This is a genomic window from Sphingomonas hengshuiensis, from assembly GCF_000935025.1.
Classification (GTDB): domain Bacteria; phylum Pseudomonadota; class Alphaproteobacteria; order Sphingomonadales; family Sphingomonadaceae; genus Sphingomonas; species Sphingomonas hengshuiensis.
The window spans coordinates 344238-401643 of sequence record NZ_CP010836.1; the positions used below are offsets into that span (position 1 = coordinate 344238).

Annotated in this window: 47 protein-coding genes, 1 tRNA gene and 4 pseudogenes (1 of these 52 running past the window's edge); 27 read left to right on the top strand and 25 right to left on the bottom strand. The window is 65.3% G+C overall.

The features are described from left to right. The 3 genes from TS85_RS01575 to TS85_RS01585 all read left to right on the top strand — a co-directional run. Positions 1-47 carry the 3' portion of an MIP/aquaporin family protein gene (locus TS85_RS01575; protein ID WP_077228398.1) on the top strand. 862 nt of this gene lie to the left of the window's left edge, so only the last 47 of its 909 coding nucleotides appear in the window; the start codon falls outside the window, past its left edge; the stop codon is at positions 45-47. A gap of 39 nt (positions 48-86) precedes the next feature. Beyond that, positions 87-1577, top strand: coding sequence for a glycerol kinase GlpK (gene glpK, locus TS85_RS01580; protein ID WP_044330035.1), 1491 nt, complete (start codon positions 87-89; stop codon positions 1575-1577). 97 nt (positions 1578-1674) lie between these two features. After that, positions 1675-2481 (top strand): DeoR/GlpR family DNA-binding transcription regulator, encoded by an 807-nt coding sequence (locus tag TS85_RS01585; RefSeq protein ID WP_044330036.1) that lies wholly within the window; start codon positions 1675-1677, stop codon positions 2479-2481. Between the two features lie 141 nt (positions 2482-2622). Here the strand turns inward: TS85_RS01585 and TS85_RS26310 are convergent, their stop codons facing one another. Further along, complete coding sequence (locus TS85_RS26310; RefSeq protein ID WP_052507679.1) at positions 2623-2808, bottom strand: hypothetical protein; 186 nt, start codon at positions 2806-2808, stop codon at positions 2623-2625. Positions 2809-3264: 456 nt separating this feature from the next. Here TS85_RS26310 and TS85_RS01595 point away from each other — a divergent pair. Beyond that, positions 3265-3894, top strand: a pseudogene (locus TS85_RS01595) (tyrosine-type recombinase/integrase). A gap of 162 nt (positions 3895-4056) precedes the next feature. On the opposite strand, the pseudogene TS85_RS26380 reads toward TS85_RS01595, so the two are convergent. The 3 genes and pseudogenes from TS85_RS26380 to TS85_RS01610 all read right to left on the bottom strand — a co-directional run. Beyond that, a pseudogene (locus tag TS85_RS26380) lies at positions 4057-4279 on the bottom strand (transposase); the annotation flags it as partial. A gap of 83 nt (positions 4280-4362) precedes the next feature. Beyond that, positions 4363-4971, bottom strand: a complete 609-nt coding sequence (locus TS85_RS01605) for a flavin reductase family protein (protein WP_044330037.1) — start codon at positions 4969-4971, stop codon at positions 4363-4365. Between the two features lie 5 nt (positions 4972-4976). Further along, a complete protein-coding gene (locus TS85_RS01610; RefSeq protein WP_077228399.1) occupies positions 4977-5912 on the bottom strand; it encodes a carbon-nitrogen hydrolase family protein in 936 nt (311 codons plus the stop codon). A 129-nt stretch (positions 5913-6041) separates the two neighbouring features. Between TS85_RS01610 and TS85_RS01615 the strand changes: the two genes are divergently transcribed. The 3 genes from TS85_RS01615 (at position 6042) to TS85_RS01625 (ending at position 9516) form a co-directional block, all read left to right on the top strand. After that, the gene (locus TS85_RS01615; protein ID WP_044330039.1) at positions 6042-7172 is read left to right on the top strand and encodes a cupin domain-containing protein; all 1131 of its coding nucleotides are present in this window, start codon (positions 6042-6044) and stop codon (positions 7170-7172) included. A 38-nt stretch (positions 7173-7210) separates the two neighbouring features. Next, complete coding sequence (locus tag TS85_RS01620) at positions 7211-8122, top strand: fumarylacetoacetate hydrolase family protein (RefSeq protein WP_044330040.1); 912 nt, start codon at positions 7211-7213, stop codon at positions 8120-8122. 95 nt (positions 8123-8217) lie between these two features. Beyond that, complete coding sequence (locus TS85_RS01625; RefSeq protein ID WP_052507680.1) at positions 8218-9516, top strand: carboxylesterase family protein; 1299 nt, start codon at positions 8218-8220, stop codon at positions 9514-9516. Positions 9517-9571: 55 nt separating this feature from the next. On the opposite strand, the gene TS85_RS01630 is transcribed toward TS85_RS01625, so the two are convergent. Genes TS85_RS01630 through TS85_RS01645 form a run of 4 tightly spaced genes read right to left on the bottom strand, consistent with a single transcriptional unit; the run spans position 9572 to position 17124 of the window. Further along, complete coding sequence (locus TS85_RS01630; RefSeq protein ID WP_044330041.1) at positions 9572-10888, bottom strand: MFS transporter; 1317 nt, start codon at positions 10886-10888, stop codon at positions 9572-9574. Continuing rightward, entirely contained in the window at positions 10885-12558 is a 1674-nt protein-coding gene (locus tag TS85_RS01635; RefSeq protein ID WP_044330042.1) for an amidohydrolase, read from the bottom strand. Before TS85_RS01635 ends, TS85_RS01630 begins: the two co-directional genes overlap by 4 nt. 24 nt (positions 12559-12582) lie before the next feature. Then, positions 12583-14280, bottom strand: coding sequence for an amidohydrolase (locus TS85_RS01640; RefSeq protein WP_044330043.1), 1698 nt, complete (start codon positions 14278-14280; stop codon positions 12583-12585). Positions 14281-14298: 18 nt separating this feature from the next. Further along, positions 14299-17124, bottom strand: coding sequence for a TonB-dependent receptor plug domain-containing protein (locus TS85_RS01645; protein WP_044330044.1), 2826 nt, complete (start codon positions 17122-17124; stop codon positions 14299-14301). Positions 17125-17370: 246 nt separating this feature from the next. On the opposite strand from TS85_RS01645, the gene TS85_RS01650 reads away from it, so the two are divergent. Beyond that, entirely contained in the window at positions 17371-18093 is a 723-nt protein-coding gene (locus TS85_RS01650) for a GntR family transcriptional regulator (RefSeq protein ID WP_044330045.1), read from the top strand. A gap of 13 nt (positions 18094-18106) precedes the next feature. Here the strand turns inward: TS85_RS01650 and TS85_RS01655 are convergent, their stop codons facing one another. After that, on the bottom strand, positions 18107-18520 hold the full coding sequence (locus TS85_RS01655; protein ID WP_044330046.1) for an acyl-CoA thioesterase: 414 nt from the start codon (positions 18518-18520) through the stop codon (positions 18107-18109). Positions 18521-18544: 24 nt separating this feature from the next. Next, a complete protein-coding gene (locus tag TS85_RS01660; protein ID WP_044330047.1) occupies positions 18545-20833 on the bottom strand; it encodes a bifunctional salicylyl-CoA 5-hydroxylase/oxidoreductase in 2289 nt (762 codons plus the stop codon). Between the two features lie 128 nt (positions 20834-20961). On the opposite strand from TS85_RS01660, the gene TS85_RS01665 reads away from it, so the two are divergent. Together TS85_RS01665 and TS85_RS01675 are read left to right on the top strand one after the other, a co-directional pair. Beyond that, on the top strand, positions 20962-22491 hold the full coding sequence (locus TS85_RS01665; protein ID WP_044330048.1) for a benzoate-CoA ligase family protein: 1530 nt from the start codon (positions 20962-20964) through the stop codon (positions 22489-22491). 220 nt (positions 22492-22711) lie between these two features. Further along, positions 22712-23808 (top strand): IS3 family transposase gene (locus TS85_RS01675; protein WP_155006270.1). Its coding sequence is split into 2 segments (ribosomal slippage): positions 22712-22964 and positions 22964-23808, totalling 1098 coding nucleotides; the frame shifts between segments, so codons are not numbered across the junction. 354 nt (positions 23809-24162) lie between these two features. On the opposite strand, the gene TS85_RS25150 is transcribed toward TS85_RS01675, so the two are convergent. After that, positions 24163-24327: a hypothetical protein gene (locus TS85_RS25150; protein WP_155006271.1), complete on the bottom strand. Its 165-nt coding sequence runs from the start codon at positions 24325-24327 to the stop codon at positions 24163-24165. A 115-nt stretch (positions 24328-24442) separates the two neighbouring features. Between TS85_RS25150 and TS85_RS01680 the strand changes: the two genes are divergently transcribed. Continuing rightward, on the top strand, positions 24443-25111 hold the full coding sequence (locus TS85_RS01680; protein WP_044330053.1) for a DsbA family oxidoreductase: 669 nt from the start codon (positions 24443-24445) through the stop codon (positions 25109-25111). 54 nt (positions 25112-25165) lie between these two features. After that, positions 25166-25582 carry a hypothetical protein gene (locus TS85_RS25920; protein ID WP_193790683.1) on the top strand — a complete coding sequence of 139 codons (417 nt, stop codon included), beginning with the start codon at positions 25166-25168 and terminating at the stop codon, positions 25580-25582. A gap of 155 nt (positions 25583-25737) precedes the next feature. Here the strand turns inward: TS85_RS25920 and TS85_RS01690 are convergent, their stop codons facing one another. From TS85_RS01690 to TS85_RS01700, 3 genes are all read right to left on the bottom strand, one after another. Continuing rightward, on the bottom strand, positions 25738-25953 hold the full coding sequence (locus TS85_RS01690; RefSeq protein ID WP_052507681.1) for an SOS response-associated peptidase family protein: 216 nt from the start codon (positions 25951-25953) through the stop codon (positions 25738-25740). 408 nt (positions 25954-26361) lie between these two features. Then, positions 26362-29292 (bottom strand): TonB-dependent receptor plug domain-containing protein, encoded by a 2931-nt coding sequence (locus tag TS85_RS01695; RefSeq protein WP_044330054.1) that lies wholly within the window; start codon positions 29290-29292, stop codon positions 26362-26364. A gap of 141 nt (positions 29293-29433) precedes the next feature. Continuing rightward, the gene (locus tag TS85_RS01700; protein WP_052507682.1) at positions 29434-31134 is read right to left on the bottom strand and encodes a carboxylesterase/lipase family protein; all 1701 of its coding nucleotides are present in this window, start codon (positions 31132-31134) and stop codon (positions 29434-29436) included. Between the two features lie 213 nt (positions 31135-31347). Between TS85_RS01700 and TS85_RS01705 the strand changes: the two genes are divergently transcribed. The 8 genes from TS85_RS01705 (at position 31348) to trbF (ending at position 39159) form a co-directional block, all read left to right on the top strand. Beyond that, positions 31348-31737 (top strand): hypothetical protein, encoded by a 390-nt coding sequence (locus tag TS85_RS01705; protein ID WP_155006272.1) that lies wholly within the window; start codon positions 31348-31350, stop codon positions 31735-31737. A 311-nt stretch (positions 31738-32048) separates the two neighbouring features. Beyond that, complete coding sequence (locus TS85_RS01710; protein WP_155006550.1) at positions 32049-32648, top strand: glutathione S-transferase; 600 nt, start codon at positions 32049-32051, stop codon at positions 32646-32648. 490 nt (positions 32649-33138) lie between these two features. Further along, the gene (locus TS85_RS01715; RefSeq protein ID WP_052507683.1) at positions 33139-33339 is read left to right on the top strand and encodes a hypothetical protein; all 201 of its coding nucleotides are present in this window, start codon (positions 33139-33141) and stop codon (positions 33337-33339) included. 139 nt (positions 33340-33478) lie between these two features. Next, positions 33479-35905, top strand: a complete 2427-nt coding sequence (gene trbE / locus TS85_RS01720) for a conjugal transfer protein TrbE (protein WP_044330062.1) — start codon at positions 33479-33481, stop codon at positions 35903-35905. Between the two features lie 5 nt (positions 35906-35910). Beyond that, positions 35911-36660, top strand: coding sequence for a P-type conjugative transfer protein TrbJ (trbJ, locus tag TS85_RS01725; protein ID WP_155006551.1), 750 nt, complete (start codon positions 35911-35913; stop codon positions 36658-36660). A 10-nt stretch (positions 36661-36670) separates the two neighbouring features. Continuing rightward, positions 36671-37018 carry a putative entry exclusion protein TrbK-alt gene (trbK-alt, locus tag TS85_RS01730; protein ID WP_044330067.1) on the top strand — a complete coding sequence of 116 codons (348 nt, stop codon included), beginning with the start codon at positions 36671-36673 and terminating at the stop codon, positions 37016-37018. A 1-nt stretch (position 37019) separates the two neighbouring features. Next, on the top strand, positions 37020-38471 hold the full coding sequence (gene trbL, locus TS85_RS01735) for a P-type conjugative transfer protein TrbL (RefSeq protein WP_044330069.1): 1452 nt from the start codon (positions 37020-37022) through the stop codon (positions 38469-38471). A 4-nt stretch (positions 38472-38475) separates the two neighbouring features. After that, positions 38476-39159: a conjugal transfer protein TrbF gene (gene trbF, locus TS85_RS01740; RefSeq protein WP_044330070.1), complete on the top strand. Its 684-nt coding sequence runs from the start codon at positions 38476-38478 to the stop codon at positions 39157-39159. A 247-nt stretch (positions 39160-39406) separates the two neighbouring features. Here the strand turns inward: trbF and TS85_RS01745 are convergent, their stop codons facing one another. The 5 genes from TS85_RS01745 to dapB all read right to left on the bottom strand — a co-directional run bounded on the left by TS85_RS01745 (position 39407) and on the right by dapB (position 42562). Continuing rightward, the gene (locus tag TS85_RS01745) at positions 39407-40156 is read right to left on the bottom strand and encodes a LuxR family transcriptional regulator (RefSeq protein ID WP_044330071.1); all 750 of its coding nucleotides are present in this window, start codon (positions 40154-40156) and stop codon (positions 39407-39409) included. Positions 40157-40609: 453 nt separating this feature from the next. Next, positions 40610-40686, bottom strand: a tRNA-Arg gene (locus TS85_RS01750). Positions 40687-40776: 90 nt separating this feature from the next. Beyond that, positions 40777-41154: a hypothetical protein gene (locus tag TS85_RS01755; RefSeq protein ID WP_044330072.1), complete on the bottom strand. Its 378-nt coding sequence runs from the start codon at positions 41152-41154 to the stop codon at positions 40777-40779. Positions 41155-41168: 14 nt separating this feature from the next. Further along, complete coding sequence (nth, locus tag TS85_RS01760) at positions 41169-41837, bottom strand: endonuclease III (protein WP_044330073.1); 669 nt, start codon at positions 41835-41837, stop codon at positions 41169-41171. Further along, a complete protein-coding gene (dapB, locus tag TS85_RS01765; protein WP_044330074.1) occupies positions 41834-42562 on the bottom strand; it encodes a 4-hydroxy-tetrahydrodipicolinate reductase in 729 nt (242 codons plus the stop codon). The genes nth and dapB overlap by 4 nt, the downstream gene beginning before the upstream one ends. Positions 42563-42661: 99 nt before the next feature. On the opposite strand from dapB, the pseudogene TS85_RS01770 reads away from it, so the two are divergent. Continuing rightward, positions 42662-43084, top strand: a pseudogene (locus TS85_RS01770) (Sir2 family NAD-dependent protein deacetylase); the annotation flags it as partial. Between the two features lie 247 nt (positions 43085-43331). On the opposite strand, the gene TS85_RS01775 reads toward TS85_RS01770, so the two are convergent. Beyond that, positions 43332-44357, bottom strand: a complete 1026-nt coding sequence (locus TS85_RS01775; protein WP_044329648.1) for an IS110 family RNA-guided transposase — start codon at positions 44355-44357, stop codon at positions 43332-43334. Positions 44358-44431: 74 nt separating this feature from the next. Here TS85_RS01775 and TS85_RS01780 point away from each other — a divergent pair. Next, positions 44432-44716, top strand: a pseudogene (locus tag TS85_RS01780) (Sir2 family NAD-dependent protein deacetylase); the annotation flags it as partial. Between the two features lie 218 nt (positions 44717-44934). On the opposite strand, the gene TS85_RS01785 reads toward TS85_RS01780, so the two are convergent. Next, positions 44935-45810, bottom strand: a complete 876-nt coding sequence (locus TS85_RS01785) for an LOG family protein (protein WP_044330075.1) — start codon at positions 45808-45810, stop codon at positions 44935-44937. A gap of 407 nt (positions 45811-46217) precedes the next feature. Then, on the bottom strand, positions 46218-46916 hold the full coding sequence (locus tag TS85_RS01790; RefSeq protein ID WP_044330076.1) for an extensin family protein: 699 nt from the start codon (positions 46914-46916) through the stop codon (positions 46218-46220). 109 nt (positions 46917-47025) lie between these two features. Between TS85_RS01790 and TS85_RS01795 the strand changes: the two genes are divergently transcribed. From TS85_RS01795 to TS85_RS01815, 5 genes are all read left to right on the top strand, one after another. Then, entirely contained in the window at positions 47026-47907 is an 882-nt protein-coding gene (locus TS85_RS01795; protein ID WP_227698629.1) for an alpha/beta hydrolase, read from the top strand. 106 nt (positions 47908-48013) lie between these two features. Continuing rightward, positions 48014-49174, top strand: coding sequence for a phosphoserine transaminase (locus TS85_RS01800; RefSeq protein WP_044330078.1), 1161 nt, complete (start codon positions 48014-48016; stop codon positions 49172-49174). Between the two features lie 103 nt (positions 49175-49277). Then, on the top strand, positions 49278-50855 hold the full coding sequence (gene serA, locus TS85_RS01805) for a phosphoglycerate dehydrogenase (RefSeq protein WP_044330079.1): 1578 nt from the start codon (positions 49278-49280) through the stop codon (positions 50853-50855). A 59-nt stretch (positions 50856-50914) separates the two neighbouring features. Next, positions 50915-51307, top strand: a complete 393-nt coding sequence (locus tag TS85_RS01810) for an endonuclease domain-containing protein (protein ID WP_044330080.1) — start codon at positions 50915-50917, stop codon at positions 51305-51307. Further along, positions 51304-52401 (top strand): ATP phosphoribosyltransferase regulatory subunit, encoded by a 1098-nt coding sequence (locus TS85_RS01815; protein ID WP_044330082.1) that lies wholly within the window; start codon positions 51304-51306, stop codon positions 52399-52401. The genes TS85_RS01810 and TS85_RS01815 overlap by 4 nt, the downstream gene beginning before the upstream one ends. Positions 52402-52464: 63 nt before the next feature. Here TS85_RS01815 and TS85_RS01820 read toward each other — a convergent pair whose 3' ends face one another. From TS85_RS01820 to TS85_RS01830, 3 genes are all read right to left on the bottom strand, one after another. Beyond that, positions 52465-53898: a mannitol dehydrogenase family protein gene (locus TS85_RS01820; protein WP_044330084.1), complete on the bottom strand. Its 1434-nt coding sequence runs from the start codon at positions 53896-53898 to the stop codon at positions 52465-52467. A gap of 65 nt (positions 53899-53963) precedes the next feature. After that, positions 53964-54959, bottom strand: a complete 996-nt coding sequence (locus TS85_RS01825; RefSeq protein WP_044330086.1) for an aspartyl protease family protein — start codon at positions 54957-54959, stop codon at positions 53964-53966. A 56-nt stretch (positions 54960-55015) separates the two neighbouring features. Continuing rightward, positions 55016-57403 (bottom strand): ligase-associated DNA damage response DEXH box helicase, encoded by a 2388-nt coding sequence (locus TS85_RS01830; protein WP_077228402.1) that lies wholly within the window; start codon positions 57401-57403, stop codon positions 55016-55018. Positions 57404-57406: the final 3 nt, after the last annotated feature.

The following is a 57406-nucleotide window of genomic DNA, read 5'->3' on the forward strand; positions in this document are numbered from 1 at the left end:
AGAAGGGCTTTGCCCCAACGGCGACGGCCGCGCAGCCGCTCGACTGATCGTACCACGAAAGACAAGATAGATTCGGGAGAGAGAACATGGCCCAGCCCCCTTATATTCTGGCAATCGACCAGGGAACGACATCGACTCGCTGCATCCTTTTCGATTCGAGCGCGACGCCGGTGACGACAGCGCAGCGCGAGTTTCCGCAGCATTATCCCAATGGGGGCTGGGTCGAGCACGATCCTGAGGATATCTGGCGCGATACGGTCGCGGTGATGCGCGAAGCGGTTGCCAACGCCCGTGTCGACGTAAAAGACGTGGCAGCGATCGGCATCACCAATCAGCGCGAGACCGTGGTCGTGTGGGAACGCGCGACAGGTCGTCCGGTGCACAACGCGATCGTGTGGCAGGATCGCCGCACCGCCGAGACGTGCGCGCGCCTGAAGGCCAGCGGCGCCGAGCAGATGGTAAACGAGAAGACGGGGCTTTTGCTGGATCCCTATTTCTCCGCGACCAAGCTGGCGTGGATTCTCGACAATGTGTCGGGCGCTCGCGCCGCCGCCGAACGGGGCGAACTGGCGTTCGGGACGATCGACAGCTTCCTGCTTTCGCGGCTGACGCGCGGCAAGGTTCACGCCACCGATCCGACCAATGCCGGCCGGACGTTGCTGTTCGACATCGTCCGACAGCAATGGGACGAGGAATTGTTGAAGCTGTTCGACATCCCGGCTTCGCTGTTGCCGCGCGTGGAGGACAATTCGCACGTCTTCGGGCATAGCGACCCGGACATTCTTGGCCGCGCAATCCCGATTGCGGGCATGGCGGGCGACCAGCAGGCCGCCTTGTTCGGCCAGGGCTGCTTCAACCCCGGCATGGCCAAGTCGACCTATGGCACGGGCTGTTTCCTGCTGATGAACATTGGCGACAAGCCGGTGCTCTCCAAGAATCGGATGCTGACCACCCCCGCATACCGCCTCAACGGGCAGACCACCTATGCGTTGGAAGGGTCGATCTTCGTCGCCGGCGCGGCGGTCAAATGGCTGCGCGACGGCCTCAAGATCATCACCCGGGCATCGCAGACGCACGATATGGCGACGCGCGTTCCGGACAGCCATGGCGTCTATATGGTGCCCGCCTTTGTCGGCCTTGGCGCACCCTATTGGAACCCGGACGCGCGCGGGCTGATCTGCGGGCTGACGCTCGGTTCGACCGACGCGCATCTCGCGCGGGCCGCGCTCGAATCGGTTGCGTACCAGACGAAGGATCTGATCGATGCGATGACGGCAGATGCAGGGCCGTCCGCAGCCGCGCTCAGGGTGGATGGCGGCATGGCAGCCAATGACTGGTTGTGCCAGTTCCTTGCCGACATCCTCGACGCGCCGGTCGAACGCCCCTCGATTGTCGAGACGACCGCGATGGGCGCGGCGTTTCTCGCTGGCCTGGCGACGGGCGTGTGGCCGGATATCGGCGCGATCGGGCGCATCTGGCACCGCGAACGGCGCTTCGATCCGGCAATGGAGGAAGGCGATCGCACGTCCATGGTGGACGGCTGGCGCGGCGCGGTTCGGCGCGCGCTGCTCGCGTAGCGCCCCCCGCCCGATGCGACCGAGCCAAGGCCCAACGGGCTGGTCCCGCAACCGCCAATGTGCGAAATCGGGCTCTATTGGCATCGAACGGACCGAGATGACGACCGCCCTTAGTACGCGCGACAAGAGAATATTGGAGCTCGCCCGTCAGAATGGTCGCGTTACGGTCGATGAACTGGTGGCGACGCTGTCGGTCACGGCGCAGACGATCCGCAAGGATCTGAATACGCTGTGCACGCAGGGCTTTATGGCGCGCGTCCACGGCGGCGCGATCCTTAGCTCGGGCGTGGAAAATCTCGGCTACGAGGCACGCAGGCGGTTGTGCGTGGAGGAGAAGCGCGCGATCGGCAGGGCGGCCGCGGCAATCATCCCCGATGGCGCTTCCTTGTTCATCAACATCGGCACGACCACCGAGGAGGTCGCGCGGTACCTTGCCGAACGATCCAACTTGCTGGTGATCACCAACAACCTCAACGTCGTCGATATCTTGTGTCGCAATCCATCGATCGAGATCATCGTGGTGGGCGGGCGGGTTCGCCATGCCGACCGGGCAGCGGTCGGTCCGTCGGCGGTGGCGTTCATCAAGCACTTCAAGGTCGATTATGCGGTGATCGGGACCTCCGCGATCGACGGGGACGGATCGCTGCTCGACTTCGACCTCGACGAAGTCCAAGTCTCAAGCGCGATCGTAGAAAATGCGCGCTCGGTCATTCTCGTTGCAGACCAGACAAAACGGAGCCGCAGCGCCCCGGTGCGCGTGGGACACATGGGCGATATCGACATCTTCGTCACCGACGTCATCGAGGGCTCGGATCTGGTTCCGGTGTGCGAGGCGCATGACGTTCGTGTCGTCGCTGCACTGGCCCGCGGACCCGAGCCTGGGCGCGGGAACGGCGAAGCTTAAGGAGCGACGCCCGAGGTTACCGGTCAATCCATGTATACTGTACCGGCCTCGCTTGCCGCGTTCGATCCTGAGCACCATGCGCGTAATGTCGATGTCGCGGACCTTAAGCGCCGAGACGACGCCGACGCGCAGCTCAGCGCCCTAGGGGACCGACAGCGCCGCCTGCTGCTTGAGGCAGGTGGCGGCATCCATCAGCCGCTTCACCTCGCCCAAGGTAAGCACCACCGGGATCTTGCGGGCGTGTGCGGTGCGCACCAGTTCAGGCTGGTCGAGCGAGTGGGTGAAGAAGAAGCGCAGCGCCGCCACGATGCTGTTGGTGGTCGGCACCGGGACGCCTGCTTCCCGTTGCTCGATCTGGCCACGGTTATGGACAGCGGCGCTCGGAAGCGATCCTGAAGGCCATCCTCGCAGCGCATCGTCCGTAGAGGGCTACCTGCTCCCACGGGAGTTGGTTGCCGATGCCTTCTACCAGACCCGTTCCGCTTTCCCAAAATCTGATCCCAATTTCCCTTTCAGGAAATGCCCTACGGAGATGGAGACATGGGAAAGACGGGTAGCTCCAACTGGCAAGTTTCGGATCAGCTCGCGATCGGCTGAGTGATGGAGCATGGGGCGGCCAGTCGACAGCTCCATGGCACGCGAGAGACCGCTTTCGTCAAAATCAGACATTCGCGCAGGCATGGGTGAACGACGTGTTCTGGTCGCCAGGCGTCTGAGGACCTTCCTCTCCTTTTCGCTGGCGAACGTTCTTCAGATGGCCAACCCGGCCATCGTAGAATGATCATGGAGATGCCTGAAACCGAACCCACCACCAAACGCCCCGTCTGGAATGCGGGAAGAACCGTTGGCGCGAAACGCGCGCTGAAACCGAAGCAAATTTGGGAGATCCGATTCTACCTCAACCAGCGCCGCCGCTTGCGAGATCGGGCACTATTTGACCTAGCGATCGACAGCAAACTTCGGGGCTGTGACCTGGTGCAGATGAAGATCGGCGACATCGTCAGCGGCGGGCAGATCCGAACGCGTGCGATCGTCATGCAGCAAAAAACAGGTCGACCCGTTCAGTTCGAACTGCTCCCCGACGCTCGGGCCAGCCTGCTGGCCTGGCTCGATCGCCGGGGCGGCACGGTCGACGACTAAGTCTTTCCCAGTCGGGTTGACCATAACGGGCATCTTAGCACCCGTCAGTACGCCCGCCTCGTGGATGAATGGGTGACAGGGGTCGGTCTGATGCGAAGCGACTATGGCACACACTCACTTCGGCGAACGAAGGCATCGATCATCTACAGGGCAACCGGCAATCTTCGTGCCGTCCAGATACTTCTCGGGCATAGCAAGATCGAGAATACGGTGCGCTATCTCGGGATTGACGTGGAAGATGCGCTTGCCCTCGCCGAGAATACCGAAATTTGACCAATCGGCTCCTCGCCTTCGGCGAGGGGCCAACTTCGCGACGCTTGGGACATATCTGCCGTTGTCGAACATGATCGCGATCGGCAGGTTTCGGATAGAGCAGCTGTTCGCGGGGGCGGCGGTCAACCTCGCTCGTCGTCTTCAGACCGTTACGGGCGGTACGGCCGGTTCTACCGCGGTCGGCTCCGACCCGAATACGTCAGCCGCCCCTTCCAGCAGCAGTGCCCGCTACTGGTTGATTAGGTTCGGATGCACGTCATACTGCTGCGCCAGTTCGGCCAGCGTCTTCTCGCCCTTCACGGCAGCCAACACCACCCCCGCCTGCGCGGGGCAGGCTATTCGCCTTGCACGCCGGGCTGTGGTTCCGGCGGGGTCGCTTGCTCATCTTGCCTCCTCCTCGCGGCCACCATGGCCGCTGGCAGATCCGCAATCCACTCATCCCCGCTGTTCAGAGTCCCCTAACTACCTCTAAAGCGGGCGGTCCATCTGGAAGAGGTCGGTGCCCCGCGCATACCAGCCGCGACCGTGCATCCGCCCGATCAAAGCCATGGCGGGCGTGTCGAAATGCAGCCGATCGGCATCGAGGACAAAAGCGTCGTCGATATGCGCGACCCGCACCTGACCGATCACCACCAACTGGCCGGGGCCGGTTTCCAGCGCATGGAGCGTGACGCATTCGAAACTGGCCGGGCATCCCGCGATTCGCGGCGGCGCGACCGACCGCGACGGCAGCGTGGCGATCCCCGCCCAGGCAAGCTCATCGACCTCGGGCGGGACGTCGGCACAGGTCTGGTTCATCGCCTCGGCCAGCGCCTCGGGCACCAGATTGATGACGAACTCGCCCGTTTCCAGAATGTTGGTCGCGGTATCCTTGTGCCCGTCGCCCTCGCGCCGCAACAGCCCCAGCGCGACTGTCGGGGGGGAGTCGCCCATCATGTTGAAGAAGCTGTAGGGCGCGGCGTTGCGGATGCCGGCGGCGGAGCATGAGGTGACCCAGGCGATCGGGCGCGGCGTGATGGCGCTGCTCATCACCTTGTACCGTGCCGCCTGGGGCAGGGCTTCCAGATCGAATTCCATGCCGGTCAATCGTTCGGGATGCGCGTCACCGGCGCGCGCGCGCGCTCGTCGACAGTGAGTGTAAAGACGTCGGGCCGTGCATAATGGCCCGCCACGTCGAAATCATATTTGCCGCGCACGACCGCGCCCGGATCGATTTCGGCATAGAGGATCGTCTCCGCCTCATAGCTAGGCCCGGCGAGCACGTCGCCAAGCGGCCCGACGATCATGCTGCCGCCGCGCATCAGCAACAGATCGGGATCGTCGCCCAGTTCGCACTGATAGTCGGCGGGATAGGCGCCGCGCCGGATATGCTGGCATGCGCTGAGCACGAAGCAGCGGCCCTCCAGCGCGATATGGCGCATCGTCGCGGGCCAGGCGTCGCGATCGTCGGCGGTGGGCGCGCAATACAGCGCGATCCCCTTGTCATACATCGCCATGCGCAGCATCGGCATGTAGTTTTCCCAGCAGATCACCGCGCCGATCCGGCCCAGGCTGGTTTCGAAGACCGGCATCGTCGAACCGTCGCCAAAGCCCCAGATCAGCCGCTCGGCGCCGGTGGGCATCAGCTTGCGGTGCTTGCCGACCAACCCGCGTTCGCCATCCAGGAACAACGCGGTGCAATACAGCGTGCCGCCGGCGCGCTCGATGCAGCCGATCACCACGAACAGCCCGGTCTGTGCCACGGCCGCCAGCAGCGGATCGAGCGCGGGACCGGCCAGGTCGAGCGCCGCGGCATGATAGTCCTCGAACGCCCGCCGGCCCTCGGGCGTGCGCATGCCCACCGGCGTTCCGAACGACGCGCCCTTAGGATAGCCGCCCAGCAGCGCTTCGGGGAATACCGCCAGCCGCGCGCCGCCCGCCGCCGCCTGTTCGACGAGCGCGCCCGCGCGGGCCACGCTCGCCTCTAGATCGAACGGCACCGATGCCGTCTGGATTACCGCTGCCGTATATCCTGCCACTGCAAATCCCGCCTCATAATGCTCGCTATCTACGCAGCGAATTTATATACGGCAAGACCTTTTCGAAAATCTCATTGACAGACACAGCTTCTCGCCCGTAGCGTCAAATGCCTGAGATAGGACGGAACGATGGCTGGCAACGCCGAGTATGACGCATATCGCGAAGACGTAGTGGGTCGCGCCAATGTGGCGAACACGGCGGAACTCGTCGATTATTACCGGGACCTGGAGGGGCAGGGCGCGGGCGCGTTGTGGACCGTCGCGAACAAGATCGAGCCGTGGCAGCCCTCCCCTCCCTCGATCCCTATGCTGTGGAAATATGCGGCATTGCGCCCGCATGTTCTGCGCGCGCTGGACCTGGTCACGCCCGAAAAGGCCGGGCGGCGAGTGGTGTATCTGGTTAATCCAGGCCGTCGCGAGGCCGAGGCCGCGGTGGGCTGGCTCTATACCGGGCTTCAGGTCATGGGCCCCGGCGAAGTCGCCTCCAGCCATCGCCATTCGGCATCGGCGCTGCGCTTCATCATGGAGGGCCAGGGCGCCTTCACCGTGGTGGACGGCGCGGAGATCACGCTCGGCGCCAATGATTTCGTGCTGACCCCCAACGGGACCTGGCACGAACATGGCGTACGCGAGGGCGGGACTCCCTGCATATGGCAGGACGGGCTCGACATCCCGCTGATGAACGCGCTCGACGCCAATTTCTACGAAGTCCATCCCGAGCTGCAACAGGCACGCACCGAGCCGGTCGACGCCTCCACCGCGATCTGGGCCGGACCGGGGCTGTTGCCTGCCGGGCAGCAATGGTCGCGCCGCTACTCGCCGATGCTGCGCTACGAATGGGCGCCGACCTATGAGGCGCTGTGCAACTATGCACGGGTCAGCGACGGATCGCCGTTCGACGGCATCCATTTCGACTATGTGAACCCGGTGACCGGCGGTCCGGTGATGTCGACGATCGGCGCGAGCATGCAGATGCTGCGCCCCGGCGAGCACACCCGCGCGCATCGCCAGGTCGGCAGCTTCATCTTCCACGTGGCGAAGGGCGCGGGGCGTGCCGTGATCGGCGGCAGGCGCTTCGATTTCGTCGAGCGCGACATCTTCTGCGTGCCGTCCTGGACCTTCCACGAATTCGTAAATGCCTCGGCGAGCGAGGATCTGTGCCTGTTCTCGTTCCACGACCTCCCGGTGATCCGGGCGCTCGGCCTGTATCGCGAGGAGGGCTATGGCGAAAATGGCGGACACCAGCCCATCCTCTCCTGATCCCACGGACTATTCTCTCAGAAAGGTTTTCTTTTTCAATGCGTTTGGTGACTTATCGCGCGACGATCGAGGCTGAGGCCCGACTGGGTGCAGTTGTGGGCGACCTGGTGGTGGACATGGAGCGCTATGGCCTGAGCCAGGGCGTGTCGCTGCCCGCACGCATGCTCGATTTCATCGCCATGGGGCCGCATGTCGTATTCGCCGTTACCGCGCTGTTCGAGCAAACCGGCGATCGCTGGCCCATCGGCACCACGCTGCCGCTGGTCAATGTCCGCCTGCTCGCGCCGATCCCGCGCCCGAACAAGAATATCTTCGGCATCGGGCTGAACTATATCGATCATGTCGCCGAATCGGCCAAGGCGCTCGACACCTCGCCCGATCTGCCGCGCCAGCCGGTGATCTTCTCCAAGCCGCCGACCACCGTCGTCGGCCCCGGCGACCCGATCGTCCACCATGCCGACATCACCGCGCAGCTCGACTGGGAAGTCGAACTGGGCGCGATCATCGGGCGCACCGCGCGCCGGGTGTCGCTGAGCGACGCGCTGTCCTATGTCTTTGGGTATACGCTGATGCTCGACATGAGCGCCCGCGATTGCCGCCGCGCGGGGCAGTGGATCTATTCTAAGGGCCAGGACAGCTATGCCCCGATGGGGCCGTGCATCGTCACTGCCGACGAACTGCCCGATCCCCAGACGCTGGACATCTGGCTGACCGTCAACGGCGTCGAGAAGCAGCGTTCGAACACCAGCCACATGCTGTTCAAGGTCAACGAGCTGATCTCCGACATCAGCCAGGGAATCACGCTGGAGCCCGGCGACATCATCGCCACCGGCACCCCCGAGGGAGTCGGCGCGGGCCGCTCGCCCCAGGAGTGGCTGGTCCCCGGCGACGTGATCGAATGCGGCCTCGAGCATATCGGCGAGCTCCGGCACGCCGTGATCGCAGGCTGATCGCGGGAAGCCCGCCGCCATCCGGGTAGCGGCATTGGAGGGCCAAAGGGCGCCGTGCCGCCGCACGATGCCTTTACCCACCAAGGAGACGCCTGATGGAAGATGGAAGTGAAATGACCCGGCGCGGCGCGATGGCCGCGCTGGCGGCGGCGGGGCTTATGGCCTCTGGGGGGGCGCGCGCGGCGCTGGCCCCCGGCGCCCAGGCCTATCGCGCGATCCGCTATGCGCGCGCCACACGCTTTGGCCCGGCGGAAATGATTCGGTTCGAGGAAAAGCTGATCCAGCCCGAACGGGGCGCGATTCCGCCGCAACTGCCATCGCGACTCGAAATATCGAACGGTCCCCAGGCGCCCAACCGCCAGGATGAAAATTGCCAGCTCCTGTCGGTGTTCACGCCATCGCGCCGGGGCAAGCGTCCGGTGATGGTGTTCCTGCACGGCGGCGCGTTCCTCACCGGGGGTGGCGAACTGCCCTGGTATGACGGCGATCGCATGGCCGCCGAACAGGATATCGTCGTCGTGCCGGTCAGCCACCGGCTGGGCGCGTTCGGCTTCTGGCTCGCCCCGGGATCGACGGGGATGTCACCGTCCTACACCGACATGCTCGTCGCGCTCCAATGGATCCGCGAGAACATCGCCCGGTTCGGCGGCGATCCCGACAACGTCACCATCGCCGGCCAGTCCGCAGGCGCCGGCGCGGCGCGCGGGCTGACCGACTGGGGCCATGGCCAGACGCTGTTCCGACGCATCATCCCCCAGAGCGGCCCCTCGTTCCGCGTATCGCGCGAGGAGATGGAAGACCATTCGCGCAAGTTCGACGCGCTGCTGGGCCAGGACCCGCATACCGCGCCCGTCGCCGCCGTGCTTCAGGCGCAGGCGCAACTGACCAAGCAGCGCGGCGGCGATCCCGGCTGGCGCCCGGTGCGGCCGGACACGATCGCGCCGTTCAACGTCGACATCCTGTCGGGCTGGGCGCGCGAGGAACCGGCGGCGGGCATGTGGCTGGCACAGGGCAAGAAGCCGGTTCCCGGCACGCCGGTTGCGCCGCTTCGGCCCAAGGCACTCGAAATGATGGGCAACGCCACGATCGCGCTGGGGATCGAAGCGGCCAAGGCGGGGCGGACGAGCTATCTCTATTCGTTCGACTGGAATGGGCCGGACACCGGGCTGGGCGATTGCCACTGCATCGACCTGCCCTTCCTGTTCGGCGATCGCGCGGCGTGGCAGAATGCGCCGATGCTGGCGGGGGTCGACTGGGCTGACCAGGAGCGGCTGGGCCGGTTGATGCGCGCGCAATGGGCCGCCTTCGCGCGGACGGGCAACCCCAATGTGGCGGGCGGCCCGACCTGGACGCCAGTCACCGCCGACAGCGCGCCGATCACCAGCCTGGCATGAACGCACGATGCCGCGTTCCCCGATCGATCGGGGAACGCGGCATCATCATGCGACCTCAGGAGCGCGCGCGACCGATCTGGCGCGAAAGCAGGATCGCGCAGCCGGTGCACAGGCAGGCGGGCACCGCCGCGCAAAGGAACAGATCGCCCCCGCCGACCCCTGCCGAAAGCGCCAGCCCGCCCAGGATCGGGCTGATCACCGCGCCGAACCGGCCCAGACCCAACGCCCAGCCGATCCCCGTCGCGCGGATCGCAGTGGGATAGGCGATGGCGCTGACCGCGGTGAGCACGAGCTGCGCGCCGATGATGCCGAAGCCGACGCCGGTGACGAGCAGCCGGACCACCCCCGGCCCGCTGCCGAACAGCCCGATCGCCACCAGGCATAGGGTGCCAAAACCGAACGCGGCGACCAGCACCCGGCCCGGCCCGATCCGGTCGAGCAGCCATCCGCCGATCAGCCCCCCGGCAATCCCGCCGAACTGGAAAAACGCCAGCGTCCGTATCGCGTCGCCGATCGGCCATCCGGCCCCGGTGAAGATCGTCGGCAGCCAGCTGTTGAGCAGGTACATCACCGCCATGCTGAAAAAGAAGATCGTCCACAGCAGGATCGTCGTGGCGCGACGGCCCTGGCGGAACAGCTCGGCGACGCTGCTGCGTCCCGCGACGCGGTTCTCCAGGGTGAAGGCGTCGCCGGGCGCGGGGACATAGCCGCGATCGATCCGCGCGAGCATCGCCGCCACTGTCGCGTCGCGGCCGCCCTTGTCGACCAGGAAGCGCGCCGATTCGGGCAGCCATGCCCATAGCAGCCCCAGGATCGCCAGCGGCACGATGCCGCCGAGCAGGAAAATGCCGTGCCAGTCGACCACTGCGATCAGCGGCGGTGCCAACAGGCTGCCCAGCACCCCGCCCAGCGGTACGGCGGCATACATCAGCGTCACCGCGGTGCCGGCCCGGCGCGCGGGCATATATTCGGTCGTCAGCGCAGTGACATTGGGCAGGCAGCCGCCGATCGCGAATCCGGTGGCAAAGCGCAGCAGCACGAGCTGCCACACCGATTGCGCCGCCGCCGTCGCGACCGACAACAGCCCCAGGACCAGAAAGGCCGACAACACCACGCGGCGACGCCCCAGCCGATCGCCCGCCAGGCCCAGCGCCATCGTGCCGAGCATGATGCCGGCGAACGACGCCGACAGCACCGGCCCGAAAGCCGCAGGTGCCATCCCCCATTGCTGCGCGATGCGCGGCGTGGCGATCGCCATCGTCTGGATGTCTAGCCCGTCCAGCAAGGCGACGAGCGCGCAGAGCAGGACAACCCGGATCTGGAACGACCCGATCGGCGCGGAATCGATCCGCCGCGTGATGTTGATCGTCATTTCACGCCGGGCGCTGCATATACCTGCCGGCCGCCGACATAGGTGGCCAGCGCCTTGGCATCGCGGATCGCGGTAACGGGCGCGCCGAGCAGATCGGTGTCGAACACCGCGAAATCCGCCAGCTTGCCCGGCTCGATCGATCCGCGCACCTTCTCGGCCCCGACGAGCTTGGCATAGTTGATCGTGAACATCCGAAGCACCTGGGGCCGCGGCATCGCCTCTTCCTTGCCGTATACGCCCGCGCTGATCGTGTCACGGCTGGCGAAATGATACAGCGCCCAGATCGGGCTCGGCGGGATCACCGGGGCATCGGTTCCCCCCGCGACCAGCAGCCCGGCATCCATATAGGTCTTGGCCGGGGTCGCCTTGTCGGCCCATTTGCGGCCCCAGAACTGCTCCATCGACGGCGCTGCCAGGTACAGATGGTCCTGAAGCGACATCGCCACGCCGAGGCGCTTGATCCGCTCGATCTGGCCCTCGTGATACAGGAATGCATGCTCCAGCGACCAGCGCTGGCCCTTGATCGGTGCCACCTTGTCCGCCGCCTCGAACGCCTCCAGCGCTTGTTCGACGCCTTCGTCGCCCGCGGCATGCACGCCGATGTGCCAGCCCATCTGCTGCAACGCGAGCACGTCCGCGACGGTCTTCTCCGTCGGCACCAGCGCGATGCCGCTATAGGTGCCGTTCTTGCCGAAGGGCTCGGCATAGGGATGGTCGAAATGGGCTCCTTCGAACCCGCCATCGACGGCCAGCTTCACGCCGTCGACCCGGACCCATTCATCGCCGTCACCCTGCTGGGGTCCGGTTTTCAGCGCCTCCAGCGTGGCGCCCGCAAAGCCTGGGCCCGGTCGCATCAGCGTGTAGCGCAGCGTCAGTTCGCCCCGATCGCGAAGTTGCTGCGCCATCGTGCGCAGTTCCAGCACCGGGCCCGCCATGAACGCGCCGGGAATGCGCACCGCGGTCGCGCCATAGCTGTTCATCACCTGCTGGGTGCGGATCACGTCGTCGATCTTCATCGCCGGAGGCCGCGGGATCTTCACGAAGCGCGTCGCGGCATCGACCAGCTCGCCGGTCAGCTGGCCATCGGGGGTCTTTTCGATCGAGCCCCCCGGCGGCGTCGCCGTCGTCGCGTCCACGCCGAATTTCGCGAGCGCCGCGCTGTTCAGGAACATGCTGTGCCCACCGCGCAGCACGACGATGGGAACCGTCGTCGATGCGGCATCCAGATCGGCGATGGTCGGCTTGCGGCGCTCAGTCAGCTGGGCCTCGTGCCAATCGGCGTTGGTGACAATCACCTGGCCCGGCACCGCGGCATCCGCCGCCTTGCGCAGCGCCGAAACGACCTCGGCCATGGAGCGCACATCCGCCAGCGGCACGCCGGGCCCACCGCCGGCGCCGTGGAAATGATCGTCGGTAAGCCCGGGCATGACGAACTTGCCCTTGAGGTCAACGACCTTGGTTTCCGGCCCGACGAGCTTGCGGATGCGCGCGTTCGATCCTGCCGCGACGATCCTGTCGCTATTGACGGCAAATGCCTGGACAACGTCGTCCTTTTCGTCGGCGGTATAAACCTTGCCGTTGATAAATACCGTGTCGACCGCCTGTGCAAATGCGGCGGTAGACAGACAGCAGGTTGCGGCAAGTGCAGCGAGGAAGGTCTTCCTGTTCATGGCAATACTCATCGTGAACCGTTTCTATTGCTCGAGGGTACCGAATACGGTGCGGCCGCCCATCACGGTCGCCAATATCTTGATGTCCTTGATATTCTCCGCCGGCACTGCGAGGATGTCGTCCGCCAGCACGACCAGGTCAGCATATTTTCCAGGCTCGATCGAGCCCTTCACCTTCTCTTCGAACGACGTATAGGCGCCGTTTATCGTCACGCTCTTGATCGCGTCGCGACGGCTGATGCCCTGGTCAGGGCCAAGCTTCCCGCCCCATTTCGTGTTGCGCGTGACGCTGCCATAGATCTGGTAGAGCGGGCATGCGTCATAGGCGATCGGGCCGTCCGATCCGTTTGCGAACAAAATGCCGTTCTCCAGCCATTCGCGATACGGCTCGCTCCGGTCGGCCAGCGGTCGTTCCCACGCCTTCAGGATAAGCTTCCCCAACTGGGCATTGTGCATATATTGCGAGTTGATCACCACGCCGAGCGCCTTGACCCGAGGATAATGGGTCGGCCCCAGCAGGAACGCATGGTCGATCATCCAGCGCCGGCCGGTGATCGGTTTCTCCGCATTCGCGAATTCAAAGGCATCGAGTGCCTCGTCGATCGCGGCATCGCCCACGGCATGGGGACGCAACCGCCAGCCATAGCGATTTGCCAGCGCGGCGAACGCCTTGAAATGCTCGGTCGGCACCATCTGGATGCCGTGATAGTCCGGCTTTCCCGGATAGCCGTCACGCAGGAACGCGCTCAGTTCGGCCCCGTCGAGCGCGACTTCGCCCAGTTCGTCGGCGCGGAACATGCCGTCGCCCCATGCCTGCCCCGCCGGACCGAAGGTCTTCAGCGCGGCCTCCACCTTGTCGAGCGGGAGCGCGTGATCGACGCTGTACGAAAAATCGACCCGCAGCGTCAGCTTACCGGCATCGTATAGCCGGCGGTACAATGCCGCATCCTCGACCGATCCCGAAGGGTCGCCGATGCTGGTCAGGCCGTTCGAATTGGCGAGGCGGATGACCTTCACCATGCCCTCGAACTGCTGCTCCGGCGTGGGCCGCGCAAATAGCGCCATCACGGGCCGGCTGGCCCGATCCATCAGCAGTCCGGTCGGCTCGCCCGACGCATCCTTGTAGATTTCGCCGCCTTGCGGATCGGGAGTCTGGGCGGTGATCCCGGCCATCTTCAGCGCAAGGCTGTTGACGATGGCATAATGCGGCCCGGCGATCGCGACCGGATTGTTGGGCGCGATCTCGTCCAGGTCATGCCGGTTTGGCAGCCGGCCGTCGGAAAGCTGATATTCCCACCACCCGCGCGAGCCCGAAATGGCCTCGCCCGGCCGGGCGGTCGCGATCCGCGCGGCAAGCGCCGCCTTTATGTCGGCGATCGAGCGGACGCGGGTAAGGTCCACCTGGACGCCGAACGTCTTGCCGGCCAGCATGTGCACATGCGAATCGTTGAAGCCGGGAAGGATCGTCTTCCCCTTCATGTCGATCTTGCGGGTCGCTTCTCCGGCGGTATCGAGCACCTCGGCGTCGCTCCCGACCTTGACGAACTTGCCGTCCTCGATCGCCACTGCCTGCGCCGTCGAGAAGCCGTCGTCGACGGTCAGGATATGGGCATTGTAGAGAATGACATCGGGCTCCGCGCCGATCGCCGGCAGGGAGGAAGTCCCTGCCAGCAGAGTCGACGCGAAGAGCACCGCACGGATTTTCAGTCTGACGTTACCCATCGCCACGTCCCTTTCGCGTCAGAGCTTGAACCGGAACCCGACCTTGAAGGCACGTCCGATCGTATCGTAATAGACCGGGTTCGTGCTGGTCTCATTCGCGCCACCGATCGTCCCCGACGGCAACATCGGCGGATCGGTGTCCATCAGGTTGTTGATCACGCCGAAGAACTCAACGCTGCGGTTGCCCAGCCGGATGGCCTGCGACAGCGTCAGGGTCATATAGGCATAGGCAGGCACATGGTTGTCGTTGATCGTGTTGGCCGCGCCGCTGCCCTCGGTCAGTTCGGTGGCATATTTGCCCGCACCCACGATCCGCGTGAGCAGCCCGAGCGAGAAGGTGTCGTTGCGATAAGTCAGGTCGACATTGCCCGCGAGATGCGGGACGCCGCCGGTACGATTGAAATTGCTGAGCTTGCCGGCATAGTCATGTGTACCCGAGGCATCGATGGTCACGAGCTTGTCGACATAGCTCCCGACGGCGCGGATGCCGAAATCACCCGGAATTGCCCCGACTCCGAACGTGTAGCGTGCCTCGGCGTCGACGCCGGAGGTCTTCAGCACGTTGAGGTTCAGCTGCTGGGCGATGGTGTAGGCGATCGATCCGTCGGTGTTATAGACGATCTGCTTGCACAGTTCGGTCACGCCGGCGTTGCACTGCGAGACCACGAGGGGCGCGGAGATGGTGCCGATCGCGTCCTTGACTTCGATATTATAGTAATCGACCGACAGCGAGAGACCGCGCACGAAGCTGGGCGTCAGGACCACGCCCGCGGTCCAGGTATTGGCCTTTTCGGGCTTCAGGTCGAGATTGCCCTGGCTGACGTTGCGGACCTGCACCGTGCTGTTCAGCACCTCGTCGAACACGTTCACATAGCTGCTGCCGCCCGCCTGGAACAATTCGCCAAGATTGGGCGCGCGGATGTCGCGGGAGCGTGTCGCGCGGATCATGACATCGTCGATCGGCTTGTAGGTCACGCCCGCCTTCCAGGTCGTGACCGCGCCGCTCGTCGAATAGTCGGTCTTGCGAACCGCGGCGTTGAGGTCGAGCGCGCGGCCCAGTGCGCTGTCCTTCAGGATCGGCACGCCGATTTCGGCAAAGCCTTCCCACACATGATACGCGCCCGAGATCGGAGCCTGGTTACCAATCTGGAACGCGCCGATCGCGCCGCTCGCCTGGACCTGCTGCGACAGCGCATCGGAGGTGCCCTCAGCGGATTCCTTGCGATATTCGCCGCCCGCGGCGATCGAGATTGGGCCCGCCCAGGTCGCAAACGGGCTGCCCGAAATGCTCGCGGAGGCAACCTGCTGCTTGGTCGTGAGGTCGAATCGGGCGGTGCCGAACGAATAATCGTCAACCTTCACCGAACCATCGCCGAAGATGTTCTGCGCCTTGCAGCCATTGGTCGGGTTGGTCAGCGTCGAACGGCACACGATGGTGTTGGTCGTCGGATCGACCACAGCGTCGATCGCCAGGAGGTAATTGGCGGTGATGCGGTTATTGGGGCCGCTCTCGATCGTATAGTCGTTCTGCCCATATTCGTAATAGGCATCCCATTTCCATCCGTCGCCGATCTCGCCCTTGAACCCGCTCACGATGCGGAAGGTGCGGTTGCTGGAATGGACGCTCACCATGCCGCTGTCGTTGTTGAGCCGGCCGACGGCGATCGTCGAAAGGCCGTTGGCCACCATTGCGGCCCGGACGCTGGCCGGAAGATAGGCGTTGTCGACGCGGATCGTCAGGCTGCCGACGTCGCGCGCCTGCTGCGAGAAGCCCGAGGAGCTCGACGAGGCACGATTCACTTCGGTGAAGAATTCGACCGAGGGCGCCACCTCATAGGACAACGTACCCATCAGGATCGTCGCCTCATATGGCGCGGCAAGCTGCGTAGCGTTGGACAGGTTGTTGCCGGTGTTGGACCCACCGATCATGCTGGAGTTCGTGGTGCCGTACTGCGTGCCGTACTTAAACTGGTAGGTGGTGCCGTCGGCGTTGAACGCGGTGCCGCGCAGCACGCCGCTGACGATCAGCCCGCCCGGCGCCATCAGCGAAGGGTGCACTCCCGATGCGATGATGTATTGCGGCTGACCGTTGGTGCCATAGAGCGGATTGCTGACCAGCCCGACCTCCTTGCGGCCCCAGTCGCGGGTATATTGCGTGCCCACGCCCTTCTGGTTCACATAGTCGGCACCGAAGCTAAGGTGCAGCCGGTCATCCAGAAGCGAAGTGCCCCCGGCGAGCGATGCGCGCAGCTCCTGCCCGTCGCCCTGTTGCGAGACGCCGGTCTGGACCGACCCGGTCAGCCCCTGCATCTTGTCCTTGAGGATGAAGTTGACCACGCCCGCAACGGCGTCCGAGCCCCAAGCGGCCGATGCACCGCCGGTGATCGTCTCTACCTGGCCCACGAGAAGCGACGGGATCAGCTTGAGATCGACGACACCGTCCGTCCCCGAGCCGACGAAGCGGCGACCGTTGACCAGCACCAGCGTCCGAGTCGCACCCAGGCCGCGCAAATCGGCGGTGATCAGCCCGCCGCCGCGCGAGTTCACGCCGCTGGTAGAAGGCGTGGAGGTCATGCGGAAGCTGGGGATGCTGACTAGCACATCGGCCATGCTGGAAGGCGCAAGCGCCTTGATCTCGCCTTCGGTCACTGTGGTTACCGGCGTGGGCGCGGAGAATCCGGCGTTCTGGAGCCGAGTCGCGGTGACGACGATGTCACCGCCCTGGTCCACTACCTCCTGGGCCGGATCGGCCTCGGGCGCGGTCTGCGCAAACGCGGCAGACCCGGTGGAGAACGATGCGAAGATGGCAGTCGTCGATAGAAGGAGCTTCAATCCCTGGCGCATTTTGCCCCCCTTAAAGGCTGGTTGTCGTCGGGTATGGTCGACCGTCGTTGCGGTCTGCAGATTCGGCCTGCTGGAAGCGAGATTACATGATGATGACGGTCGCACAATAGACTTTCGAAAATATGCCCTTCTTTCTTTAATGGGGTCCAGATCGCGCGAATTTGCACCGGCTTCGAAAGGCGCCTTGTGCCGGCGCGAGGGACGCACTAGGTTTGGGAGGAACACGGCCGGAAAGAGGAACATCCCATGGCGACCGACAAGACGGAGGACAATCTTTCGCTGTCACGGGTCGCCTATCAGCGGCTGCGGGGCGAAATTCTCGCCGGTACGTTCGCGCCGGACATGCCCCTGCGTCTGGAATTTCTTCGCGAGCGCTATGGGATTAGCTTTTCGCCGCTGCGCGAGGCCTTGAGCCAGCTTCAAGTCGAACGACTCGTCTCCGCGACGTCAAATCGCGGGTTCCGCGTCGCGCCGGTGTCGCTGGAGGAAATGTGGGACGCGATCAACGCGCGCATCCTGATCGAGGCGGAGGCGCTGCGCCTGTCGGTCGAATATGGCGACGACCTGTGGGAAGGCAATATCGTGAGCAGCTTCCACGCGCTCGACAAATCGCGACAGCGGCTGCTCGACGCGGAGGACGGCAGTCTGACCGATCTGGAACTGATCGAGAGCCGGCACCAGCATTTCCACCAGATGCTGCTGGCCGCCTGCCCCTCGGCGCTTCTGCTGCAGATGAGCGCGACGCTCTATGCGCAGACCGAACGCTATCGCCGCCCACTATTGTCGCGGGCGTCGCCCGAGACCGTTGGCTCGAAGGGACCGCATGACGATCATCGCGCGATGATGTCCGCGGCCCTGGCGCGCGACGTCGTCGCCGCGGTCGATCTGCTTCGTCGCCACCTGACCGCCACGGGGCGGTTCATCCAGGCGAACAGCGAGGCACGCGAAAAGGAAATGGTGGCCGCCTGACGCTTCTGTCGAGTCAGGCGGGCGCGCCCGCAGCCGCAAGCGCTTCGCGCAGGTCCGCGGGCCAGGGCTGCGATTTCCCGGTCCGCATGTCGATCGCGACCAGGACCAGGGACACCGCCAGCCGCTGCTCGCCGCCAGAGGCGAACACCACCCGCACCGCGCAGCTGCTGGTCCCGACCTTCTGGACGCTCAGCGCGGCGTCGAGGATGTCGCCCAGCCGGGAGGGCGCGGAGAACTCGGTTTCGAGCCGCACCGTCGGCACACCCAGATGCCGATCGAGATGCAGGCTGGCAAAATCGGCGCCAAGTTCCTCCGCGAACCAATCCTCGACCACGCTGTTCAGCATCTCGAAATAGCGCGGGTAGAAAACGATTCCGGCGGGGTCGCAATGCGCGAACCGAACCTTCATCGACGTGCGGTATTCCATGTCTTTCTCCAGCGACCCAGGGTCTCAGGCCTGTAGCGCCTCGGCGGGCCTGGACGCGAGCCGCATCAGTTGCGCCTGGCCCAGCGCATAGGCTGGCGGGACGAACGCCTCGTATCCCGCCGCCGCCGCCGCATGGAGCGTCCAGGCCGGATCGGCGAGGTGCGGACGTCCCAACGCCACCAGATCCGCCCGTCCGGCGGCCAGGATCGAATTGACCTGGTCCGCTTCGTAGATATTGCCGACGGTGATCGTCGCCACGCCCGCCTCGTTGCGAATCTGGTCGGACAAGGGCGTCTGATACATGCGGCCATAGACCGGGCGGCCCTCGGGGCTCGTCTCGCCCGAGGATACGTCGATGATGTCGGCGCCCGCCGCCGCCAGCGCCGCCGAAATGCCCACGGCGTCCGCCGGCTGGACGCCGCGCTCGCCCACCCAGTCCTGCGCCGATATGCGCACCGCGAGCGGCTTGTCCTCGGGCCAGGCGGCCCGCACCGCGCGCACGACCTCCAGCGGAAAGCGAAGCCGGCCCGCCGGCGATCCGCCATATTCATCCTCGCGGTGGTTCATCAACGGCGTGAGAAAGCTGGAAAGCAGGAAGCCGTGCCCGGCCTGCAACTCCAGCAGGTCGAACCCCGCGGCATCGGCGCGCTGTGCCGCGGCCACGAAGGCGGCGACGATCGCGTCCATGCCGCCGCGATCCAGCGCGGCGGGGACGGGGCAGCCAGCCCCCCATGGCTCGGCCGACGCGGACACGCGATCCCAGTCAGCGGCGGAGCCGCCGGAACCGGGCACGGGCATTCCGGCGCGCGCGCCGGCATGGCCGATCTGGATGCCGATCTTCGCCTTGCTGTGCTGATGCGCAAAGTCGGTGATCGCCCGCCACGCCGCCACCTGCTTGTCGGTATACAGGCCGGGGCATGCGGCGGTGGCGCGGCCTTCCGGAAGGACCGCCGTCATCTCCGTCATCACCAGCCCCGCGCCGCCCAGCGCGCGTGCGCCGTAATGCGTGAGGTGGAACGCGCCGGGATCGCCTTCGTCATTCGCCTGATAGGTGAGCACCGGCGACACGACAATGCGGTTCTCCAGCGTCATCCCGCGCAGGCGAAACGGCGTGAACATCGGCGGGACCGCCACGGGCTCCATTCCCGATTCGGCCGCGAACCAACGCTCGACCCGTTCCAGCCAGGCGTGGTCGCGAAGGCGGAGATTCTCATGGCTGACGCGCTGGCTTCGAGTCAGCAGCGAATAGGCGAACTGGATCGGCGCCATGTCCAGATAGCGATCGAGCGTCTCGAACCATTCGGTGGAGTTGCGCGCGCTGTTTTGGATCTTGAGCACTTCAAGGGCCCGGACATCCTGATACTCGACCAGCGCCGCCTTCAGCGCGGAGGGAGCGTCCAGCTCTGGGCGATCCAGCACATCAGCGAGTTTGATCGCGTCCTCCAGCGCCAGCTTGGTGCCCGACCCGATAGAGAAATGCGCGGTATGCGCGGCATCGCCCAGCAGCACGACGTTCCCGATCGACCAGCGGCCGCATACGATCCGGCTGAAGTTGATCCACGCCGCAGAGCCGCGCAAATGGGTGGCGTTGCTGATGAGCTTGTGCCCGTCCAGATGCGCTGCGAAGGTACGTTCACAAAAGGCGCGGCTCTGATCCCCGTTCATTTGGTCCAGCCCGAGTCCGTGCCAGGTCTCCTCCGAACATTCGACGATGAAGGTCGAATGCTCGGCGTCGAATCGATATGCATGGGCCCATAGCCAGCCCGCTTCGGTCTTCTCGAAAATGAACGAGAAGGAATCGAACAATTTGGTCGTGCCCAGCCACACGAACTTGTTCGCCCGCCGTTCGACGTCCGCCTCGAAGGCGGCGGCATTGGCCGAGCGGATGCGGCTGTTGATGCCATCGGCGGCGACGACAAGGTCGAATTCGGGATAGGCGGTAATGTCGTCGCTGAACTCGGTTTCGAACCGCAGCTCGACGCCGAGATCGCGCGCGCGATCCTGGAGGATGTTCAGCAGCCGCTTGCGCCCGATTCCGATGAAGCCATGGCCCGACGATCGAATCGTGTCGCCATTGATGGACACCTCGATATCGTCCCAGTGCGCGAAGCTGGCGCTGATCTGCTCGGCGCTGACGGGATCGTTGGCGCGCAGGTTCTGGAGCGTCTGATCCGAGAACACGACACCCCAGCCAAAGGTGTCGCCAGCCCGGTTGCGCTCCAGCACCACAACCTGATGCTCGGGGTTCCGCAGCTTCGCGGAAATAGCGAAATAGACCCCCGCCGGCCCCCCGCCCAGACACAAGATACGCAAGAGCCTTCTCCCCGATCGAATCTCAACGGGTGCTCCCTGCGACAGGTTTGCGACGATTTCAACAATTTTCGAAAATTGCTTGAAACGGGCGGTGCTTTTGTCGATAAGGCTGCATCGTAGAGGTGAGCATGATCGAAACCTACAATGTCGCGGAAGACCTGATCGCGAGGAACCTGCCGACGCGGTCCGGCAAAATCGCGTTCATCGATGACGCCGGACGCTACACGTTCGGAGAACTGGCCGAGCGCGTCGAGCGGTTTGCCGGCCATCTCGTGGCTGCCGGGGCCGTGCAGGAAAGCCGGATCGTCCTGTGCCTTGAGGACGGGATCGATTTCGTCACCGCCTGCCTTGGCGCAATCTGGGCGGGCGTCGTGCCGGTGATGATCAATCCGCTGCTGACGAGCGCGGACTTCGCCTATCTACTCGACGACAGCCGGGCCTTTGCGGTGGTGACGTCCGCCGGGGCATGGCCGGCGATCGCGCCCGTGCTCGACGAGCGCCGCTATCTCCGGCACGTCGTGTTCAGCGGCGAGGCCCCGGCGGGTAGGATCGCCTTCGCCGACGCCCTGGCCGCTGCCGAGCCGCTTCGCCAACCCGCTCCGACGCGCGCCGACGAACCCTGTTTGTGGCAATATTCGTCGGGGTCGACCGGTCGTCCCAAGGGTACGATCCACACCCACAGCGCCGTTTCCGGGCTGCTTGACCTGTATCCGCGCCAGATCCTGTCGCTCAGCGAAGCCGATACCAGCTTCTCGGCGGCCAAGCTGTTCTTCGGCTATGGCTTCGGCAACGGGCTGGTGTTTCCGCTGGGGACCGGTGCGACGGCGGTCCTGATGGCCGGTCGGCCGACCCCCGCAGCGGTGTTCGAGCGGCTGCGTGCGCACCAGCCGACGATCTTCTACGGCGTGCCGACGCTGTACCAGTCGATGCTGCTGGCCGAAGACCTGCCCACCGCCGACGAGTTGCGGCTGCGCATCTGCACCTCCGCGGGCGAAGCGCTGCCCGCCGATATCGGCGAGCGCTGGAAAGCCCGGTTCGGTATCGACATCCTCGATGGCATCGGCTCGACCGAGATGCTCCACATCTTCCTCTCGAACCGTCCGGGCGACGTCAAATACGGCACCACCGGCCACCCCCTCCACGGCATCGCGCTTCGCCTGCTCGACGAATCCGGGTCAGAGGTCGCCGCCGGCGAGATTGGCGAACTCCATATCAAGGGCGCGACGAGCGCATCGGGCTACTGGGCGCGCCGCGACAAGACGCGCGAAACCTTCCTGGGCGAATGGACGCGCAGCGGCGACAAGTTCCGCCAGGATGCGGACGGCCGGTTCGTCTATTGCGGGCGCTCGGACGACATGCTCAAGGTCAGCGGCATCTACGTTTCCCCGTTCGAAGTGGAAAGCGTGCTGATGACGCACCCCGACGTCGCCGAAGCCGCGGTGGTCGGCTGGCCCGACCCCGCGGGACTGATCAAACCCAAGGCCTATGTGGTGCTCGCCCGCCCGTGCAGCGGGCGCGATATCGCGGGCGAGCTCAAGGAGCATGTCAAATCCAGCCTCGCGCCCTACAAATATCCACGCTGGTTTGATTTCGTCGATGCATTGCCGAAAACAGCGACGGGCAAAATCGAGCGCTATAAACTTCGGCACCAAAAGTAGAGATCTTCGAAGAGACCTCGCTTGGCGGATCGATATGATGCACGCGGATCTGTCGATCTCGGCGCGATCTAGCTGGACACTTTAAAAAGGCGGGGGGATTTTTGGCGTGATGGCGGGTTGGTGGCGCGGAGGCGCGTGCAGTGACGTCCCCCCTGTTTTTTCATCCAGTTTGAGTGAGAGTTTTCCGGCCTTGAGAAGCCTACGGGCAAGGAGCTGGGACATGAAGAAGTCGAAGTACACAGACGAGCAGATTGCGTTCGCATTGAAGCAGGCGGAGACGGGTACACCGGTGGCGGAGGTGATCCGCCGGATGTGTATTTCGGAGCAGACGTTCTACCGCTGGAAGAAGGTTTATGGCGGGCTCGGGGTGGGCGAGTTGCGGCGCCTGAAGTTGCTCGAGGAGGAGAACCGCAAGCTCAAGCAGCTGGTCGCGGACCTTAGCCTGGACAAGCATATCCTGCAGGATGTTCTTTCAAAAAAGCTCTGACGCCTGGGCGGCGGCGCGAGATCGTCGCGCACGTCCAGGCGTCCCATGGTGTCAGCGAGCGGCGCAGTTGCCTGGCGCTCGGTGTGGATCGGTCGTTGGTGCGGTATGTGTCGCACCGGCCCGACCAGGCGCCACTGGTGCTGCGCATTCGCGATCTGGCGGCGACGCGGACCCGATACGGTTACTTCAGAATCTACATCCTGCTTCGCCGGGAAGGATGGTTCGTGAACCACAAGCGTGTTTACCGCCTCTACCGGAATGATGGACTGAGCCTTCGGCTCAAGCGGCCCAGGCGCAACGTCAGCGCCGCCAACCGCGAACGGCAACCTGAAGCGCTGACGGCGAACGAGATGTGGTCGATGGACTTCGTCTCGGACGCGCTGTTCGACGGTCGTAGGCTAAGCGCGCTGACGGTGGTCGATGCGTTCACCCGCGAGGCGCTGGCGATCGATGTCGATCAGGGCATCAAGGGTGAACAGGTGGTCGAGGCGATGACACGGATCGCGCTGTCGCGCGGGGCGCCCAAGACCATCCGGGTTGATAACGGCACCGAGTTCATCTCGAAAGCGCTCGACCGCTGGGCATATGAGAACGGGGTCACGCTCGACTTCAGCAGGCCGGGCAAGCCAACGGACAATGTCGTCGAATCGTTCAACGGTCGCCTGCGGGACGAATGCCTGAACAGGCATTGGTTCCTGTCGCTGGAAGACGCCCGAGCCAAGATCGAAGCCTGGCGGCGGGACTATAATGAGAGCCGTCCTCACACGTCTCTTGGCTGGCTGACGCCGATCGAATATGCTGCTGCTGCGGCCAAGATCGCCGCCGAATGAACGCCGGATACTCACCCTCGACCCGGATGAGAAACCGGGGGACCCTCAAACACAGGTCGGTCTCTGGTTGCCACTGGATGAAAGGCGGGGGTCACGTCAAGTCTATGCCGGTCAATGTGACTAATTCCGGAAGGCAGTAGGTCAAGATGACTCGAGCACCGAGTCCGTTCCTGGGGCGCGCTCCGGTCAAACCGCTGAGTGGAAGGCGAACGGCGGGTTCCGGCAGGAGCAGCTATTCGCCCGTAGTTCGGGGAACGGCTTGAGTTGGTCGACTGCGGTCAGAGCGGTACGGCGCTTTTTCGGGACTTTGCCGCCGTTCGAGATCGTCGCGGCGAAGCGCCGCTCTGGACCAGTTCAGTTCATTCCGCAGTGGGCGATCGAGCGTGTACTGCATGATCGCCAGGCCTGGGCTATGGCGCCGACGAATTCTCTCAGGTCCGGGACAATCTGCTTGTCCAGCGCGGGCGCACGGTCAACCGCGTGACCGGCGAACTGTCCGAACAATTGCACGAGCGCCATGATGCCGACGCCTTCCTGGCGCGGGCGGAGGACAAGCTCCGGTCGGCAGATTGAGCGACGCTGGCGAATCTGGCGTCGCACGCCATATGGGCGAGGGCAGATCGCGGAGGATAGGATGAAGACCCGGTTGAAGATCGATTTCGTCTCGGACGTGTCCTGTCCCTGGTGCGTCATTGGGCTGCGCGGGCTCGAAACCGCGCTGGCAAGTGCCGGCGACGCGGTCGAGGCGGACATCGTCTTCCAGCCGTTCGAGCTCAATCCCGACATGGTCCCGGAAGGCGAGAACATCGTAGAGCATATCGGGCGGAAGTACGGATCGACGCCGGAGCAATCGGCCGCCAGCCGCGCGATGATTCGCGATCGCGGGGCGGGGCTCGGCTTCACCTTCGCGATGTCCGACCAGAGCCGCATATACAACACCTTCGACGCGCATCGCCTGCTCCATTGGGCGAAGGCCACGGACCAGCAAAAGGCGCTGAAGACCGCGCTGTTCGAAGCCTATTTCACCGACGGCCGCGATCCGTCGGACCGCGACGTGCTGATCGCGACGGTGGCCAAAGCCGGGCTCGATCCGGATGCGGCCGGCGAGGTCCTGTCCTCGGGCCGGTACGGCGACGAGGTTCGCGACGCCGAGCGGCTGTGGCAATCGCGTGGGATCAGTGCGGTCCCGGCGGTGGTGGTCAACGACCGATATCTGATTTCGGGAGGTCAGCCGCCCGAGGCGTTCGAGGAGGCACTGCGCAATATCGCAGCCGAGGGCGCCGATCGCGCCGACATGGCCTGAAAAGAGCAGAGTTCCGATGACTGATACGACGCTCATCGTGCGCCAATAGACCGGGTGATCCGCACTGCCGACGACGCCGGCTATGTTGCCTGTATCAACGCTACCGGCACCGCCGACTACGCGGCGACACCGGGAAATCGCGGGTTCCAGATGCTGCTCCGCGAGCTGGGCGACGGGCGCAGCGAGGTGACGACGCTGAGCTGGCAGGAGCCGCTCGATGCAATCCGCGGCTTTGCCGGCTTGGATATCGCGTTCGCGCGAGATTATCCCGAGGACGAACGCTTCCTGCTCGAGCAGGTCGAGGCATCGCGGACGAGATTCCGCCATATCCGCGATGGGGTGAACCGCATTCTGTCCCTCCGCTCTGTGTGCCTTGGGCATCGCAGCAGCGGCCGGGCCGAGCCCCTCTCCGCTTTGGAGGCACTTCCTTGGCCCGGCGCACGCCCTGACGGCACGGGATTGAGTCTCTAAAGCTGCGTGACTTCTACCGGCCCACGACCCGCCGGTCGGCAGACCAAGCATGTGGCCATGTTGCTTGAGGAGCTGGTGGGCGCACGCCCAGATTTCTCGATCCTCAATCACGCAGAGAAGCTACCGTGAGAAGACGGTCGTGGCGCGAGGTCCAACTACGACGCGGCCATCACGTCCGACTGCGCGATCTTGCGCTTCACCCAGAGTTCGTCGGTTCGCGTCATCTCGATCAGATCATCGGGCAAACAGCGTTCCTGGAAGGCAATGAGATCGTCGAAGCTTCCGCGCAGCAAGCGATCGTACTCGTCGGCATGAAGCAACACCGGCATACGATCATGAACCGGGCGGATGGCTTCGTTGCATTCGGTCATAACGCCTGAATAGACCGGGCCCCATTCAGGACTTTAGTAGGAAAGTGGGGTGAAGACGAACAGGATCGCGCTGGCCCGGAGCGGCATGGCTCGCGCTGGCACTTGCGCCGGATGCGACAACAGCCCGGGACCCATTGGCGCGTGTCCGCGCCCGGTAAAGTTCAAGGGGTGCGCTGTGCGGCGCGGCCAAGGGCTTCCGTCAGTCGGCGGTTCGCGCTTCTCGCGCGAAAGACGCATCCAATGTTGTCTCGCCGTTGCCGATCGCAACGGCCAATACAATCGATTGCCAAGGTGCTCGAAACCTGGGCAACGAAACGGGGATGTGGTCTGGACCGCCCACGTCCTGCAGTGCCGATAGCACCCCGTGAAATGTAGCGACCGGGGTAGGGCCCGGTCGCTGCATTCGGATCAGAAGCTCTTCGCGAGTTGGATCGTCACGATACGTCCCAGGATGTTCGCCTGCTGGGGATCGTAGCTCGCATAGCCGTTGGTGAGCACCAGCGGCGGATCGCGGTTGAACAGGTTCTGCGCGTTGAGCGAAATCCGCGTCCCCTTCAGACCGGCCCACGAATTCTCGCCGAAGCTGTAGCTAATCCCGGCGTCGACCGTCGTCCAAGGCGCGACATGAGTCGATACCGTGTTGTTCAGCGGCGTCGTGTTCTTATACGGCCCCACATGGTTCACATACAGGTTCGCGCCCAGCGACCCGTCGGTCCAGCCGATCGAACCGCGCCCACGCACCGACACCGGATAGCCAAGCGTGTCGAGGCGATCGACCACCGGCGCTCCGGCAACATATTGCGCGTTCTCCTTGAGCACGATCGTCAGGCTGCCCCCGACATTCCAAGTGCCGATCGACGAATCGAAGCCATAATTGGTGGCGAAATCCAGACCTTCCTGGTTGGTGGTGCCGATATTGGTCGTGCGACCGTCCGCAACCGCCTGAACCTGGCACTCGCGGCCGGCGACGGGCATGTACAAGGTGTACAGGCCGACCGCCGAAAGATAAGGCAGCAGGGCCGGATCATAGGTGCTCGGATTGCCCTGGACGCAGCCGGTATTGTTGATCGCCTTTGCGTATTGCGAGTACAAAGCGAAGCTGGCGTTGCTGCCGAACGCTTCCTGCCATGGTGGCGCCTGGAGCCGGTTGCTGTAGCGAATATTGTAATAGGTGGTGGACACTTTCAGGCCGGGCAGAAAGCGCGGCGCGAAATCGAACCCGAGCGACCAGCTTTTCGATTTTTCGGGCTTGAGGCCTGGCTGCGCGCCGAACAGAATCAGCGTGTTGGACAGGCACAGCCCCGGCGCCGGCGAGAAGCAATTGACGCCGGTGACGTTGGTCGGGAACGACGTGAGGAACTTGAACGAGCCGACATAGGGATCGTTGTCGGTCAGCGCCGGGGCGCGGAACGACGTGCCCCAGGAACCACGCGCCGTGAACCCGTCGAATATCTCCCAGGTCATCCCCAGCTTCGGATTGGTGGTCGAGCCGAAGTCGGAATAATGATCGTAACGGACCGCCCCATTGAACACCAGCGACCGGATCAGCGGCATCGCGTTCTGCTCGCTGATGAGCGGCACGTAAAGCTCGGCAAAGGCTGCCACGACGCTGCGCCTGCCGCTGGCAAAGTTGCTCCAGACGAACTCATTGTCGCGCGACGGTGTGGCATAATCGCCCTGCTCCCCCGGAGAGATATTGCCGCCGCTCTCGAGATCGTACGAGGTGTGGGTATATTCACCGCCGAACGCCGCCTTGACCGCGCCGCCGGGCAAATCGAACAGCGAGCCGTTCATCTTGACGACCACATCCTTGAACCGGTTATGGCTGAACTGAAGGACCGTGCCGACAAAGCTCTCCCGTTGGGCGGCCGTCAGAGGGGCGGTGCTGAACGGGTTGATGTTGCCGAGATTGACCTGGTGCTGAAAGGCACCGAAGCTGCTGTTATTGTCATAGCGGCAGATCCCGCAGGTGTTGTCAGCGCCATAGGTGAATGACGCCTCTGCCCGCCAGCCGCCGGGAAGCTTGGCCCTGATCCCGGAAATCAGCGTGTAATTCTCATCCGGGTTGTCGGTTCCCCAGCTCCCGATGGCGTTCTGAAAGTTATATTGCATGGTAATACCGGGCACTCTGGTGTCGGTCGGGCTCGGCCCGGTGCTGCAGGTCTGGCCGGCGGTGCCGGGGATTCCGGCGATGTAATATGGGCTGGTCGCGGCGACGCAGACGTCGGGCCCGTTGCTCTGGAACTGCTCACTACGGGTGTGGCGATTGGTGTAGAGCCCCTCGAAATAGAACTCGATCGACGGGCTCAGTTCCTGGTTGATCAGGACGACGGCCTGGTGCCGCCGCATGCTGCCCATGTACGTCGTGTAATCTGCCGTATCGAGCAAATTGGGGGTCGTCGAGAGATTGGCGAAGGTCAGGCCGGTGCCATTGCCCTGGGGAATGCCGTAATAGATATAGGTGCCCCCTGACGGAACGATGATGTTGCCGGGAGCGCCGGGGGTCGCGAAACTGCCGCTCTGCAGCCCGACGCCGCCATTGCGCGCGCCGCCGGTGATGCGATTGTCGATGCCGCCGAATTGCGTCAGGTTCTGCGACAGCCGCGCGCGCGAACTTGCGAACATCGGGTCGCGCCAGGTGTAATCATAGCTGACGATGATGTTGCCCGCGCCCAGCCCGCCAAGATCATTCCAGGTCTGGCCGGCGGTGACCGAGCCGCCATATTCCTTATAGCCATCGACCAGGGTCAAGCGGCCAGCGGCCTCGACGCCCCGGAGGTTCTTGCGCGTGACGTAATTGACCACTCCGCCTACGGCATCCGAACCATAGACTGCGGAACTACCGTCAAGGATCACTTCGACTCGCTCGATCATCGCGATCGGAATCTGGTTAGCCTCGGTGATCGTCGAAACCGTTCCGGTGCTGGGCAGGCGATGGCCGTCGACCAGGGTCAGCGTTCCGCCAATGCCGAGCCCGCGCAGATTGATGCCGTTGGCCTGTGTCGCGTTGTAGCCTCCCTGGGTCGCGCCTTCCCGGTAGATGCCGAGATTGGTGACCTGCGGAAGATCGCGAAGCACGTCCGCCAGGCTGGTGTTGCCGGTGTTGAGGATCGTATCGCGCTTCAAGGTGACGGCCTGAGTTCCGACCGGCGCGGTGCCGGCAATGTTGGTGCCGGTAACGACGATCGCTTCGTCGTCGGAGGTCTCCGGGTCTGGTTGCTGTGCCGCGACCTGCGGATCACTGGGACGCGTGGGCGCCGTCTGCGCGAATGCGCTCGACGCCATCAGACCGGTAGCGATGGCGATAGCCCCGGCGGTCGTGTCAAACCGTATCATCATCCTCTCCTTTTGTTGTTTATTGTTTTTTCTGTTCGATAGACTGCATTCTACTTGATGAGTTATTGGGAGTGGCCGGTCCGGAAGACGATTCATCCACAATCGATTGCGCGAATTGACGCATACCGGACCGGGCACGGACGCTCATCCCAGGCTGGCAAGTTCCTCGCTGTCGATATGATTGGCGAGGCGGCAGGTGTCGTCGAGGAGCATGGTCGGCTGGGTGGCGGGCGCATAAGGCCGCCATTCAGGGATGCCGCGATGGTTGGGATTGCCGGTGCGGGCGAACGCGATCCAGGCACCCGCCACCTTGGCTTCGAGCGCCGCGGCACGCGGGCCGCCGCCGGTCATGTGTTCGCAGATCTCGGCATTGGCGAACACGAACGGGATCTCGGCGCAGTGGAACGCGCGCGGACGCCCGTCGAGCACGCGGGTCTGCCAGGTGAACCAGTAGAGATAGGCAGGAGCCCGGTTTAGCGCCGCCTTGGACGTGGCCTGTTCGACCGCCCCCATCCGCACCCGCGCGCTGGCGATCCGCGACCACAGGTCGAACGGGCTGATATCCGGGGTGCGCTTGCGGAACGTAGCGAGCACGGTCTCGGCACGATCGCCGAACATTCCCTTCAGCCGCTCGCCCAGCTCGGCCATCGTCATCGCTTCATATTCGGGATGGTTGATGCCGCTGGCGAACTCGTTGAGCGTGGTGCCGATGAGCATCGGCACGTCCGCGGTCATCTCCGGGGCATCGGGCCCGAACGGCGATGCAGGCAGCACGTCGCCGTCGAGCACCGGCCCGAAGCCGAGGTTGCTCGCCATCCGCCGCATGTCGATCACCGGGCCCATCGGCTTGTTCTCGCGGGCCAGCACCGTTTCGCTGGCGCGGCGCAGCTCGGCATAGGGGATCGTCTGCAACCGGGTGAGATCGTTGCCTGAGACGCCAAGCTCCTTGAGTATCAGATCGCCGAGCTTTCGTGAGCGCTCCTGGGTGTTAGAGAGGCGGAATGAGCCGCTTTGGACGATGGCGCGGTGAAACAGGCCCTTGGCCGATGGCATCCCCATCAGCGTGCTGACCTTGGCGCCGCCGCCCGACTGGCCGAAGATCGTCACGCAATTGGGATCGCCGCCGAAATTGGCGATATTGTCGCGGACCCATTCGAGCGCGGCGACGATGTCGAGCATCCCGACATTGCCCGAATGGGCATAGGCATCGCCATGCGCGGAGAGATCGAGGAAGCCGAGCAGATTGAGCCGGTGATTGAGCGTCACCACCACGACATCGCCGCGCTTGGCCAGGTTATGGCCGTCAAACGCCGGCAGATCGTTGCCCGACCCCGCCGCGAACCCGCCGCCATGGAGCCAGACCATCACCGGGCGCTTGGCGCCATCGGCAATTCCGGGAGTCCAGACATTTACGCGCAGGCAGTCCTCGCCCTCATAGCTGTCGTTCCACTGGAAGAGGAATGCCTCCTCGTCGTTGAGCCGACCGGTGCCCTTGTCCTGCGGCGCGACCGGGCCGTAGCTACGCGAACTCCGCACCCCGGCCCAAGGCTTGGCCGGGCGCGGCGGCATGAAGCGATTGGCGCCGCCGGTGGTGTCGCCATAGGGCAGGCCCTTGAACGCGAAGATCTCATCGCGAATATAGCCCGCCACCTTGCCGAAACGCGTGTCGGCTTGAGCGACACCGGCCCCGGCAGTCACTGCGTCGTGCTTATCGTTGCGACGCTGCCCGGAGGCGGTGCTTGCCGAGGCCTCGCCGGACAATATCGGGATCGCTATTCCGCTGACTGCAAAAGCAGCCCCTTTAAGCATCGCGCGACGGTTCGCCGCCAAAGAATGACGTTTCATCTTCCTCTCCCTGTTTAGCCGGTCGCCCGGTCGATTCGCCCATTTTGTGCGCAATCGATTGCAGTTTATACTGGTATTCGGTTCTTGCAATGGCGTTCTGAGATTTCGCTGGGGCGAGAGCGTCGCGCCGCCGGTCTACTGGACTAATTCGAGTTTTAGTCTAGCCTTTGCCAGCGCTGGCTGAAGGGCACCCGGTTTTTGAGCGCGGAGGCATTGGCGGCGCTGGTAGATGCGGATGATGAAACGATCGAGCGGCGTACCCAGGTCTTTGCCGACCTGTTGGGAATTCGCCATTTGCTCGATGCCGAACGGCAGTTCGAGAAATATGCGACCGAGCTTTCGTCGCGGCTGCGCGCCCAGGTTCAGCTAACCCAACAACGCTCGGCAGAGGCCGATGCAATCGACAAAGAACTCGACCGCAATGTGTCGCCAGCTACGACGGCTGCGTCGGCGATCGGCGAGGCCGCGCAAGCCGAGATCCTGCTCAAACCGACGCCTGCGGATATGCCCTCTTCCGATGCGCCGTTTACCGATCGGCTGGCGGCGCTGACGGCGCTGCAACGCCGCGGCCGGCAGAGAGCGAGCGCTGGCTTAATGCCCTGAGCGCGGTCGAGGGGCGGCGGCACGCGACCTGCTCGCGCATGACCATGGCCATGCGGCGAGCAGCTGTCCGGTATCCGCCCATGACTGGCAGACAGCGGACGCGCTTCGCGCTGCGATCGCAGCGGCGCTCCGGTGCTGGAGAAACTGTCGAAGCGGCTAGCCAACCACATCGGGCAATATGCAGGAAAGCCATCGGTCTTCGAGCTCGGGAGCCCCTCGATCCACAGACCAGCCGTGCTGTATGGTCACCGGCTCCGATGAAGGAGTGTCTGGATATCTGGCACCAAGAAGATTAGGCGCGCATGTCTGTCATGGTCAGCCCCATCCTCTATAGCTTTCGGCGTTGCCCGTACGCGATGCGGGCGCGTTTGGCGCTTGCTATCAGCGGCACGCGCTACGAGCTTCGCGAAGTCAGGCTGGCCGACAAACCCGCCGCGATGTTGTTGGCCTCGCCAAAGGGAACGGTTCCGGTACTTCAGTTGGCCAGTGGCGCCGTCATTGACGAAAGCCTCGACATCATGCGTCGCGTTCTTGAGGTCAGCGACCCCGAAAACTGGCTCGCCCGGGATGACAGGGCGCTGATTGCGATCAACGACGGTGCGTTCAAGCGGAATCTCGACCGATACAAATACCCGGATCGCCATGACTGCGATCCACTCGTTCACCGGCAGCGCGGGCTGGATTTTCTACGCGAGATCGATGCCCGGCTGGCTGCCACAGGCCAACTTTGCGGCCCAGATCGCGGGTTCGCGGACGCCGCCATAATGCCTTTCATCAGGCAGTTTGCAGCCACGGATCGAGAGTGGTTCGGCGCCCAGCCTCTGCCCCATCTGAAAACGTGGCTGGCGTGGCATCTGGCGTCTGACCTGTTCCAAACGATCATGGTCCGCGTACCGCCCTGGTCTCCCTAAGCACGACGGCTCGGCGACGCGTGCCTCGTCTAGCAGTGCTTGGCGGTCGGCCTACACATTCGCCCACTGCCAGTGCGGACAACCCAATCCGCGCACGGCGCGGTGCGCCTTTTACACCGGACACCCTGGAGACGCAGCCCAGCTGAGCGGTCCCCTGGCAGATATTTGGTAGAGGCTCGCTGAAGGTGTGCGCCGGATCGCGGGTTCGAGATTACCGAGATTGCTGGCATCCGCCAGCGCCGCTGAACGATCGGCGGCGCACCGCGCCTCTCAAGGCTGGTCGAGAGCTATGCTCCGCGGGGTGCGTGAGAAGACGGTCGTGGCGCGAGGTCCAACTACGACGCGGCCATCGCGTCCGACTGCGCGATCTTGCGCTTCACCCAAAGTTCGTCGGTTCGCGTCATCTCGATCAGATCATCGGGGAAACAGCGTTCCTGGAAGGCGATGAGATCGTCGAAGCTTCCGCGCAGCCAGCAACGAGACGCTGGCCTTGTTCGTACGCTTTTGGCTGGTCAACAATCCGCCACTGCCCGACACTGCACGCCCGGCGGCGCAGGCCATGGGCAAGGAACGCTGGGAACGTTTTATCGAGGCGCTCAACCGTCGGATGGAGTTCGGGCCGCGGTTGAAGAACGAGGTATCTGAAGACATCGGACCTGAGCCTTTTGGTCCCGGCGAAGAAAATCAGTAGAGGGCATTTTGGGGCCGCGAGTTGCCTGTCCGGATGTAGGCGCTGAAATCGAGACAGCTGACATTCGAGCGAGCCAATTACCTGGCCAGCCGCCGGCGCCACATGCGCTACCCCGCCTTCCTGCGCGCGTGAGGCGGCCATGATGTCCCTCCGCGAATATCGCGCGCGCGGTTCGACGCTCGCCGACTTCCTGCCCTGGGCAGCGTTGGTCGCGCCTGGCGTCGTGCTCAACAAGGACGGCTCTTTCCAGCGCACGGCGGCGATCCGCGGTCCCGACCTGGATTCGGCGACTCCCGCCGAGCTGGTCGCGACCGCCGGACGTCTTAACAGCGCGTTGCGCCGGCTCGGCTCCGGTTGGGCCATCTTCGTCGAAGCACAGCGCGTGCCGGCGCAGGACTATCCCGACAATGGGTTCCCGGATCCGGCCTCGGCTCTGGTCGAGCGCGAGCGCCGCGAGCAGTTTGCCGAGGAAGGGGCGCATTTCGAAAGCGCCTATTATCTGACGCTGCAATGGATGCCGCCTGCCGAGGACGCCGCCCGCGCCGAAGGCTGGCTGTACGAGGGGCGGTCGCGAAGGGGTATCGATCCCGACGAGCTGCTCGCCAATTTTGCCGATCGCAGCGATCGCCTGCTGCAGCTGCTCGAGGGCTTTCTGCCCGAGGCGCATTGGCTCGATGATGGCGAGATGCTCACCTATCTCCACTCGACGATTTCCACCAAGCGCCAGCGCGTCCGCGTCCCCGAGACGCCGATGTATCTGGACGCGATCCTGGCCGATGAGCCGCTGGTCGGCGGCCTCGAGCCGCGCCTGGGCAGCCAGCACCTTCGGACCCTCACCGTCACCGGCTTTCCGAGCGCGACCTTCCCGGGACTGCTCGACGATCTCAACCGGCTGGCCTTCCCGTACCGCTGGGTCACGCGCGCGATCACGCTCGACAAGACCGACGCCACCAAGCTGCTCGGCCGCATCCGCCGCCAATGGTTCGCCAAGCGCAAGTCGATCGCAGCGATCCTAAAGGAGGTGATGACCAACGAGGCATCGGTGCTGGTCGACAGCGATGCCTCGAACAAGGCGGCGGATGCCGATCTCGCGCTGCAGGAGCTTGGCAGCGACATGGTCGGGCAGGCATACGTGACCGCGACAATCAGCGTCTGGGACGCCGACCCCGCTCTTGCCGCCGAGAAGCTGCGACTGGTCGAGAAGGTCGTGCAGGGCCGCGACTTCACGGTGATTGCCGAAGGCATGAACGCGGTCGAGGCCTGGCTCGGCAGCTTGCCCGGTCATGTCTACGCCAATGTCCGCCAGCCTCCTATCTCGACCCTAAACCTGGCGCACATGGTGCCGCTTTCTGCAGTCTGGGCGGGGCCGGTGGCCGATGAGCATTTCGAAGCGCCGCCGCTCTTCTTCGCGCAGACCGAGGGCTCGACGCCGTTCCGCTTCTCGCTACATGTCGGCGATGTCGGCCATACCCTGATTGCTGGCCCGACCGGCGCCGGCAAATCGGTGCTGCTCGCGCTGATGGCGATGCAATTTCGTCGCTACGAGAATGCGCAAATCTTCGCTTTCGATTTCGGCGGGTCGATCCGCGCCGCAGCATTGGCGATGGGTGGCGACTGGCAGGATCTCGGCCACGCGCAGCAGGACGAGAGCGCGCACGCCGTCCGGCTGCAGCCCTTGGCCAGGATCGACGACCTTGCGGAGCGCAGCTGGGCGACCGAATGGCTCGCCGCGATCTTCGGCGCGGAAGGCGTAGTGCTCGACCCGCAGGGCAAGGAGCATCTTTGGGCCGCGCTGAATTCGCTGGCATCCGCGCCGGTGTCGGAGCGGACGCTGACCGGTCTCGCAGTGCTGCTCCAATCGCAGCAGCTCAAGCAGGCGCTTGGTCCCTATTGCGTCGGGGGGCCGCATGGTCAGCTTCTCGACGCCGAGTCCGAGCATCTTGGCGAAGCGCGCGTCCAGGCCTTCGAAACCGAGGGGCTGGTCGGCAGCGCTGCGGCGCCAGCGGTGCTCTCCTACCTCTTCCACCGGATCGAAGCGCAACTCGACGGCGCCCCGACGATGATCATTATCGACGAGGGCTGGCTCGTCCTAGACAGCCCGGCGTTCGCTGCGCAGTTGCGCGAGTGGCTCAAGACGCTGCGCAAGAAGAATGCGAGCGTTGTGTTCGCGACCCAGAGCCTCGCCGATATCGAGACCTCGGCGATCGCGCCTGCGATCGTCGAGAGCTGCCCGACCCGCATCTTCCTCCCCAACGAGCGTGCGTTCGAGCCACAGATTGCCGCCATCTATCGTCGCTTCGGGCTGAACGAACGGCAAATCGAGATCCTCGCCCGGGCGATCCCCAAGCGCGACTATTATTGCCAGTCGCGTCGCGGCAACCGCTTGTTCGATCTCGGACTGGGTGAGGTCGCGCTCGCCTTCACGGCCGCCTCGTCGCGCACCGACCAGCGCCGCATCGCCGAACTTCTCGAAGCCCATGGCCGCGCCGGTTTCGCCGCCGCGTGGCTGCGCGCTCGCGGCCTCGATTGGGCCGCGGATCTCCTCCCCCTCTCTGCCCAGGAGTAACTATGATGTGTTCCTCTTCGCTTCAACGCTACGCGCTTTCATGCGGCTCCGCCCTGCTGATCGCCTGCACCGCGGCGCCAGCCCACGCCCAGTTCGGCGGGATCGTCTACGACCCGACCAATTATTCGCAGAACGTGCTTACCGCGGCCCGCACGCTCGAGCAGATCAACAACCAGATCAAATCGCTTCAGAACGAAGCGGAGTCGCTGATCAACGACGCGAAGAATCTGGCGTCGCTGCCGACCTCCGCGCTGCCCGAGCTCCAGTCGCAGGTGCGGCAGACCCAGCAGTTGCTCGGAAACGCCCAGCGGATCGCCTATTCGGTCCAGTCGATCGATGAGGCCTTCACCAGCCGATACCGCGGAGCGCCCATGTCGGCGACCGACAAGGCGCTGGTCGACAATGCTCGTGCCCGCTGGGAGGACACGGTCGCCGGGTTCGAGGATGCGCTCAAGGTCCAGGCCGGCGTTGTCGGCAATATCGAGGGATCGCGCGACGCGATGAGCCGCATCGTCGGCTCCAGCCAGTCGGCATCGGGCGCTCTGCAGGCGGCCCAGGCCGGAAACCAGCTTCTCGCGCTGCAAGCCCGACAGCTGGCAGACCTGACCGCAGTGGTGGCAGCCCAGGGCCGGGCCCAGGCGCTCGAAGCCTCGCAGCGTGCAGCCGCGCAGGACCAGGGACGCGAGCAGCTGCGGCGGTTCCTCGCGCCCGGGACCGGCTACCGGCCGACCCCGGCGCAGATGTTCCACCGCTGAGGCCGGGGCAATGAACGTAGGGCTTCCGGCTCGCATCGGTGCATTTGCGTGTCTCGGCGTTGCGTCCGCCATGGGTCTGCTCGCCCTGCGCGACGAGCCGAAGCTGGCATCACCGCTTCCGCCGCTCTCGACCGACCTGCCCATAGACCCGCTCCAGGCAAAGCTCAGGAGCTGCCAGTTGGCCGGGCAGGCGGCGGGCTCGGACCCGGGCGGCCTCGCAGCCTGGGCCGAGAACCGCCGACGGTTCCTGGGGCGGCGATCGCGGGCCGAACCGGCGGCGGACGATGCGCCTGGCAAATCCTCCGAACCGGCAATCCTCGTGAACGAGGCCATCGCCAATACACAGCAGGAGCAGTGACATGGGCGGCACAGGCGTCGTCGACCGGTTTCTCGAGGTCTTCACCTCGTATATCGATTCAGGATTCGGCCTGCTTCAGGGCGAAGTGGCGTTCCTCGCAACCACGCTGATCGTCATCGACGTGACGCTCGCGGCGTTGTTCTGGAGCTTCGGCGAAGGCGACGACATCATCGCCCGGCTGGTCAAGAAAACGCTCTTCGTCGGCATCTTTGCCTACATCATCGGCAACTGGAACATGCTCGCGCGGATAGTCTTCGAGAGCTTTGCCGGCCTTGGCCTCAAAGCCTCCGGCACGGGGTTCACGACCGCGGAGCTTCTGCAGCCCGGCCGCGTCGCCCAGGTTGGTCTCGACGCAGGGCGTCCCATCCTCGACTCGATCACCGGGCTGATGGGCTACATCAGCATTTTCGAGAACTTCATCCAGATCGTCATCCTGCTGTTCGCCTGGGTGATCGTCCTCCTCGCCTTCTTCGTGCTGGCCGTGCAGCTGTTCGTGACGCTTATCGAGTTCAAGCTGACCGTGCTGTGCGGGTTCGTGCTGATCCCGTTTGGTCTGTTCGGGAAGACCACGTTCATGGCCGAACGCGTGCTCGGCAACGTCGTCTCCTCGGGCATAAAGGTTCTGGTGCCCGCAGTGATCGTCGGCATCGGCTCGACGCTCTTCTCAGAATTCACCGACGCGATCGGCAACGCGCAGCCGACGATCGAGGACGCCATGGCGATCGTGCTGGGCGCGCTATGCCTTCTTGGCCTGGGAACATTCGGCCCCGGCATCGCCAGCGGCATCGTCTCCGGAGGCCCGCAGCTCGGCGCAGGCGCGGCGGCCGCCACCGCACTCGCCGCGGGCGGCGCGATCGCAGCCGGCGCGGCTGCCGGGGGCACCGCGCTCGGTGCTACCGGCGGTGCGCTCGCGGGTGCAGGACGAACCGTCAGCACCGCGACCAGCGCTTATCGTTCTGGAGCGGCAGGTAAGTCGGGCATGTCCGGTGTCGCATCGGGTCTTGGCAATGTCGGGCGCACCGCCGCCAGCAGCGCCCTGTCGCCGCTCCGGCGTACAACCGGCGGTTCCTCCAGTGGCTCTGCGGCAACCGGCGGCGGTTCCGGCGATAGCGGCGGCAGCAATACCGGTCCTGCACCGGCTCCGGCAACAGTCGAGCGGGACTCGGGTGGCGTTCCTAAGCCCCAGACCCGCCCCGGCCCGGTTGAGCGCGATAGCGGAGGGGCACCGCTTCCCCAGGCCGAAGCGGGAGAGCCGTCGCCCGCTGCCCCGGAGGCGTCATCGGACGCGGCGCCGCCTGCACTCGATGCCCCCCGTAGCGAACCACCCGCCTGGGCCAAGTCGATGCGCCGACACCAAGCAATCGTCCACGGCGCCAGTGTTGCCACCCACACATTGCGCGGCGGCGACAGCAGCGGGTCCGGCGCTTCCATCAGCGTGACCGACAAGGAGTGAATATATGTTTCGACGATCGACCGTGCGCTACGGCGCTACCCCAGAACCCGAGACGCCCTATCAGCGGGCCGGGCAGGCCTGGGACGACCGCATCGGCTCCGGCCGCGTGCAGGCCCGCAACTGGCGCCTCGCCTGCTTCGCCGCACTCGCCCTGCTGGCACTGTCCATCGCCGGCCTGATCGGCATGGCGATGCGCGGCTCGATCACCCCCTGGATCGTCCAGGTCGATAAGATGGGCGAAGCGCAGGCCGTAGCGCCCGCCGACGCGGACTATCATCCGAGCGATCCGCAAATCGCGTATCACCTGGCGCGCTTCATCGAGAATTTCCGGGGCATTCCGGCCGACCCGGTCGTGCTGCGCCAAAACTGGCTGCGGGCCTATGACTTCACGACCGCCAAGGGTGCCCTCGCACTCAACGACTATGCCCGCAGCAACGACCCCTTCGCGCAGGTCGGCAAATTCCAGGTCGCGGTCGATATCTCCAGCGTGATCCGCGCCTCCGATAGCAGCTTCCGCATCTCGTGGATCGAACGGCGTTACCAGGACGGCAGCCTCGCCGCGACCGAGCGCTGGTCGGCGATCGCGACGATCGTGATCCAGACTCCGCGTACCCCCGAGGCGCTCCGCAAGAATCCCCTCGGCGTATTCGTCAGCGCCCTCAACTGGTCAAAGGAGCTCACGCAATGACCCCCACCCTATGGCAATCCTGCCGGCCCTGGCGACGCTCGCTGCCTTGCCGCTTGCTGCGTGCAGCGCATCCCACGCGCAGACTGTACCGCTGCGGGCCGCGAGCATTGAGCGGAATGCAACGTCGCTGATGCCGCCGCTTTCGGAATCGATGAGAAGAACCATGGAGCGTACCCTCTCGGATTGATGAGGGGGCCAGCATCCGCTTCGGGGCTAGCGCGCGGTATTCCCAGAAATGGGGATAGCGTCAGTGTTTCAAAATGTCGGAAAAGCTGATCAAACCGTCGAACAGGGCGCGAACCGCGAGCATGGCACGCTTTTGGACACCATAGCGTTCGCGCGCATGCTTCAAATGCTGAATGACGGTCTCGTGGCTGACGCCGAGGATGACAGCGATTTCCCAATCGGTCTTTCCGCGCGCCGCCCAGAGCACGCAATCGCGCTGACGATCGGTGAGAATGGCGGCGTGGTCGATGGACATATCTCGAACACCGGAAAGGCGGCGAGCTGCTTCGAACGCGAACCCGCCGACCAACTGGCAAACACCGTGAAATTCCTCCGGGAAGGGTTTGCCTGCATCGACCGCGAATGAGCAAGAGCCCAGGATCTCACCTGGAACGCTTGCCGGGATCGTGAAGCCCTCGCCGATGCCGACCAAATAGGCCCGATCGAGCACGCAACGGTCGTCGGGTGTCAGCTTAATCATGCCAGGCACAGCGGCCCATGGAAATCCGAAGCTGGCTTTGTGGCAAGCACGATGGATTGGATCAGATCGGCCTAGTTCGTTCTGGTCAAACCATTCTTCCCATCTCGAGGGGTAGTTGTGCAGCCGTATGGCCGGAACACCGTCGCGCCCGAAATTGATGTGATGTGTGAGGGCGAAATATCGCACTCCCATTGCTTCGCAACTTTGCAGGAGGGAAGCCCGCAGGGCATCGGCCGTCGTCGCGACCTTCGCATTCTGAACGAACAACTCCGCAATCGCCAAACGTGGCATACGCACCCTGGCCGCCTCGGACTGCGGACCTCAACCCGCATATTCCATAGAACGCCTTACTAGGGCCCGTGGCTGGACAACTTCTCAAGGTAGCCGCCAGAGCGAATTTGCTATCCTAATATTCTAGCAAAAACATCGGGTTGTCAAAATTGGCAGGCAATTCGACTAGGCCTCGTTATGGGCAAAACGAAGTCAATTTTGAAATAATCATTCGGAATGAGGCTCCGCAGTCGATCTCTCCCCAGGGGATCTGACGCGAACGGTGTTTGCGCGGCGACCTTAGCGTCACCAGCCCTACGACATGCGCCGACTCGGATCCAAGACGCGCGATTCAAACCGGCGGAGGAACAATAGCTGGGGTGCGCGTCTTAGGGGCCAGTCTCGCAATCTGTGAGAATTTGGTGAGAATGGAAAAGTGGCGGACGCGATTCCGGTGCTAAGTCATTGAAAAGATGGTGCACCCGACTGGATTCGAACCAGTGGCCTCTGCCTTCGGAGGGCAGCGCTCTATCCAGCTGAGCTACGGGTGCCTGGAAAAGCGCGCCTAGCAAAGCCGGGCGGGCTGCGCCAGTGCGTTTGCGCAGGTTCCGACGGTTTCGCCGCCCGAACTCGTGCCCCGCTCATTTCTTCGCGAGCGTCACCGGCTGGAAAGGGCCCAGCCCGCACGAGGCGCCGGGCTGGATGCCGGGGGCGTTGAGCACGGTGATGATATCGACCGAACACAGGTCGCCGGTCGAGGTCTTGTGCAGGAAGCGCCGCTCGAAATCGAGGCCGGGGCATTTGCCGCCGTCCAGCGTATTGCGATACACTTTGCCGCCGCGGGTGACGAAATCGATCGTCTGGCCGTCGCGGACGATCGATTCGCGGACGTCGGTCAGCCGCAGGCAGCTCACCGGCTTGCCCGCCGGGGTTGCTTCGGGAACGGTGTCGCGGCGCTGGCCGGCAGTGCCGGGGGCGGCGGCGAGGAGCAGGGCGGAAGCGGCGAGCAGCAGGCGCATGGTTCGGTCCTCTATCACGCGGCGCCGGACGGGGCCTTGCGGTCGCGCGGCGCGGGGGTCTTTGGCTTGAACGCACAGAGATCGGCGACGACGCATCGCCAGCACTCCGGCGTGCGAGCCTTGCACACATATCGCCCGTGCAGGATTAACCAGTGATGAGCGTGCAGGCGAAAGGGCTGGGGCACCGCCTTTTCCAGCTTCAGCTCGACCGCCAGCGGCGTCTTGCCGCGCGCAAGCCCCGTGCGGTTGCCCAGCCGGAACAGATGCGTGTCGACCGCGAAGGTCTCCGCGCCGAACGCGACGTTCATCACCACATTCGCCGTCTTGCGCCCGACCCCCGGCAGCGCCTCCAGCGCGTCGCGATCCGCCGGCACCTGCCCGCCATGGTCGCGCACCAGCGCCTCGGACAGCGCGATGACGTTCTTCGCCTTGGTGTTGAACAGCCCGATCGTCTTGATGTGCTGCTTGAGGCCCTCCTCGCCCAGCGCGACCATCTTTTCGGGCGTGTCGACGTCGGCAAACAGCCGCCGCGTCGCCTTGTTCACCCCCGCGTCGGTCGCCTGCGCGGACAGCACCACCGCGACGAGCAGCGTATAGTCGTTGACCGATTCCAGCTCGGTCTCCGGGTGCGGGTTTTCCGCCGCCAGCCGGGAGAAGAAGTCGACGACCTGCGCCTTGTTCAAATGCCGAGCACCTGGTCCATCGCATAGCGCCCCGGCTGCTGCCCCGCGAGCCACAGCGCCGCCTGCACCGCGCCGCGGGCGAAGATCGCGCGGTCGTCGGCGCGGTGGGTCAGCTCGATCCGCTCGCCCGCGGTCGCGAAGACGACGGTGTGATCGCCGACCACCGATCCGCCGCGCAGCGACGCCAGCCCGATCGTCCCCGATGCGCGCGCACCGGTCAGCCCCGCGCGATCGGTCACCGCCGCCTCGGCCAGCGTCGTGCCGATTCCCTCGGCCGCCGCCTCGCCCAGCATCTGTGCGGTGCCCGAGGGGGCATCTACCTTGTTGCGGTGGTGCATCTCGACGATCTCGATGTCCCAGTCGGGCCCCAGCCGCGCCGCCGCATCGCGCACCAGCCGCGCGAGCAGCCCGACGCCCATCGAGGTATTGCCCGTCTGGAGCACCGCGACGTCGCGCGCCGCCGCATCGATCAGCGCGTGGTGCCGCGCCTGCAGCCCGGTGGTGCCGATCACGATCGGCGTCTTGAACGCGCGCGCCGCGGCCAGATGCGCCTCCAGCGCCGCGGGCGCGGAGAAATCGACCAGCACGTCGGACTTGCGCGCGAGGTCGGCGGGATCGTCGCCGACATCCGCTCCGCCCGCGAGTTGCGCGCCAAGGCCGGGTGCGAGTTCCGCGATGGCCATGCCCATGCGGCCCATGCTGCCGAAGATTCCGATGCTCGTCATGGGCGCGTCTCTTGCACGGGCAGGGCGCGAAGGAACAGGGGCTATTTCACCGTTCCGGGCGTTTGCGAAAGGACGCGCGGCGGGGGATAAGGAGAGGGCATGACCGACATTCACAACATCGTCATCCTTACCGGCGCGGGCGTCTCCGCCGAGTCCGGCGTCGCCACCTTTCGCGGCCCCGGCGGGCTTTGGGAGGGGCACCGAGTCGAGGATGTCTGCACGCCCGAGGCGCTGGCGCACGACCCCGCGCTGGTCCACGCCTTTTACGACGCGCGCCGCGCGAAGCTGGGCGAGGTGCAGCCCAACCCTGCGCACCATGCGCTCGCGCGGCTCGATGCCGAATGGCCGGGCGAGCTGCTGCTGGTGACGCAGAATGTCGATGATCTCCACGAACGCGCGGGGTCGACGCGGCTGCTCCACATGCATGGCGAGTTGAAGTCGGCGCTCTGCGCGGCGTGCGGGGTGCGCGAGCCCTGGGCCGACGCGCTGCCGCCCGAGAGCGAATGCCCCATGTGTGGACGGCTCTCCGTTGGCAAGGGTTTGCGAGCGGATGCACTTGGTGGTCGGTGCGGCCATGTGTCCGGCCTTTGATGCGGCTGTCGTTGCCGCTGGCCATAATGCCTTCCGCGGACCGGATCCCTGATCAATTGCTCGCACTCGGGGTGCGGGGGCGTAGTAGGGTGGTCTGATCCGGCGGTGTCGACCGGCTTTCGTGCAATAGCTCCTTTGCCCTTTCCAACCTCGCAGCGCAGCCTTCAGCCGCGCAGTCTCATGCGGCGACGGCCATCGGCTCGCGATAGCGTTCTCCGTGCATCATCATGGCCCATGCAATCCGGGCGTTCTTGTTCGCCAGTGCGATAGCAGCAACCTTTGGCTTGCGGCGCTCGATCAGGCGGACGAGCCAGGTCCGGCGCGTGCTCTGCATTGCGCGTCGGATCACGGCCATGGCGCCTGCGAACAGCATCTGCCGCAGATAGCGATTGCCGGCCTTGGTGATGGACCCCAGCCGCTCCTTGCCGCCGGATGAGTTTTGCCGTGGCACCAAGCCCATCCACGCTGCCATGTTGCGGCCGCACCGGAAGACCGACGGGTCGGGCACGCATGCTATCAGTGCTGACGCCACCAGCGGCCCGATGCCGGGTACTTCCATGAGACGACGACCAAGCTCCGTCGAACGGGCCAGGCCGAGGACCTGGCGATCATTCTCGAGGATCTGCTGCTTCACCAGCTTCCATTGGGCAACGAGCATCTGCAGACACTGACGCGCTGCTGCAGGGAGACGCGCATCGGCCGCATCGTCGATGACCTCGAGCAGCCGGTCGACGCCACGGCGCCCAACCGGTGCGACGATCCCGAACTCCGCCATGTGCGCACGAATGGCATTGGTGAGCATCACCAGCTGACGGTTGAGCATCAGGCGCACCTTGTGCAGCATCATCGCGCTTTGCTCCTCGGGCGCTTTCGGCGCAACGAAACGCATGGTGGGGCGAGTCACTGCCTCTGCGATCGCCTCGGCATCGGCCATGTCGTTCTTCTGGCGCTTCACATAGGGCTTCACATATTGGGCAGGCATCAGCCGCACCTCATGGCCAAATTTGGCGATCTCGCGAGCCCAATAATGTGACGTCGCGCAGGCCTCGATCCCGACCAGACAGGGCGGCAGCTTTTCGAAGAACGGCAGCAACCGCGCCCGCGTCAGCCGCTTCTGCAGAATGGTTGTGCCGGCTTCATCCAGCCCATGCAGCTGGAAGACCGACTTCGCGATGTCCAATCCGATCACATGTACGTTCGCCATGGCACTTCTCCTCCATTCGACCGGAGCAGATTAGATCGACTCCGCGGTGATGGAGAGCCGTCCACGGCATCAATTGCGGGATGCTGGCGCTGCGCCCCGACATCGTGTTCTTTGGCGAGATGCCGTACCAGATGGAGCGGATCGAGGCGGCGCTGGCGCAGGCCGATCTGTTCGTGTCGATCGGCACCTCGGGCGCGGTCTATCCCGCGGCGGGCTTCGTCCAGACGGCGCGGCATCACGGCGCGGCAACGCTGGAGATCAATCTCGATCCGTCGCAGGGGAGTGCGTGGTTCGGCGAGAGCCGGATGGGGCCGGCGGGGGTACTGGTGCCAGCGTGGGTGGACGAGATGCTGGGGTGATACCTCACCAATATCCCCGTCACGCTGAACTTGTTTCAGGGTCCAAGGTGCCACAAGGGAATATAGTGCATGTTGCGCGGTGTGTTCGCGCGAGCCTGTGTTCCCCGAACACAGGCTTGGCCTGCCGGGGGCAGGCCAAAGCGCGAACACTGAAACAAGTTCAGCATGACGGTGTAGAGTAAAGTGCAAGTATCGACAGACGCTTGCCCTATATGCTTTTACCCCCGCGCTTCCTTCTCCCGCCAGAAGTCCTGCACGATCGCCCAGCCTTCTTCGGCGGTCTCGACGAAGTGGAACAGCCCCAGGTCGCGCGGGCCGATCACGCCTTCCTCGCACAGCGCCTCGAAATTGACGACGCGGTTCCAGAAGTCGCGGCCATAGAACAGCACCGGGATCGGATCGATCTTGCCGGTCTGGATCAGCGTCAGCAGTTCGAAGCTCTCGTCGAACGTCCCGAACCCGCCGGGGAACACCGCCACCGCGCGCGCATGGAGCAGGAAGTGCATCTTGCGCAGCGCGAAATAGTGGAACTGCATGCTCAGGCCCGGCGTCACATAGGGATTGGGCGCCTGTTCGTGCGGCAGTACGATGTTGAGCCCGACCGATTCGGCCCCCACGTCCTGCGCGCCGCGATTCGCCGCCTCCATGATCGAGGGGCCACCGCCCGAGCACACGACGAAGTGCCGCTTGCCCGCCTCGTCGAGCGGGAAGTTGCTCACCATTTGCGCCAGTTCGCGCGCGACGTCGTAATATTTGGACTTCTCGATCAGCCGCTCGGCGATCTTCTTCTGCTGCGGCGTGTCGGCCAGTTCGAGCAGCGCCTGCGCCTTGCTCGGCTCGGGGATGCGCGCCGAGCCATAGACGACGAAGGTCGAGGCGATGTTTGCCGCGTCGAGGATCAGCTGCGGCTTGAGCAGCTCGAGTTGGAAGCGCACCGGGCGCAGATCCTCGCGCAACAGGAAATCCATGTCCTGGAAGGCGAGGCGATAGGCGGGATGCTCGGTCTGCGGCGTGCCGCTGGCGGTGTTGGCGCTTTCGGCCTCCTGCTGGGCGGGGCGGAAGACGCGGCTGGGGACGCGGGTGGGTTCACTCATTCGATCCGGCTTAAGCCCAAGTGCCGCGCGCCGCAACTCAGGGCCGGCCCCTCACGCGGATTGCCATGCAGAGGAGACGCTAAAACCTCCCCCGAAGTGCAGGCCAATCGCATATGGATGCGTATGCCCCCCTATTACCGCCGTCATGCTGAACTTGTTTCAGCATCCATCGCGCAACAAGCGACGGAAATGCGGGCGGAGGGTTGGATGCTGAAACAAGTTCAGCATGACGGGAAGTGGGAAAAGCGCCCCCGGGTCCATATGCGATAACCTCCCCCGAAGGGCAGGCCAATCGCATATTGCAGCGCGCAAACACACATCGTCAGGAGACGATGTGTCTTGCCAAATGCGATAGCCCTGCCCGGAGGGGGAGGCGTTCAACGAAAGTCGTCTGCTCCGACGTCCCCTCACGCGCAGAACGGGCCGCGCCCCATGTCGAGATGGAGGTGGTTCTGGTGCGCGGCGTTGTAATTGGGGCTCAGCACGGTGCGAAAGCGCTTGCACGCCGATTGGTGGACGACGCTCAGGAACTCGCGGACCTCGGGGTCGGGCGAACGCCACCCGCCCAATATGGTGATGCGGCGCCCGTCGCGCAGCACGAAGGCGGAAATATCGACGGCGTTGCCCAGCCCATGTTCGGACATCTTGCGCGCCGACGCGGCGCCATTGCCGATGATCCCGCGGCACGAATAGGTGCCGAAACTCTCGACCCGCACCAGATCGCTGCCCAATATCTCGCGCGCGGCGGGGGCCACGCCGTATCGCACCCATCCGGTGAAGGTGCGCGCGAGCGGGCAGCGCATCGATTTTAGGCCCGTCACCGGCACGCCGATGTCGAGCAGCTGCACTGCGCCGGTGACGATGCAGCCGCTGCCGAAATCGCGATCGGGCAGCGGGCTGTAGCGCACCTGCGCACGCGACAGGTCGGTAAAGCATTGCTGCGTGTCGCGCGGCGTGGGGCCGTTGAGCGTTACCGGCCCCGACCTGCGCTCATGGATCGGAGTCGACTGGCGCGGGGCATCGCGCCCGCCGAACAGGCATCCGCCGAGCAGCGTGGTCGCGAGCAGGGCGGCGACAGGGAAAGCGGGGGGACGGGCAAAACGCATCGCCCTCTCATGACACACCGCGTGTTAACAGCGGTTTGACAGCCGGTGTGGTACCGTTACCAATGCGGTGAACGCAGTGCTTTACGCGGTGCGTCGCAGGAGAGATGCCATGATCCGACTGCTCGCGCTCGTTGCCGCGGCCTTGCTGGCGCTTTGCAGCCCGGCATGGGCACAGGACCCGCCCGCCGCGCCGGTGCGGATCGCGCTATGGGCCAATGGCGCACCGGGGTTCGAGGGGCGCAGGGCGATCCCCGAAGAGGCGCAATCCTATTGGCTGAAGCCGGTCAACGACCCCAGCATCACCTATTACCCCGCGCGGGCAGGGCGTGAGACCGGGGCATCGGTGCTGATCATGCCCGGCGGCGCGCATGAATTCCTGGTGATCAAGAGCGAAGGCGACGATGTCGCGCGCTGGTTCAACGAGCGCGGGGTGGCGGCGTTCGTGCTGCGCTATCGGCTGTTTCGCGGCAAGGACTCGCCTTATCGCTTCGAGAACGCCCGGCAGGATGCCGAGCGCGCGGTGCGGACGATCCGTGCGCGGGCGGCGGAATTCGCGCTCGATCCCCGGCGCGTCGGGGTGATGGGGTTTTCGGCGGGCGGCGAGCTGGCGCGGGTGACGTTGCTCAGCGCGCCGGTGGCGGCGCCGGGTGCGGGGGATGCCGTCGATCGGCTGTCGGCGCGGCCCGATTTCGGCATCCTCGTCTTTCCCGGGCCGCTCCATGCCGAGGAGCAGGTGACTGCCGCATCGCCGCCGCTGCTGATGGTGGCGACCAACGACGACGCCTGCTGCTCGGCGCCGATCCTCGACCTGCTCGCCGCCTATCGCGCGGCGGGCGCGTCGTCGGAGCTGCATATGTATGCAGCGGGCGGGCACGCCTTCAACATGGGCGAGACGACGCCGATGCTCGCGCTGCGCAACTGGCCGCCGCGGATCACCGACTGGATGACCGACCGGGGCCTGCTGACGCGCTGGCCGCCCGAGAAGCGATAGCGGCGCGCGGATTTTCCCCGGTTGACTTCGCGCTGCACGCCGCTAGGGCCGTCGACGGGCCACGCGGTCCCAACGCCGCGCGTGCTCTCTGTAAGGAGAGACTGACATGACTGATATTGCCGTTACCGACGCCATTCGTGCGTCTGCGAAGCCCGCCACCACGCCGGCACGCCCCTATTTCTCCTCCGGTCCCTGCGCCAAGCCTCCGGGCTGGGATGCGTCGAAGCTGGCCACCGAATCGCTCGGCCGCTCGCATCGCTCGAAGATCGGCAAGACCCGCCTGCAATATGCCATCGACCTGATGCGCGAGATGTTGCAGCTCCCCGAAACCCACCGCATCGGCATCGTTCCCGGCTCCGACACCGGCGCCTTCGAAATGGCGATGTGGACGATGCTCGGCGCGCGCGGCGTGACGACTTTGGCCTGGGAGAGCTTCGGCGAAGGCTGGGTGACCGACGCGGTCAAGCAGCTTAAGCTCGATCCCATGGTGATCCGCGCCGACTATGGCCAGATCCCCGACCTGACCCAGATCGACTGGACCAACGACGTGCTGTTCACCTGGAACGGCACCACCAGCGGCGTGCGCGTGCCCGACGGCGAGTGGATTCCCGCCGATCGCGAAGGGCTGAGCTTCGCCGACGCGACCAGCGCGGTGTTCGCCTATGACATTCCGTGGGACAAGATCGATGTCGCCACCTTCTCGTGGCAGAAGGTGCTGGGCGGCGAGGGCGGTCACGGCGTCCTGATCCTCGGCCCGCGCGCGGTGCAGCGGCTGGAGGCATACACCCCCGCCTGGCCGCTGCCCAAGGTGTTCCGCCTGATGGCCAAGGGCAAGCTCGCCGAGGGCGTGTTCAAGGGCGAGACGATCAACACCCCGTCGATGCTGGCGGTCGAGGACGCGATCTTCGCGCTCGAATGGGCACGCGATCTGGGCGGGCTCGACGGGCTCATCGCACGTTCGGACGCCAACGCGGCGGCGCTCGACAAGATCGTGGCGGATCGCGACTGGCTCGGCCATCTCGCCGCCGATCCTGCGGTGCGCTCGAAGACCAGCGTGTGCCTGACGGTGGAGGGCGCCGACGAGGCGTTCATCAAGAAGTTCGCCGCGCTGCTCGAAAAGGAAGGCGCCGCGTTCGACGTCGCCGGCTATCGCGACGCGCCGGCGGGGCTGCGCATCTGGTGCGGCGCGACGGTGGAAACCGCCGATATCGAAGCGCTCGGCCCCTGGCTCGACTGGGCCTACGCCACCGCCCTTCACTCGAATTAACCCGTCATCCCGGCGAAGGCCGGGATCTCGTGCCGCGCGCATTGCGCCTGCTGCCCGAGATCCTGGCCTGCGCCAGGATGACGTTTGCAGAAAGGCAAACGTCATGCCCAAGGTACTCATCAGCGACAAAATGGACCCCAAGGCCGCGCAGATCTTTCGCGAGCGCGGCGTCCAGGTGGACGAAATCACCGGCAAGACGCCGGAAGAACTCAAGGCGATCATCGGCGAGTATGACGGTCTCGCGATCCGCAGCTCGACCAAGGTGACCAAGGAAATCCTGGAGGCCGCGACCAACCTCAAGGTTGTCGGCCGCGCCGGGATCGGCGTCGACAATGTCGATATTCCGTCCGCATCGGCCAAGGGCGTGGTGGTGATGAACACCCCGTTCGGCAATTCGATCACCACCGCCGAACACGCCATCGCGCTGATGTTCGCGCTCGCCCGCGACCTGCCCGAGGCCGACAAGTCGACTCAGGCGGGCAAGTGGGAGAAGAACCGCTTCATGGGCGTCGAAGTCACCGGCAAGACGCTGGGGCTGATCGGCGCGGGCAATATCGGGTCGATCGTCGCCGATCGCGCGCTGGGGCTCAAGATGAAGGTGATCGCCTATGATCCCTTCCTGACGCCCGAACGCGCGCTGGAGATGGGTGTCGAGAAGATGACGCTCGACGACCTGCTGCTGCGCGCCGACTTCATCACGCTGCACACCCCGCTGACCGACCAGACCCGCAACATCCTCTCCGCCGAGAATTTGGCCAAGACCAAGAAGGGCGTGCGCATCATCAATTGCGCGCGCGGCGGGCTGATCGACGAGGCGGCGCTGAAGGCGGGGCTCGATTCGGGGCATATCGGCGGCGCGGCGCTCGACGTGTTCGTGCAGGAACCGGCGAAGGAATCGCCGCTGTTCGGGACGCCCAACTTCATCTCGACGCCGCATCTCGGCGCCTCGACCAACGAGGCGCAGGTCAATGTGGCGATCCAGGTCGCCGAGCAGATGGCCGATTTCCTCGTGTCGGGGGGCGTCACCAACGCGCTCAACATGCCGTCGCTCTCCGCCGAGGAAGCGCCGCGGCTCAAGCCCTATATGGCGCTCGCCGAACGCCTGGGCAGCCTGATCGGCCAGCTTGCGCATGGCGCGCTGACTTCGATCTCGATCGAAGTCGAGGGTGCAGCGGCCGAGCTGAACCAGAAGCCGATCACCGGCGCGGTGCTCGCGGGGCTGATGCGCGTCCATTCGGACACGGTGAACATGGTCAACGCGCCCTTCCTGGCACGCGAGCGCGGGCTCGATGTGCGCGAAGTTCGTCATGATCGCGAAGGCGACTACCACACGCTCGTCCGCGTAACGGTGGGCACCGACGCGGGCGATCGCTCGGTCGCGGGCACGCTGTTCGGCAACCAGGCGCCGCGCCTGGTCGAGCTGTTCGGGATCAAGGTCGAAGCCGATCTGGCCGGCAACATGCTCTACATCGTCAACGAAGACGCACCGGGCTTCATCGGCCGCCTCGGCACGACGCTGGGTGAGGCGGGCGTCAACATCGGCACCTTCCACCTTGGTCGCCGCTCGGCGGGTGGCGAGGCGGTGCTGCTGCTGTCGGTCGACGACGTGGTGACCGCCGAACTGATCGCCACCGTCCGCGCACTGCCCGGCGTGAAGACCGCCATGGCGTTGGCGTTCTGAGCTGTTACCTTAAAGCCCTCTCCCCATTGGGGAGAGGGTTGGGAGAGGGGCAGGCGCCGATGCCAAGGGTCGATGAGGTGTTACTTGCGCGCGCAAAACAAATGCGCAACAATCCGACGCCTACGGAGATCGCGATGTGGTCGATGCTCCGAGCCAAGCGTTTCGACACGGTCAAATTCGCTCGCCAAGTGGTGATCGCACCCTATATCGCCGACTTCGTAGCGCGGTCGCACAAGCTGATCGTCGAGGTTGACGGAGATACACATGCATTGCGCGAGGACCGCGACGCGCGGCGCACGGCATGTTTGGAACGGCAGGGGTATCGGGTGATACGTTTCACGAACTACGAGGTGGGAAGTAATCTGGAGGGCGTCGCGCTTGCGATTCTTGCGGCCCTTGCGGACTGCCCCTCTCCCAACCCTCTCCCCAGAGGGGAGAGGGCTTTAGGATGACCGGACTCCTCCCCGAAGGCTTTCACGATCGCCTGCCCCCCGCCGCCGATTCCGCGGCACGACTCGAGACGCGCGCGCTGGGCGTGGCGCGGCTCTTTGGCTATGAACAGGTCGATCCGCCGCTCGCCGAATTTGCCGATGCCTTGGGCTCGCGGCTCAAGGCGGGGCGGATGCACGATGCGGTGCGGTTTATCGACCCGGTGTCGCAGCGTACGCTCGCGATCCGGCCCGACCTTACCGCGCAGATCGGGCGGATCGCCGCCACGCGCATGGGCCACCATCCGCGCCCGGTGCGGCTGTCCTATGCGGGGCAGGTGCTCAAGCTCACCGGATCGGCGCTCCATCCCGAGCGATCGATGCGCCAGATCGGGTGCGAGCTGATCGGGCTCGATACCGTCGCGGCGGCGACCGAGATCGTGCGCGTCGCGATCGAGGCGTTGCAGGCGGCGGGCGTGACCGGCCTGTCGATCGACTTCACGTTGCCCGACCTGGTCGAGACGCTCGCGGGGGACAGCCTTGCCCCCGACACGCTGGCGGCGCTGCGCGATCGGCTGGACGCCAAGGACGCCGGCGGTGTGGCCGCTATCGATTCGCATTATCTACCGCTGATCGAGGCGGCGGGACCGTTCGATGCCGCGATGGCGCGGCTGCGCGCGTTCGACGCGGGCAAGGCACTGGCGAGTCGGCTCGACGGGCTCGCGGAGATCGCCGCCAGCATCGATGGCCAGGCGGCGCTGACGCTCGACCCGACCGAGCGGCACGGCTTCGAATATCAAAGCTGGCTCGGCTTCTCGATCTTCGCGCAGGGCGTGCGCAGCGAGATCGGGCGCGGCGGCACCTATGCCGTGCTCCACGAAGCGGGGCAGGAGGAGCGCGCCGTCGGCTTCTCGCTGTTCGCCGATCCGATCCTCGACGCCGGGCTCGGCGCGACCGAGCGCACGCGGCTGTTCCTGCCGTTCGGCACGCCCGCGGAGACCGGCGCGGCGCTGCGCGCACAGGGCTGGGTCACGGTCGCGGCGCTGGAGGGCGACGACACCCCGCAGGCGCAATTGTGCAGCCATGTGCTGCGCGAGGGCGTGCCGACCGCGCTCTGAGGCGCGGCCCACGGTCCGCTATTGCCAATCGTTAGCGGCTGCCATTGCGAAGCAGTCGCAGCCTTACCGCGCGAGCAACGGCTCGATATCGCCGTCGAGGAACGCGACCAGCGCCTCGACCACTGCGTGGCGGAAGCGGGGATCGGTGGCGAGGCGTTCGGGGAAGACCTGGCGCAGCGCCAGCATCGCGGTCGCGACGTCGCTACCCGTTGCCGCCTGTGCCAGCGTGTCGGCCAGTGGATCGGTGATCGTCTCGCCCGCCTGCGCCTTGCGCCGCACGAACGCCATCCACGCCGCGACCGGCACCGCCAGCCGCTCGACGCTGCGCCCGGCGTCGAGCGCGTCCTGCACCGTGTCGAGCAGGCGATAGGGCAGCTTCTGCGACCCGTCCCACGCGATCTGGCTCAGCAGGTGGCGGATCTCCGGGTTGCGGAAACGGTCGAGCACCGCATCGGCATAGCCGGCCACGTCGAGCCCCTCGACCGGCTTGAGCGAGGCGGCGATATCGTAATGCATCAGCCGCGACACGAAATGTTCGAGCGCGGGATCGGACATCGCCTCGAACACCGTCTCCAGCCCGCGCGCGAGCCCGATATAGGCGAGCGACGAATGCGCGCCGTTGAGGATGCGCAGCTTGGCCTGTTCATAGCCGCGGACATCGTCGGTCAGCGTCACGCCCGCAGCCGCGAGATCGGGGCCATCCGCCATGTCGAACCGCTGGAGCACCCATTGGGTGAAGGATTCGCGCTGGACCGCGGCCTCGTCGCTCACGCCCAGTTCGTGGCGGACCTTGGCGAGGAACGCCGCATCGCTTGCCGGGGTGATCGAATCGACCATCGAATCGGGGAAGGCGACTTCGGCCTCGATCCACCCCGCCAGCGCCGGATCGAGTTCGCGCGCAAAGGCTGCGCAGGCGGCGCGGAGCTTGCCGCCATTGCCGGTCATGTTGTCGCAGCACAGCATCGCGAAGGGCGCGGCGCCCGCGGCGTGGCGCGCGGCGAGCCCGGTGACGATCCAGCCGATGACGCTGGCCGGCTCGGCGGGGCGGGCCAGGTCGTGCGCGATGTCCTTGTGATCGAAATCGAGGCTGCCGTCGCTACGCAGGCAATAGCCCTTTTCGGTGACCGTGCTGGTCGCGATCCGCACCGCAGGGTCCGCGAGCAGCGCCCGCAGCCGCGCGCCTTCGCCTGGGCCGACCGTGTCCGAATGCGCCGCGATGATCCGCATCGACGGCTCGCGATCGATCACCGCGAGCGTGTAGAGCCCGTCCTGCCGCTTGAGCGCGTCGGTGGTCGTGCCACTGCGCAGCGAGACCGCGGCGATTCCCCAGCGCGGATCCTGATCGAGCACGCGGTCGAACACCGCCGCCTGATGCGCGCGGTGGAAGGCGCCGGGCCCGAAATGCACCACGCCGGTCCGGATCGCCGCCGGATCGTGGCCGGGGCGGACGATCGTTGCGGGCAGGGCGGAGAGCGTGTCGCGCGAGAGACTTGTCATACAGCGGCTCAAGCAATGCTCGGCGGCCAAGTCAACCGAAGGATTGCGGGCGAAGGATTGCGGGCTCAGCGGGTTGCGCGGGCCGGTCCGCTGGAAATCAGTGGCGACGAAAAATCCTTCGACGCGACGGGGGTGTCGCGCGGCAACAGGAAGCGGACCTCGCGATTGGGGAAATCGATATCGACGCGCCGGAAGCTGCGCAGCGCGTCCATGCCGAGCAGCAGCGCGGGGCGCCGGGTGAGCCCGAAGCGCTCGAAGGGGCGCACTTCGGCAAAGGCGACCGGCAGCGAATCGAACACCACCCCGCCGATCCGGATGGCGGGAACCTGGACATAATCGGCGACCGCGGTCTCGCCCGTGACGCTGGTCAACTGGATCGGCACGCCCGCCCCGGCGGCCCGCCCGATCCGCTTGCGCAGCATCGCATTGCCCATCGTCACCTGCGATCCGGTGTCGAGCACGACCTGGACCCGCGTCTGGCCGTAATAGGCGTCGGTGACGATCAACTGGCCGAACACGCTCTTCGCGGTCACGACGATTTCGTCGCGGTCGCGGTGCGTTGCGCGGACGCGCCGCTGGCTGGGGCGCACCGCCATCGTGCCATGTTCGAAATCGATGCTGACCTGGTGGTTGCGCAGCGTGTCGATCCCGAGCAGCCCGGCCGCGCCGAGATTGCGCGCGTCGAGCGACGGTGCGATCACCGTGTGGAGCTGTCCGATCGACTGGATCGAAAGATCGGGGACGATCACCGTGTCGACGCGCGACGTGCCGGTCATCGAGGTCAGCGACACCGATCCCCCCGGCGCCAGCCCCAGCACGCTGGCGAGCTGGCGCGAGACCACGGTGCGTTCGGCGCCGGTATCGATGATGAAGGGATAGGGGCCGCGCAGCCCCACCGCGACAGGCACGGTCAGCCGTGTATCGATTGCGCCGAGCGTCAGCAGCGTCGCATCGACCGGCGGATCGGCGACAATCGGGTCGGGACCCTGCGGCCCCTGCACATCGCCGTTCGCGCCGAGCGACGCGAGCAGCAGCATCAGCGGGCGAAAGACTCCAAGCATAGCCGCAAGTCTATACCCGCACTTATTGCGCAGCAATCGTGCAAAAATACCTAGGTTCAGTCGACGCGCATCGCCTCTGCGGCAATCGTCTCGGCCTCCATCAGCAACGCGTCTTCGGCGCTGCTTTGCGCAACCGTTTCGCGACCGATCATGATCAGCACGGGTACTGCCAGCGGACTTACCCGCTGCAAGTCGACATGCAGCATCGTCTCGGCGGCGGTGTCGAGCAGATGCGCGAGCCGCCCGACATCGGTCATCCGCGCGCGCGCATCCTGCCACGCCGCGCGCATCAACAGATGGTCGGGCTCATATTTGCGCAGCACGTCATAGATGAGGTCGGTCGAGAAAGTGACCTGGCGTCCGCTCTTCTTCTTGCCGGGGTGCTGGCGCTCGACGAGCCCGCCGATGATCGCCACTTCGCGAAACGCGCGCTTGAGCAGCGCCGATCCCTGCACCCAGTCGACGAACTCATGTTCGAGGATATCGGGGGAGAAGAGCGCGGCAGGGTCCTCGATCTTCTCAAGGCCATAGACTGCGAGCGCATAGTCGTTGGCGACGAAGCCCAGCGGCTTGAGCCCCAGTGCCTCCATCCGGCGGGTGATCAGCATGCCCAGCGACTGGTGCGCGTTCCACCCCTCGAAGCTGTACGCGACCATATGGTGCCGCCCCTCATGCGGGAAGGTCTCGACCAGCAACTGCCCCGGCGCGGGGAGCGCCGAGCGTGCTTCCTGCACCTCCAGCCATTCGCGGACATCGTCGGGGAAGCGCCGCCACTGGCTGCGGTCGTGGAGGAAGGTACGGACGCGCTGTGCCAGCGTCGCGGTGATCGCCAGCCGCGCGCCCATATAGGACACGAACCGTGCCTGTTTGGCGGTCGCGCGGACGATCAGGTCGGTCTGCTCGACGCGCTCGACCTCGAGCGCCAGCCCCGCGAAGAAAAAAGTGTCGCCCGGCGACAACGAATTGCCGAAACCTTCCTCGATCTTGCCCAGCCGTCGCCCGTTGCGAAAGCGCACCTCGAGCATCGGCGCCTCGACGATGATCCCTGCGTTGAGCCGATGCTGCGCGACGAAGGCGGGCAATGTCACGCGCCACAGCCCGTCACCGCCGCGCGTCAGCCGCTTGAACTTGTCATAGGCGCGAAGCGCGTAGCCGCCGTCCTGGATGAACTGGAGCACGCTTTCGAAGGTCTCGGCGGGCAGCGCCGAATAGGGCAATGCTGCACGGATTTCGTGCAGCATATCGCCGCCGTCGAACGGCTCCGCGCAGGCGCAGGCCATCAGATGCTGCGCCAGCACGTCGAGCGTGCCGGGGCGAAAGACGTCGGGGTCGAGCTCGCCGGCCTCGACCGCGTCGAGCGCGGCGCGCGCCTCCAGATATTCGAAACGGTTGCCGGGGACGAGCACCGCCTCGCTCGACTCGTCCAGCCGATGATTGGCGCGCCCGATCCGCTGGAGCAGTCGCGACGACCCCTTGGGCGCCCCCATCTGGATCACGCAATCGACATCGCCCCAATCGACCCCCAGGTCGAGGCTGGCGGTGGCGACCAGTGCGCGCAGCCTGCCGTCGGCCATCGCCTGCTCGGCGCGCTGCCGCGCCTCGAGGCTCAGGCTGCCGTGATGCACGCCGATCGGCAGCTTCAACTCGTTGACCTTCCACAATTGCTGGAAGATCAGCTCGGCCAGCCCCCGCGTGTTGCAGAAAATGATCGTCGTCTTGTGCGTCTCGATCTCCGCCATCACCTGCGGGATCGCATAGGTGCCCGAATGCCCGGCCCAGGGGACGCGCCCCTCGGGCAGCAGGATCGCAATGTCGGGCTTCGCGCCGGGCTCGCCCTGCACCAGCGTCACCTGATCGATATCGCCATAGGGCGCGAGCCAGGCACGATAGCCATCGGGGTCCGCGACCGTCGCCGACAGCGCGACGCGGCGCAGCCCGGGCGACAGGCGCTGGAGCCGGGCGAGCGCGAGCGCGAGCAGGTCGCCGCGCTTGCCGGTGGCGAAGGCATGGACTTCGTCGATTACCACGGTCTTCAGCCCGGCGAGCATCGTCAGGCTGTCGGGATAGGACAGCAACAGGCTGAGCGATTCGGGGGTGGTGAGCAGGATCTGCGGCGGGCGCGCCCGCTGGCGGACCTTGCGCTCGTGCGGGGTGTCGCCGGTGCGCGTCTCGACGCGGATGTCGAGCCCCATTTCATCGATCGGGGCGAGCAGGTTGCGCTGCACATCGACCGCCAGCGCCTTGAGCGGCGAGATATATAGCGTGTGGAGCCCCTCGGCAGGCGCCTCGACCAGTTCGGTCAGCGTCGGCAGGAAGCCGGCCAGCGTCTTGCCCGCGCCGGTGGGGGCGACCAGCAGCGCATGGCGCCCTGCGCGCGCGGCGGCAAGCATCTCCAGCTGGTGCCGCCGCGGCGCCCATCCGCGCGTGGCGAACCAGTCGGTCAAGGG

What these genes read in the sequence shown, in the direction of transcription:
- TS85_RS01585 (WP_044330036.1), top strand. Translation starts at nt 1,675, where the DNA reads ATGACGACCGCCCTTAGTACGCGCGACAAGAGAATATTGGAGCTCGCC.
- TS85_RS01615 (WP_044330039.1), top strand. Translation starts at nt 6,042, where the DNA reads ATGGCTGGCAACGCCGAGTATGACGCATATCGCGAAGACGTAGTGGGT.
- TS85_RS01800 (WP_044330078.1), top strand. Translation starts at nt 48,014, where the DNA reads ATGACTGATATTGCCGTTACCGACGCCATTCGTGCGTCTGCGAAGCCC.
- TS85_RS01775 (WP_044329648.1), bottom strand. Translation starts at nt 44,357, where the DNA reads ATGGCGAACGTACATGTGATCGGATTGGACATCGCGAAGTCGGTCTTC.
- TS85_RS01695 (WP_044330054.1), bottom strand. Translation starts at nt 29,292, where the DNA reads ATGATGATACGGTTTGACACGACCGCCGGGGCTATCGCCATCGCTACC.
- TS85_RS01680 (WP_044330053.1), top strand. Translation starts at nt 24,443, where the DNA reads ATGAAGACCCGGTTGAAGATCGATTTCGTCTCGGACGTGTCCTGTCCC.
- TS85_RS01650 (WP_044330045.1), top strand. Translation starts at nt 17,371, where the DNA reads ATGGCGACCGACAAGACGGAGGACAATCTTTCGCTGTCACGGGTCGCC.
- dapB (WP_044330074.1), bottom strand. Translation starts at nt 42,562, where the DNA reads ATGACGAGCATCGGAATCTTCGGCAGCATGGGCCGCATGGGCATGGCC.
- trbF (WP_044330070.1), top strand. Translation starts at nt 38,476, where the DNA reads ATGTTTCGACGATCGACCGTGCGCTACGGCGCTACCCCAGAACCCGAG.
- TS85_RS01605 (WP_044330037.1), bottom strand. Translation starts at nt 4,971, where the DNA reads ATGGAATTCGATCTGGAAGCCCTGCCCCAGGCGGCACGGTACAAGGTG.
- trbL (WP_044330069.1), top strand. Translation starts at nt 37,020, where the DNA reads ATGGGCGGCACAGGCGTCGTCGACCGGTTTCTCGAGGTCTTCACCTCG.
- TS85_RS01820 (WP_044330084.1), bottom strand. Translation starts at nt 53,898, where the DNA reads ATGACAAGTCTCTCGCGCGACACGCTCTCCGCCCTGCCCGCAACGATC.
- TS85_RS01755 (WP_044330072.1), bottom strand. Translation starts at nt 41,154, where the DNA reads ATGCGCCTGCTGCTCGCCGCTTCCGCCCTGCTCCTCGCCGCCGCCCCC.
- TS85_RS01640 (WP_044330043.1), bottom strand. Translation starts at nt 14,280, where the DNA reads ATGGGTAACGTCAGACTGAAAATCCGTGCGGTGCTCTTCGCGTCGACT.
- TS85_RS01630 (WP_044330041.1), bottom strand. Translation starts at nt 10,888, where the DNA reads ATGACGATCAACATCACGCGGCGGATCGATTCCGCGCCGATCGGGTCG.
- TS85_RS01700 (WP_052507682.1), bottom strand. Translation starts at nt 31,134, where the DNA reads ATGAAACGTCATTCTTTGGCGGCGAACCGTCGCGCGATGCTTAAAGGG.
- TS85_RS01635 (WP_044330042.1), bottom strand. Translation starts at nt 12,558, where the DNA reads ATGAACAGGAAGACCTTCCTCGCTGCACTTGCCGCAACCTGCTGTCTG.
- TS85_RS01810 (WP_044330080.1), top strand. Translation starts at nt 50,915, where the DNA reads ATGCCAAGGGTCGATGAGGTGTTACTTGCGCGCGCAAAACAAATGCGC.
- glpK (WP_044330035.1), top strand. Translation starts at nt 87, where the DNA reads ATGGCCCAGCCCCCTTATATTCTGGCAATCGACCAGGGAACGACATCG.
- trbK-alt (WP_044330067.1), top strand. Translation starts at nt 36,671, where the DNA reads ATGAACGTAGGGCTTCCGGCTCGCATCGGTGCATTTGCGTGTCTCGGC.
- TS85_RS01665 (WP_044330048.1), top strand. Translation starts at nt 20,962, where the DNA reads ATGATCGAAACCTACAATGTCGCGGAAGACCTGATCGCGAGGAACCTG.
- TS85_RS01790 (WP_044330076.1), bottom strand. Translation starts at nt 46,916, where the DNA reads ATGCGTTTTGCCCGTCCCCCCGCTTTCCCTGTCGCCGCCCTGCTCGCG.
- TS85_RS01785 (WP_044330075.1), bottom strand. Translation starts at nt 45,810, where the DNA reads ATGAGTGAACCCACCCGCGTCCCCAGCCGCGTCTTCCGCCCCGCCCAG.
- trbJ (WP_155006551.1), top strand. Translation starts at nt 35,911, where the DNA reads ATGTGTTCCTCTTCGCTTCAACGCTACGCGCTTTCATGCGGCTCCGCC.
- serA (WP_044330079.1), top strand. Translation starts at nt 49,278, where the DNA reads ATGCCCAAGGTACTCATCAGCGACAAAATGGACCCCAAGGCCGCGCAG.
- TS85_RS01795 (WP_227698629.1), top strand. Translation starts at nt 47,026, where the DNA reads ATGATCCGACTGCTCGCGCTCGTTGCCGCGGCCTTGCTGGCGCTTTGC.
- TS85_RS01745 (WP_044330071.1), bottom strand. Translation starts at nt 40,156, where the DNA reads ATGCCACGTTTGGCGATTGCGGAGTTGTTCGTTCAGAATGCGAAGGTC.
- TS85_RS25150 (WP_155006271.1), bottom strand. Translation starts at nt 24,327, where the DNA reads ATGGCGCTCGTGCAATTGTTCGGACAGTTCGCCGGTCACGCGGTTGAC.
- TS85_RS01645 (WP_044330044.1), bottom strand. Translation starts at nt 17,124, where the DNA reads ATGCGCCAGGGATTGAAGCTCCTTCTATCGACGACTGCCATCTTCGCA.
- TS85_RS01710 (WP_155006550.1), top strand. Translation starts at nt 32,049, where the DNA reads ATGGTCAGCCCCATCCTCTATAGCTTTCGGCGTTGCCCGTACGCGATG.
- TS85_RS01655 (WP_044330046.1), bottom strand. Translation starts at nt 18,520, where the DNA reads ATGGAATACCGCACGTCGATGAAGGTTCGGTTCGCGCATTGCGACCCC.
- TS85_RS01625 (WP_052507680.1), top strand. Translation starts at nt 8,218, where the DNA reads ATGGAAGATGGAAGTGAAATGACCCGGCGCGGCGCGATGGCCGCGCTG.
- TS85_RS01815 (WP_044330082.1), top strand. Translation starts at nt 51,304, where the DNA reads ATGACCGGACTCCTCCCCGAAGGCTTTCACGATCGCCTGCCCCCCGCC.
- TS85_RS01620 (WP_044330040.1), top strand. Translation starts at nt 7,211, where the DNA reads ATGCGTTTGGTGACTTATCGCGCGACGATCGAGGCTGAGGCCCGACTG.
- TS85_RS01825 (WP_044330086.1), bottom strand. Translation starts at nt 54,959, where the DNA reads ATGCTTGGAGTCTTTCGCCCGCTGATGCTGCTGCTCGCGTCGCTCGGC.
- TS85_RS01690 (WP_052507681.1), bottom strand. Translation starts at nt 25,953, where the DNA reads ATGACCGAATGCAACGAAGCCATCCGCCCGGTTCATGATCGTATGCCG.
- trbE (WP_044330062.1), top strand. Translation starts at nt 33,479, where the DNA reads ATGATGTCCCTCCGCGAATATCGCGCGCGCGGTTCGACGCTCGCCGAC.